This is a genomic window from Hydrogenophaga luteola (assembly GCF_042648585.1).
Classification (GTDB): Bacteria; Pseudomonadota; Gammaproteobacteria; order Burkholderiales; family Burkholderiaceae_C; genus Hydrogenophaga; species Hydrogenophaga luteola.
This window is the reverse complement of record NZ_JBHRXX010000005.1, coordinates 709,787-765,124: the sequence shown is the minus strand read 5'-3', so window position 1 is coordinate 765,124 and position 55,338 is coordinate 709,787. Positions and strand designations below refer to the sequence as shown.

Below are 55,338 nucleotides of genomic sequence, written 5' to 3'. Positions count from 1 at the left end.
CAGCCTGGCCGACAAGGGCCTGCTGCGGCGCGAACCCAAGCCGTCCGACCGGCGGGAGGTGCACGTGTTCCTGACCGACAAGGGGCGGCGCGTGTACGACGAGGTGTTCCCGCGCATCGCGGCGATCCAGCGCGAGCTGCTCTCGCCCTTCAACGACGAGGAGCGGCGGCGGCTCAGCGAACTGATGGCGCGCCTGCAGGCCAGCGCTTCGCGCTTGAACCCCAGCGGCGACTGGCTGCCGCCTCTGGAAGGCACACCCGACTGAGCCGGTTCAGGCGCCGGCCTTGAGCGCCGCTTCAATCGCCTGCGTCAGCGGCGCGCTGCCGGGCTCCACCTCGCTGGCGAAGCTGCGCACGGTTTTCGCGTCGCGCGCCACCAGGTACTTGTGGAAGTTCCACTGAGGGGTTGCACCGGTGGCCTTGGCCAGTTGCTCGTAAAACGCGTTGCGCCCGGCACCCTTGACCACGGTCTTGGCGAACATCGGGAACTTCACGCCGTAGGTGTTGAAGCACAGCTCGGCGATCTGCTTCGCGTCGCCCGGCTCCTGCTGGCCGAAGTCGTTGGACGGAAAGCCCATCACCACCAGGCCGCGCGCCGCGTACTTGGCGTGCAGCGCTTCCAGCCCCTCGTACTGCCGTGTGAAGCCGCAGTAGCTCGCGGTGTTCACCACCAGCAGCACCCGGCCCGCGTACTGGCAGAGGTCCTGCGGCGCTTCGTCCTGCAGACGCGGGAAGCGGTGCGCCAGCAGGGGTGGGCAGCCGGTCGTGCGGGCGGTCTGTGCCCGGGCCACGGACCCGAGCGGGGCGGTGAGGGCGGCACCCAGTGCCAGGACAGTGCGGCGGTTCAGCGTCATGGCGGCATTGTCCGGTCGGCTCCTTGACCCTGCGGCCAGCGCGGGTGCGGCCTCAGCCGCGCGACTCGCTCACCAGGATGGCGGCTGCCAGGTCTTCCAGCGCGTTGCCGACCGACTTGAAGACTGTGCGTTCGCCCGGGCTCTTGCGGCCGATGGCGACCCCGCGCGAGAGCGTGGTCAACGTGCCGCGCACCTCGTTGGCGCTGAACACGCCGTGCTGCATCGGCACCAGCAGGTCGCCACTCTTGGTCAGCGCCTCGTCGGTGTCGACGAAGATGCGCGCGTGCTCGAAGCAGGCGTCGTCGGCCTCGCGCATGGCGGGGGTGAACGAGCCGATCAGGTCCAGGTGCGCGCCCGGTGCCAGCCAGCTGCCGCGCACCACCGGTTCGTTGGCCATGGTGGCGCAGCTGACGATGTCGGCCGAGGCGCAGGCGCCCGGCAGGTCGGTGGTGGCGCTGGCCGAGAAGCCTTCGCGCGTGAGCTGCGCCGCCAGGGCCTGCGCCTCGCTCTCGCGCCGCGCCCAGACGGTGACATGTTCGATCGGGCGCACGGTTTTCCAGGCCGCGGGCAGCAGCTTGGCGACACGACCGGCGCCGACCAGCACCAGGTGCTTGGCTTCCTCGCGCGCCAGGTAGGACCCGGCCAGCGCAGAGGCCGCTGCGGTGCGGCGCGCGGTGATGACGTCGCCGTCCATCTGCGCCAGCGGCACGCCGGTGCGGGCGTCGAACAGCAGGTAGGTGGCGTGCAGGCCGGGCAAGTTGCGGCGCGCGTTGCCCGGCGCGATGTTGACGATCTTCACGCCGTAGTACTTGCCCGGAATCCAGGCGGGCATGATCAGCGAGGTCACGCGGCGGCCGGCCGCGTCCTGGCCCGCCTCGCCCAGCGGGTTGACGATTTCGTGCACATGGCGAGGTGGCGCCTCGCAGCCGCCCGCGAAGCGTTCGCGCAGGGCGGGGATGAGGCGGTCGAAGGGCAGGGCGGTGCGGGTGGCGTCGGCGTCGAAGAAGTGCATGCGGCGATGGTAGCGGGGCCGGCTGCCGCGAAGATGACACGGGATAATCCGGCGCTTCTTCGCGGCTGGTCCGCGCAGGCTGAGTCCCCATGAAACGCCACACCTCTCTGGCCGCTGCGGCGGCTTTTCTGTTTGCAGTCCTTGGCAGCGCGCTGGGCGCCGACCCCAAGGGCCACACCCTGCCCACGCGCGACGGCCGCTGCGCGATGTGGATCGCCAGCGAGGCCGGCCCGCAGCCGGGCGAGAGCACCACCTGGAGCGGCGACTGCCGCAACGGCCTGGGCCAGGGCTTTGGTGTCCAGGAGCTGGTGCGCGCCGACCGCAGCCGCTTGCGCTACACCGGCCCCGTGCGCGACGGCCGCTGGCACGGACGGGGCCGTCTGCAGCAGTTCGCCGCGGATGGCGGGCTGCTGCATGAGGTCGCAGGCGTGTTCGAGCACGGTGTCGAACAGGGTGTATTCAACGAGCTGTTTCTGGAGCATCCGCAGAACGGTCCGCTCGACGCCATCCGCCAGACCGGGCGCGCGTTCGGGCCCGACGGCGTGCAGGTGCAGCAGTTCTATGTCGACGGTGCCGCCGTGCTGATGTGCGCGCCCGACGCCGACTGCCTCCGGGAGGCGGCGGCCGAAGGCTACGAGATCCGGGAAGCCGGCCCGGGCGAAGCCCCGCGCTGAAGCAGGCCGCCCAGCCCTGTGTTGTTCAGCGCGGCTGGAACGCGATGATGGCCATGCCTCACAGCCAAGGCAGGTAGCAGCCGACGATTTCGGCGGCTGCGGTGGTCAGGTAGACCAGGGGGCTCCTGCGTCGGATTGTCATGCCCGGCGGCGACTCACACGGCCACGAACAGCACCAGCCAGAACACACTCGCGCCCAGCACGATCTTCGGCCGCTGAGGTGCCGACCAGATCGAGGACACGATCAGCAGGTTGTAGGGCAGCGGCAGCAGGTGCGCGAGCAGCACCCACTGGATGGGCGCGTCCTGCGACAGCAGCGCCAGTGCCAGCCCGGTCATGAGCAGGTTCAGGCTGGTGCCGACGACCAGCAGGTCGCGCCAGAACAGGGTGCGCCAGCCGACGAGACCGTGCCAGCGCTGTGCAATGAAGGTCTTCACGGCAGGCAGTATGGCCTCAGCAGGTGCTGGGCAGGTACTCCAGCAACCACTTCATCTGTGTGGCGGTGGTCCACGGGACACCGTGCATCACGGTCTGGCCCGGGTCGCCGGAGCCGCCGCTGCGGTGCAGGGTGACGCGGTAGCTGTCGCTGTCCGGGGCTTTGGTGGCGACCGCCCGCGCGCCCTTGAGCGGCAGCGTGCGCGATTCGCGGCCGTCCACCGGGCGGCGTGCATGCACCTCCAGCACGCAGCCCTCCAGCATGGCGAAGCGGGCGGGGCTTTTCTGCTCCTTCCCTTTGACCACCTGGTTCATGGCCTGGATCGCTTCGGCCTGCCCCATGCCGTAGTGCAGGGCCACGACCTCGGACCGCTCGGGGTAGCCTTCGGCGCAGGCGCCCAGCAGCAGGGCCAGCGCCGCGACCATCGGCAGGGTGTTGGCGCGGCGGGTCACGGCGCCACCACCTCGTCGGTGCCTTCCGGCGCGTCCGGGTCGCGGCGCGTGGCCAGCACCTTGTCGATGGTGCGGCCGTCCATGTCCACGATCTCGAAGCGCCAGTGCTCCCACTCCACCTGGTCGCCCTCCCGGGGCAGGCGACCGGTCAGCAGCATCATCAGGCCGCTGAGCGTGTGGTAGCGGCCGCGCTGCTCGTCGGGCACGGTGTCCAGACCCAGCCGGTCCTTCAGCTCGGGCACCGGGATGTGGCCGTCCAGCAGCCAGCTGCCGTCCTCACGCTGCACCGCCCAGGAGGTGGCCGGGTCGCGCGGGCTGAACTCGCCGGTGATGGCCTCGATCAGGTCCTGCAGCGTGACGATGCCCTGCACCTCGCCGTACTCGTCGATCACGAAGGCCATCTGGCCGCCCGACTGGCGGAAGTTGTCCAGCAGCTCCATGCCGGTGATGGTTTCGGGCACGTACAGCGCCTCCTGCAGCGGTTGGTTGGACAGCTCGCGCTCGGCTCCGCGCAGCGCCTGCGAGAGCCATTTGCGCGCGTTCACCACCCCCGCCACGTGGTTCATGTCGCCGCGCACCACCGGAAAGCGCGCGTGGTCCGAGGCCTCGACCCGCGCCATGTTGACCTCGAAGCTCTGGTCGAGGTCGAGCACCACCACGTCGCTGCGCGGCACCATCAGCGAGCCGATCTGCCGGTCGTCCAGCCGGAACACGTTGCGCACCATGGTGTGCTCGTGCGACTCGATCACGCCCGCGCTGGTGCCTTCTTCGAGCAGGGCGTGGATTTCTTCCTCGGTCACCGCCGCGCCGCTGTTGTCCCTGACGCCCAGCAGGCGCAGCAGTGCCTTGGTGGAGACCGACAGCAGCAGCACGAATGGCTTGGTGGCGATGGCCAGGGCGTTGATGGGGCGGGCCATGAAGCGGGCCAGCATTTCCGGGTTGGACTGGCCGATGCGCTTGGGCACCAGCTCGCCGACCACGATGGAGAAGTAGGTGATCAGCACCACCACCAGACCGGTGGCGCCGTACTGGGCGATGTTCTCGGCCATGCCCAGCGAAATCAGCCATTGGGCCAGCGGCCCGGCCAGTGCGGCCTCGCCGACGATGCCGTTGAGCACGCCGATGGAGGTGATGCCGATCTGGATGGTGGAGAGAAAGCGCGTCGGGTCTTCGCCGAGCTGGACGGCCGCCGCAGCGGCGCCGTCACCTTCGTCGATGAGTTTCTGCAGACGCGCCTTGCGGGCGGTGACGAGCGCAATCTCGGACATGGCGAACAGGCCATTGAGCACGATGAGTGCAAAAAGCAAGGCGATTTCCATGAGGAAGGGGTTCCATGGGACAGGCCCGCGAACGCGCGGGCAGACAGGAGAACGGGAGGGCAGGCGGGCGGACGCCGCGCCCGTGGTCAGGCGCGCGCGGGGCGCCGGGGAGGCCGGTCGAGGCCCATGGGCAGCGGGTCGTCCCGGGAGCCGAATACCCAGGATGTGGTCGGCAGCGGAGGGTGGGACACCCGGACCACCGGGAGGGCGCGCAGCGGGCCGTCGGGCATGTCGGGCGCGTCGTCGGTGAGCCCGTGCTGCACGCTGGAGCCCAGCCCGTCGACGTCGGCGGTCAGGGCGGACTCGGTGAGTTCCGCAGGCGGCACATGCAGCGTGAAACCGCCCAGACTCAGCAGGAAGTGCAGGGCGAACAGGGCAACGAGGCACCGGCGGAACATCGGGCGATTATAGAAATGGGGTGCGGCATCGTCTGGGCCCGGTGGGGCGCCGATACACTGCGGCGCGTGACCTCTGCACCGACCTCCCCCGTGCTGCGCGGCGGCCTGCTGGCCCTGCTGGCCGCGGCCCTGTTCGGGCTGAGCACGCCGCTGGTGCAGCGCTTCGGTCTGGGGCTGGGGCCGTTTTCCACAGCTGCCCTGCTGTACGCGGGCGCGGCGCTGGTGGCGCTGCTGCAGCGGCGGGGTGCCCAGGTGGAGGCGCCCCTGCGCCGCAGCGATGCGCCGCGCCTGCTGGCCATGGTGGCGGCGGGCGCGGTGCTCGGGCCAGTGGCGCTGGCCTGGGGGCTGCAGCGCACCAGTGGTGCCAGTGCCTCGTTGCTTCTGACGCTGGAAGCGGTGTTCACGGCGGTGCTGGCCTGGCGCTGGTACGGCGAGGTGCTGGACGGGCGGGTGAAGTCGGCGGTGGCCTTGCTGCTGGCCGGCGGCGCGCTGCTGGTGATCGACCAGGGCCTCACGGGCCAGGTGCAGTTGCTGGGGCTGCTGGCGGTGGCTGTGGCCACGGTCGCCTGGGGCTTGGACAACACGCTCTCGCGCGGCATCGCCGACCGCGACCCGGGGCAGGTGGTGCTGGCCAAGGCCGCGCTGGGCGCCAGCGTCACCACGGCGCTGGCGCTGACCTGGGGCGAACCTCTGCCGGGGTGGACCGCGGCGGCGGCACTGCTCGCCGTGGGCGCCACCGGCTACGGCCTGAGCCTGCGCTTCTACCTGCTGGCGCAGCGCCACTTCGGCGCTGCCCGCACCGGCTCGGTGTTCGCGTTCGCGCCCTTCATCGGTGCCGTCGGCGCGTTCGCGCTGGGCGGGCGTTCGGCCAGCGTGCTGCTGCTGGTGGGTGGGGCACTGATGGTGGCGGGGGTGCTGGTGCACCTGGCCGAGGACCACGGCCATGCCCACGAGCACGAGGCGATGGACCACGAACACGCCCACACCCACGACGACGGGCACCACCACCACACCCACGACGTGATGCCTGACGGCGCGCACAGCCACCCACACCACCATGCGCCGCTGCGCCACGCGCACCCGCACGCGCCCGACCTGCACCACCGGCACAGCCACTGAGCGGGCAAGGACACACGCCGCATGTCCGCGCCAGTCGCTCAGGTATGTGAGCGCGGGCTCACGCGCTGAAGCTCAACCGGTCACAATACCGCCTTCGTTTATGACGGCACGACCGGCGCATCCACCTGCGCTGGCGGTGCCGGCTCTTGCTGACAGCCCCGGCTCAGCGTGCTGCAATGCCGCTGCCACCGCACCGAAGCGCCCTGCATGGGCCCTGCGTGCCGGGCGACACCGTCACATCGGGCCGGATCGCCGCCGTCTTCTGGCTTGACTCCCCGGCTGCGCCGGTACCCGCACCGCCCAGGTTCGCACCTGAGTGGTGCCGTGCCGTTTTCATGTGTCGCTGCCGGCGGGGAGGCCCTTTGCCCGGAGGAGAAATCTCATGCAACTCATCGTGTCGGCCGGTCTGATCCTGGCCATTGTTCTGTGGGGCGTGTTGGCGCCCGCGTCGCTGGGCGGGGTGTTCGACACCGCGCTGGCGGGCATCACGCGCAACTTCGGCTGGTTCTACCTCTGGGTGGTGCTGGGCCTGGTGGTGATGGCGCTGATCCTGGCGGTCAGCCGCTATGGCGACCTCAAGCTCGGCGGCGAGGACGACGACCCCGAGTTTTCCATCGGCGCCTGGTTCGCCATGCTGTTCGCCGCGGGCATGGGCATCGGCCTGGTGTTCTGGGGCGTGGCCGAGCCGATTTCGCACTACGGAGCGCCGCCACCCGGCATTGCGGCCCAGACGCCCGAGGCGGCCAATGCGGCGATGCGGTACAGCTTCTTCCACTGGGGGCTGCACCCCTGGGCGGTGTACAGCATCGTGGCGCTGGCCATCGCGTTCTTCCAGTTCCGCCGCGGCGGCTCGGCGCTGGTGAGCACCGCGGTGGAAGCGCTGCCCTGGGCGCCGATGAAGAAGCTGGGGCCGGTGGTGAACGTGTTGGCGGTGATCGCCACGGCCTTTGGCGTGGCGGCCTCGCTGGGCATGGGGGCGCTGCAGATCAACAGCGGCCTGGCGGCGGTGATGGGGGTGCCGGTGAACAGCACCGCGCAGGTGGTCATCATCGTGGTCACGACGGTGCTGTTCCTGACCTCGGCCGTGACCGGGGTGAGCAGGGGCATCAAGTGGCTCTCGACCTTCAACCTGGTCGTGGCGGGCGTGCTGGCGCTGGCGGTGTTCGTCCTGGGGCCGACGGTGGCGATCATCGACACCTTCACCAACACCCTGGGCAGCTACCTCAGCGAGTTCGTGCGCATGAGCCTGCGCATGACGCCATTCCGCGACAGCGGCTGGGTGGGCGGCTGGACCGTCTTCTACTGGGCCTGGTGGGTGAGCTGGTCGCCGTTTGTGGGCCTGTTCATTGCCCGGGTCTCGCGCGGACGCACCATTCGCGAGTTCGTGCTGGGCACGGTGCTGGCGCCCACGCTGGCGGCATTCGTTTGGTTCTCCGTGTTTGGCGGCACGGCGCTGCACCTGGAAATTCTGCGGGGCCTGCCCATTGCCGAAGCGGTGAGCGCCGACGTGTCCACCGGCCTGTTCGCCATGTTCGACCACCTGCCCCTGGGGGACCTGATGAGCGGCGTGGCCACTGTGCTGGTGCTGGTGTTTTTCGTGACCTCGGGCGACTCGGCCACGCTGGTGCTGGGCATGATGAGCACCGGGGGGCAGGACAACCCGGGCGCACGGGTGAAGATCGTCTGGGGTCTGCTGGTTTCGGGCATTGCCATCAGCCTGCTGCTGGCCGGCGGCGTGAAGGCGGTGCAGACGGCGACCATCGTGTTTGCGCTGCCGTTCGCGGTGGTGATTCTTCTGATGGCGCTGGCGCTGTGGCGCGGCGTGCACGAGGACTGGAACGAAGAACAGCGGCGCGACCGCGCGATGCGCCGCCGCATGCGCGACATGGTGGACCGCGCGGCCTCGCCCTGATGACGGCCCCTCAACTTGTGGCGCTCCGTGACGAAATGAACGGGTGGTGGGGTCCGGTTTATGGCTGTTTGTAAGGTCCACCCGCCAGAATCGCCCCGTGCTCCAGCCGCCGGGTTGTGGGCATACATATATAGAGAGACCGTCGTTGTGGATTGCTGCATTGCAACAGCGCCCCCTTTGGGGCGCCAGGGTTGTGGCGTGAGGGTGTCGCCTTGAAGGCGCTCACCCGTTCCTTTGCGCTGCTGATCGCGTTGTTCACCGTGGTGGCGGCCGGGGTGCTGTGGTGGCAGGCCCTGCGCTCCCAGAGCCAGCTGCGCGAGCAGGTGCTGCTGCAGGCCGAGCAGCGCAGCCTTCAGGTGGCCGATGCGATGGCCGGGCAGGTGCAGGCGCACCTGAACACGATGGACGTCACGCTCAGGACGCTGCGCGACCACTGGGTGCGCGAACCGCAGGAGCGTTTCGACGTGCTGACCAAGGACGCTCTGGCCAGCCTGCCGCCGGGACTGGTCTCGCACGTGTCGGTGGCCGACGCCCGCGGTTATCTGGTCTACAACAGCCTGGGGCTGGAGACCGGGGGCTATGTGGGCGACCGCGACAGCTTCAAAGTGGCGAGCAGCGGCCCCGACATGCTGCGGGTGTCGGCAACGGTGCAGTCGCGCCTGACCAGTCGCTGGGTGTTTGCGGTGGACCGGCCGATGTTTCGGCAGGGTCGCTTCGACGGTGTGGTCTACATGGTGGTGGAGTCGGCCTACGTCGCGCGCGAGCTGGGCAGGCTGCAGCTGTCGGACCAGGACGTGGTGTCGCTGGTGCACGCGGACGGCCACTACCTGGCGCGCAGTGAGGCCAACGAGGCGTCGGTGGGCAAGCTGGTGCCGGCCGACCGGCCCTACCGCGCACAGCCAACGCTGATGCACGGCACCTACCGGGTCGACGATGTGCTGGACCACGCGCCGCGCACCTACGGCTGGCACCGCCTGACGGATTCGAGGCTGGTGGTGTCGGTCGGCCTGGCCGACCACTCGGTGCTGGCGCCGCTGGCGCCGGCCATGTGGCGCAACCTGGTGGTCACCGGGGTTCTGTCCCTGTTGCTGCTGGGCTTTGGCGGCGTGATCGTGCGCGACCAGCAGCGCATGGCGCGCAGCCAGCGCGCGCTGGCGCGCAGCGAGGCCGGGCTGAAGGAAGCGCAGCAGCTGGCGGGCCTGGGCAGCTGGGAATGCGACCTGGCCACCGGCAAGCTGCACTGGTCCGACGAGGTGTACCGTATCTTCGAGGTCGATCCGGTCATGGTGGCGCCCTCGTTCGAACGCTTCCTGGAGTGGGTGCACCCGGAAGACCGGGCCATGGTGCAACAGGCCTTCGATGGTTCGATCCGCGACCGCCGGACATACAACGTGGTGCACCGGCTGCTGCTGCCCGGCGGGCGCATCAAGTACGTGCGCGAGCGCGGTGCCACCGAATACGAAGACGACCGTCCGGTGCGCAGCATGGGCACGGTGCTGGACGTCACCGAGGTGCGCGAGGCGCAGCTGGCGCTGCAGCAGCTCAACGAGGAGCTGGAGTCGCGCGTGAGCCGGCGCACCAGCGAGCTGGCCCAGGCCAACCGCGAGCTGGAGGCCTTCGCCTACAGCGTCTCGCACGACCTGCGCACGCCGCTGCGCAGCATCCACGGCTTTGCCTGCGTGCTGGAAGAGGAAGAGTCGGAGCGGCTGTCCGACGCCGGCCGCCGGCACCTGCGCCGCATCCAGGACGGTTCGCGCCGCATGGGCCAGCTCATCACCGACCTGCTGTCGCTGGCGCACCTTGGCCGCGCGAAGATGGACCTGGCACTGGTGGACCTGAGCGAAATGGCGCTGCAGCTGGCGGCCGAGTTGCACCGCTCGGAACCCGGACGCGAGGTGGACTGGGACATCCAGCCGGGCCTGCTGGCCATGGCCGATCCGGGCCTGATGCGGGTGGTGCTGCAGAACCTGCTGGGCAACGCCTGGAAGTACACCGGGCAGACGCCGCAGCCGCGCATCAGCCTGACCCGCGAACACAGCGCCGACGGCCTGGTGACATTCTGCGTGCGCGACAACGGCGCGGGTTTTGACATGACCTACGCGGCCCAGCTGTTCCAGCCGTTCAAGCGCCTGCACGCGCACCACGAGTTCGAGGGCTCGGGCGTGGGCCTGGCCACCGTCAGCCGGGTGATCCGCCGCCACGGCGGGCAGGTGCGCGGCGAGGGGGCGGTGGGGCAGGGGGCGGCGTTCTATTTCTCGCTGCCCAAGGCGCCTGCCCCCGCGCTCGTGACGACCTGGTAGCCCCGGAGCGACCCAAAACAGGGTACAAATCGATACATGTCCGACAACCTCCTCCGCCGCCAGAGCAGGGGATTGGTTGTCACCCGCGGATGCAACAGGGGGTGTCTTGATTTCTCGCCTGCGATCCATGGTCACTGCCGTGGCGCTGTTCACAGCGCTGGCCGTGCTGCTGCTCTGGGGGCTGAGCCTTCGGTTGCAGAACCAGCTGCGCGACCAGGTGTTGCAGCGCGCAGAGTTGCGCAGCCAGCAGCTGGCCGATGCCATGGCTGGGCAGATGGAGGCCAGCCTCGCGGTGCTGGACCTGGGGCTCCGGGGCCTGCGGACGGCCTGGCCGAAGTCGCGCGAGGCGTTCAACGAGGTGGAGCAGCAGGTGGTCGCCACACTTCCCAAGGGCCTCGTGTCCCACCTGTCGGTCATCGATGCCGGGGGCACTGTGGTCTACAACAGCCTGGGCGCGGCGCCGGGGACCTTTGTCGGCGACCGGCCGCATTTCAAGGCCCTGCGCCTGGGTGAGGACCGGCTGGTGGTGGGGGAGCCGGTGCGTTCGCGGTTCACCGGCGAGTGGCTGATCGTGGTGGGGCGGCCCATGTTCCGAGACGGGGTGTTCGCGGGTGCGGTGCACTTCAACGTGTCGTCCGAGCATCTGGCCCTGCTGCTGGGCCGCCTGGCGCTGTCGGACAACGACCTGGTGGGCCTGGTGCACCCGGGTGGCGCATTCCTGGCACGCAGCCTGGACAACGCCGCGGCCATGGGCCAGAAGCTGCCGGCGGACCGTCCCTACCTGCTGGACCCCGTGTCCAGCAGGGGCACCTTCCGGGTGAGCGGTGCGGTCGACGGCGTGCCGCGCCTGTTCGGCTGGCAGCGCCTGGCCGACAGCGGCGTGGTGGTGGTGGTCGGCCTGTCGCATGCCTCGGTGCTCGCGCCGCTGGAGGGCACGCGCCGGCAGGCCCTGCTGCTGACGACGCTGCTGTCGCTGGCGCTGCTGGCGGTGGGGGCCTGGATTAGCTGGCTGCTGCACAAGCTGGAGCGCCAGCAGGAAGCGGCGCGGGTGAACCGCCAGCAGATGGAAGAGGCACAGCGCCTGGCACGGGTGGGGCACTGGACCTACGACCCGAACAGCGGGGCGACGACCTGGTCGCAGGAGATCTGCCGCATCTTCGGCCGGGACCCGGCGACGTTCCGGCCCAGCTTCGAGGGCTACTGGCAGCACGTGCACCCGGACGACCGCGAGCCGCTGGAGGCGGCCATTGCCCTGGCGCGCGCCTCGCACACCGAAGTCGACCATGTGCACCGCATCGTGCTCGCCGACGGCAGCCTGCGCTGGGTGCGCGTGCTGGCGCAGACCGATCCGATCGCCAAAGAAAAGATCTACAGCGGCACCATGCAGGACATCACCGAGCTGCACGAAGCCCAGCGGGCGCTGGAGCAGCTCAACACCGAGCTGGACCGGCGGGTGAAGTCGCGCACACGCGAGCTGACCATGCTCAACCGCGACCTGGAGTCTTTCACCTACTCGGTCTCGCACGACCTGCGCACGCCGCTGCGCAGCATCCACGGCTTTGCGACCCTGCTGCAGGAGAGCGACGCGGACAAGCTCAGCGACGACGGGCTGGACTCGCTCCAGCGCATCCAGAGCAGCGCGCGCCGCATGGGCTTGCTGATCAACGACATGCTGTCGATGGCGCAGCAGAGCCGGGCCGAGCTGCGCACGCAGCACATCAACCTCTCCGAGCTGGCGCGGTCTGTGGTCCGGGACCTTCAGCAGACCGATCCCGCGCGCCAGGTGCGCTGGGAGATCGCCGATGGCCTGTCGGCGCAGGCCGACCCAGGCCTCATGACGGTGGTGATGCAGAACCTGCTGGGTAACGCCTGGAAATACACCGGCCGCACCGAGGCGGCCCACATCGAGTTCTTCGGCCTGGGCGAGGCCGAGGGTATGGTGAACTTCTGCGTGCGCGACAACGGTGCGGGCTTCGACATGACCTACGCCGACCAGCTGTTCCAGCCCTTCAAGCGGCTGCACCGGCTCGACGAGTTCGAGGGCACGGGTGTGGGGCTGGCCAGCGTGCAGCGCATCCTGCAGCGCCACGGCGGCAGCGTGCGCGGCGAAGGGGTGGTTGGCCAGGGCGCGACGTTCTGTTTCAGCCTGCCGCTGGAGCCGGTGCGGCAGTTCCTGGACTCGGCGCCGAACCAGCGCTGACGCGCCCCGCCGGCCTCAGCCGGTGTGGGTCGGCGGCAGCGGGCTGGTCGAGCGGCGGCCGATGTCCTGCGCGTGTGCGAGCAGCCAGTCGTGCGCGGCCTGGCGGCCGATGCGGTGCAGCTCCAGCAGGAAGCCGCGGCCGGTCTGCAGTTTGCTCGACGCTCCGAAGCGCGAGAGCTCGGCGTCGGCGTCCAGCCGGTGCAGGCGCAGGTTGTCGATGCGGCGGAACAGCGGTCGCTGGTAGCAGGCGTCGGGCCGGCCGGCGTCGTCGATCAGCTCCTTGATCAGCGCGATGGTGCGCAGCTCCTTGAGCAGGCTGGCGTTGAAGGTGACCTCGTTGGCGCGGTCCAGGATGTCGCTGGCCTGCGTCGGCACCTCGTCGCGCCGGCTCGGGTTGATCGGCACCAGCAGCAGGTCGTCGGCGTCGGTCTCGCTGATCAGTGGCATCAGGGTCGGGTTGCCGGCGTAGCCGCCGTCCCAGTACGCCTCGCCGCCGATCTCCACCGCCTGGAACAGCAGCGGCAGGCAGGCTGAAGCGAGCACCATGTCGGCGGTGAGTTCGTCCTGGTCGAACACCCGCAGCTCGCCGGTGGCGACATGGGTGGCGGCGATGAACAGCTGGGTGCGGTGGCAGCCGCGCACGCGGTCGAAGTCGATCGTGTCCCTCAGGATGTCGCGCAGCGGGTTGAGGTTCAGAGGGTTGAGCTGGTAGGGCGAGAACTGGCTGCCCAGCGCCTGCGCCGCCTGGCGCCAGGGGGCGATCCAAGGCTGCAGCCAGGGATTGTCCGGACCGAACATCGCCGCCAGCGGGCCGTTGTGCAGCGAGGAGAAGGGCGCGGTGTCGGCCACCTTCATCCAGAAGCGGCGCAGCGCGGCCTGGGCGCCGACGCGGCCGCCCTCCATCAGCCCGGCCGCCAGCGCGACGGCGTTCATCGCACCCGCGCTGGTGCCGCTGACGCCGGCGATCTCCAGCCACTCCTCTTCCAGCAGGCGGTCGAGCACGCCCCAGGTGAAGGCGCCGTGCGAGCCGCCGCCCTGCAGGGCGAGGTCGATGCGCTGTCGCGGCGCGGAGGCGCGGTTCTGGCGGGTGGCCATGGGGTCAGTGTCCGGCGGACGGGGTGGCCGGCTTGCGGCCCAGCAGGGCCACCACCAGGGTGATCACCGTCAGCGGCACGACAAAACCCATCATCACCGCCGAGTAGGCGCCCAGCGCGGCGTGTTGCTGCGCGGCCAGGATGAGGTAGGCGACATAGGCCACGTAGTACAGCAGAAATACACAGCCCTCCCAGCGCGCGATCTCGCGACCGGTCATGAACACCGGCACGCAGGCCAGGGCCACCGCCAGCATGACCCAGATGTCGAAGTTCATCACCGACTCGGGCACGGCCAACCCGGTCGCGCCGGCGGCCACGCCGGCGATGCCCAGGCAGCCGAGGATGTTGAAGATGTTGCTGCCGACCACGTTGCCCACCGCGATGTCGCGCTCGCCCTTGACCGCAGCCATCACCGAGGTGGCGACCTCGGGCATCGAGGTGCCGGCGGCCACGATGGTCAGACCGATCACCACATCGCTCACGCCCAGCGACTGGGCGAACACCACCGCCGCGTCCACCAGCCACTGCGAACCGGCCACGAGCAGGCCCAGCCCGGCGGCCATCAGCGCCAGCTGCACCGGCAGCCGGCTGTCCCGGCTGCCCGGCGCCGCCGGTTGCACCTCGGCCGCGTATTCGTCGACCGCCGCCTGCGTTTCGCGGCGCGACTGCACGATCAGGAACCCGGTGTAAGCCACCATCAGCGCGCACAGCATCACGGCGTCCCATGGACCCAGCGAGCGGTCGAGCACCAGCACCAGCAGCAGCAGCGAGATGCCCAGCATGATCGGCACCTCCTGGCGGATCAGCTGGATGTTGACCACCAGCGGCGTGATCACCGCCGACAGGCCGAGGATGAGCAGCACGTTGAAGATGTTGCTGCCCACCACGTTGCCGATGGCCAGGTCCGTCCGGCCGTCCAGCACCGCGCCGACCGAGACCGCCACTTCGGGGGCGCTGGTGCCGAAGGCGACGATGGTCAGTCCCACCACCAGGGGCGAGATGCCGAACGAGAGCGCCAGCTTCGACGAACCGCGCACCAGCAGTTCAGCGCCGGCGATCAGGGCCACGAGGCCCGCCACAAACATGCCCAGTGTCCACATCGGTCGCGCTCCTTGGGTGGTTGCTACGGGCGGAATGGTGCCACGGCCGAGGGCAGGCCCCCGGCGTGGGGTCTCCGCAGGGTCGGAGACAATCGGGGGCCATTTTCCAGCCGCCATCCCCTTGACCGACGAACCGACCGACCGACCCTCCGGACCGCTGGCGCGCGAAGCGCTGGCGCTGGGTGCTTTTGACCACGTGGTCTCGCGGCTCGATGGCTTTCGTGTGCGCGCCGGCCAGCGTGAGATGGCGGCGCACATCGCCGAGACGCTGAGCGTGGTCGACTGGCCCGCCAAGCCCGAGAAAGGCGAAGACCCGCCGCCGCCCGGTCCGCGCGCCATCGCGGTGGTGCAGGCCGGCACCGGGGTGGGCAAGTCGGCCGCCTACGCATCCACCGTGATCCCGCTGGCGCTGGCGCAGGGCAAGCGCGTGATGATCTCCACCGCCACCGTGGCGCTGCAGGAGCAGCTGATCGCCAAGGACCTGCCAGCGCTGGCGGCCGTGCTGCCCCAGCCCTTCGTGTTCACCCTGGCCAAGGGGCGCGGGCGCTACGTCTGCCGCCTCAAGCTCGACCAGATGGCCGGCGGCGACGTGGCGACGTCGGACCTGTTCGGCGACGAGCCCGACGACAAACCTTCCAGCGCTGACAAAGGCGACGCGCTGGAGCGCGTGTGGGCCGAGCGTGGCCGGATCTACGAACGCTGGGGCCAGATGCTCGACAGCGGCGACTGGGACGGCGACCGCGACCGCCTGGCCGAACCGCCCGAGGGCGACGTGTGGACGCCGGTGGCCGCGGAGCGCCACACCTGCACCGCGCGCCATTGCCCCAGCTACAACGGCTGCAGCTACTACCGTTCGCGCGCGAAGCTGGCGCAGTCGCAGGTGATCGTGGTCAACCACGACCTGCTGCTCTCGACGCTGGGTCTGCACGCGCTGCCCGACCCGTCCGACTGCTACCTGGTGTTCGACGAGGCCCACCACCTCGGGGCCGTGGCCCAGGGTCAGTTCACCGAAAGCATGGACCTGATGCGCGGCGGCTGGCTGGACAAGCTGCCGCGCGCCGTGACCGATGTGGCCGGCGCGATTGCGCACCCGCTGGGCGTGGACGTGGCGACGCTGGCGCGCGAGCTCAAGGCCGCGCAGGCCGAGCTGGCACGGCGCGCGATGGCGCGCCTGGCCGAATCGCCCGAGTGGCTGGCGCTCTCGGGCAAACAGGGCGGCATGCGCCCGCGCAACGGCCGCGACGGCGGGGCGGGCTTCGAGTTCAACGTGCCCAACGCCACTGAGCGGCTTGAAGGCGGTGTGCTGCCGGCCGACTGGGCAGAAACCGTGGGGCATATCGCCAGCCGCGCCGGCGCCCTGCTCAAGGAGTTCGAGCTGATCGCGGCGCAGCTGAAGGTGCTGGCGCGCGACGACCCCGGCGACGCGCCGCGCTGCGCCCAGCTCTACAGCCGCATCGGCACCTTTGCGCCGCGCCTGCAGCACATGGCGGCCACGGCCGAGCTCTGGCTGCAGGCCCCGGTGGAAGGCCAGGCGCCGTTGGCCAAGTGGCTCGAAGCCGGCATCCAGAACGGCCTGGTCACGCTCAGCGCCCACGCCTGCCCGCTCAACCCGGGTGGCCTGCTGCGCGCCCACCTGTGGAGCAAGGTGCGGGCCGCGGTGGCCACCTCGGCTTCGCTGGTCACCTGCGGCGGCTTCGACCACTTCCTGCACGAAAGCGGCCTGGCGTTCGACGACGACGTGCGCGCGCGCGAAGTGCAGAGCCCCTTCGACCACGCGGCCCAGGGCCGCCTGGTGGTGGTGCAGACGCAGCACGACCCCAAGGACGTGGAAGGCTATTCGCGCGAGATGCTCGATCTGCTCATGGACGACCTGCGCCACGTGAAGCGCGGCGCGCTGGTGCTGTTCACCTCCAAGGCGCTGATGAAGCGTGCGCAGGACCTGCTGGAGCGGGGCCTGCACAGCGAGCTGCGCGAGAAGGTGCTGGTGCAGGGCGAGTCCTCACGCACCCAACTGCTCAAGCGCCACGCAGAGCGCGTGGCCGACGGTGGTGCCTCGATCCTGTTCGGGCTGCAGTCCTTCGGCGAAGGGCTGGACCTGCCGGGCGAACTCTGCGAGTGGGTGTTCATCACCAAGCTGCCGTTCGCCTCGCCCAGCGACCCGGTGGGCCAGGCGCGCGCCGACTGGCTCAAGGCCCAGGGTCGCGACCCGTTCAGCGAACTGGTGGTGCCGGCGACCGGCGCGCGCCTGCTGCAGTGGACCGGCCGCGCGCTGCGCACCGAAACCGACGAAGCGGTGGTGGTCTGTTACGACGCACGGCTGCTGCGCCAAAGCTACGGCCGCCGCATGCTCAAGGGTCTGCCGCCGTACCGGCTGCAAAGGCGCGACGGCGACCGTCTGACCGAGGTGGCGCGTTGACCCCCTTCGCCGTGAAACAGCCCGCGCATGCCGCGCTGGCCTGAAGGAAGTTTGTCGCCGTGGTTTTCAGCAGTTGGCCGTTCATCTTCGTTTTCCTGCCGGTGACGCTGCTGGTGTATTTCCAGCTCAACCGCTCGCGCCGCACGGTGCTCGGCAAGGCCTGGCTGGTGCTGGCCAGCCTGTTCTTCTACGCCTACTGGAACTGGGTTTACCTGCCGCTGATCCTGGTGTCCATCGGCCTGAACTTCCTGTTGGGCCGGCGCCTGGCGCGCTGGCCGGCGGACGCTGACCCGCGGCACAAACGCCGCTGGCTGATCGCGGGCATCGCCCTCAACCTGCTGGCGCTGGCCTACTACAAGTACATCCACTTCATCACCGAGAACCTGGCCTGGCTCTGGGGCGTGCCGGTGCAGATGGACCCAGTGGTGCTACCGCTGGCGATCAGCTTCTTCACCTTCACCCAGATCGTCTATCTCGTGGACAGCCACCGCGGTGAAACCGGGCACTACGACCTGTTGAACTACGCGCTGTTCGTGACCTTCTTCCCGCACCTGATCGCGGGGCCGATCGTGCAGCACAGTCAGATCATGCCGCAGTTCAATTCGCGCTGGACCTGGCTGCCGCGCGAGTCGAACCTCGTCAAGGGTCTGCTGCTGTTCGGGCTAGGGCTGTTCAAGAAGGTGGCCATTGCGGACGTGTTCGCCGGCTGGGCCGACGCTGGCTTTGACGGCACGGGGCCGCTGGACCTGGTCGGCGCCTGGGTCGCCAGCCTGTCCTACACCTTCCAGCTGTACTTCGACTTCAGCGGCTACTGCGACATGGCCATGGGCGTGGCCCTGCTGTTCAATATCTGGCTGCCGATCAACTTCAACTCGCCCTACCGCGCCACCAGCATCCAGGACTTCTGGCGCCGCTGGCACATCACGCTCAGCCACTTCCTGCGCGACCACCTCTACATCCCGCTGGGCGGCAACCGTGCCGGGCGCTGGAGGACCCACCTCAACCTCGTCATCACCTTCGCGCTCGGTGGCCTGTGGCACGGCGCTTCGTGGATGTTCGTCATCTGGGGCCTGCTGCACGGCTTGGCCCTGGTGGTGCACCGGCTCTGGAGTGGGCTGGGCTGGCGCATGCCGCGCTGGCTCGCTTGGGGCCTCACCTTCCTGTTCGTCAACGTGGCCTGGGTGTTCTTCCGTGCCAAGGACTGGGACAGCGCCCGGCGCGTGCTCGGCGGCATGGTGGACTTCTCTTCTCTGCGCGCCGTGCCGCTGACGGAGGTGCCCACCGAGGCCCTGGCCTGGTCGGGCTGGCTGGGTGATGTGCTGCTGCGCGCCATGCCTGCGCAGGTCGTCGCGCACCTGCCGGCGCTCCTGATGATCGCGCTGGCCTTCAGCATCGTGCCCCGCCCCAACGCAATCCACTGGGCCACCAACGACGTCACCTGTGCCAAGCGGGTGGCGGGCACCCTGGTGCTGGTCGTGGCCCTGGTCGCTACTCTCGCGAGCACCAGTTCCGTGTTTCTCTACTTCAACTTCTAGATGCTGCCCCGGCGCCGATCCTTTCGCATGCTGCTGGCCACGTTGCTGGGCCTGGCGGTGCTGCCGCTGCTCAACGGGTGGCTGGTGACGCCGCCGCCGGGAACGGCTTGTTGCAGCGTCGACCGCTGGTTCTCGTCGGAGCCCTTGCTGCGCGCCGCCAGCGCGGTGCTGTACCGGGTGGGCATCAGTGTCGCGCCCCATCAGGTGGTGGTCGGTCGCGACGGCTGGCTTTACCTGGGCGACGAGCAGAGCGCGTCCCTGACCACCCACCGCCGCGCGGGCCGCGCCAGCGACATCCGGCTGGGGCAGTCCTATGGCGAGGGTGCCCGCCGGTGGGACGCGTACCTGCGCAGCAGAGGGGTCCAGGCCTTCCGCATCCTGGTGGCGCCGGACAAGGAGACGGTGTACCCGGGGCACCTGCCGCAATGGGCCTTGCCGCCGTCAGCGCCCGGCGTTGCCGACACGCTGCTGGCCCACACCGGGACGGACCTGTTCGTCGATTCCCGCGAGGTGCTGGGGCGAGCTGCGACCACGGCGCCAAGTCCGCTGTTCTATCGGCACGACACCCACTGGAACCCCTTGGGTGCGTCCCATGCCTTTGCAGCACTGGAGCGGTCGCTCAGGGCCGATCTGCCCTACGAGGTGTGGCCATCCGCGGATGAGCGCCGCCTGCTGAGGCTGCGACCCCGAGCCGGTGGCGACCTGGCGGACTCTTTGCGCCTGGGTGCCTGGCTGACCGACACCGAGCCAGTGCTCGCGGTTTCCGAACAACTGGGGACGCGCGTGCACCGGCGGTATGCGAGCAGTGACCAGCTGGACCCGACCCGTGTGGCGGATTCGCGGGTGATCCCGACATTTCCAGTCGAAACCCACCACGACCAGGCGCTCAACACCCGGCGTGTGCTCTGGCTCACCGATTCATTCGGAAAAGGCATGGACGACCTGATGCACCGCAGCTTTGGTCAGGTGGTGACCCTGCACTGGCGGGATGTACACAAGCACGGCGGCCAGCTGGTCCGGCTGATTGACGAGGTCCGCCCCGAGCTGCTCATCGTGACCGTTGTCGAGCGTGCACTCGCTACGCCTGCCTTTGCCAGTGTTCTGCAGTACCCGCCCGGCATGGCCACCGGTGAGCCCGATGCTTCCCTTCACAAGGCGGAGCTGCTCGAGATGAGTGGTGTGGAGCACCAAGGTGACGGGTTCCGCACCACATCGGGGGTCGCCTCTCTGACCTTTCGGCTGGCCCGACCGGTGGCGGGTGCTGGTGGTCTGTCGCTGCGCCTGATTTGCGAGGACAGGTCGGCCGCGCTGCCCGTCCAGGTGTTCTGGCGAGGGGCGCACCAGCCCCGTTTCCACCGCGACCAGAGTGTGCGTTGGCTGCACGTAGGGGCCCAAAGCAGTCTCGACAGGCTGACCACTGCCGATGGTCGCCCGGCCGAGGAGATGCAGGTGCTGCGTCTGGACCTGCGCGGGCAGGGGCACTGCCGCGAGTTCCGGCTGCAGGAACTGGCGCTGCGGTCGGCCAGCGCGGCAGCGGAGACGGGCGAGCGGCCGCGGTGATGGCTGGGCCTGCGAGACCGATGTCCGTATGATGGCCATATGCTTTACGCCCTCCTCAAACTGCTGCATGTGTTGTCCATCGTCGTCTGGGTCGGCGGCATGGTGTTTGCCGCCTTTTTCCTGCGCCCGGCCGCGATGCAACTGCCGCCGCCACAGCGCATCCCGCTGATGCATGCGGCGCTGCAGCGCTTCTTCCGCGCCGTGGTGGTCGCGGTGCTGGTGGTGTTCGTCACTGGCGGCTGGATGATCGGCCGCGCCGCAAAGGAAACGGTGCAGGCCGGGCTGACGTTCAACATGCCGCTGGACTGGATGCTGATGGCCGCGCTGGGTGTGTTGATGATGGCCATCTTCGCCCACATCCGCTTTGCCCTCTACAAGCGCCTGGACAGGGCCGTGGCCGCGCAGGACTGGCCCGCGGGCGGCGCGGCGCTGGCCTCGATCCGCATCTGGGTGACCGCCAACCTCGCCCTCGGCGTGCTGATCATTGCCTTCACCCTGTTGATGGCCTGAGGGAGCGACCGCATGGCGCGCTGGATTGTTTTTTTTGACGATGAGCCGGGCATGATGGACATTCGGCGCGAGCGCGAACCGTTGCACCTGGCCTATCTGGGCCGGCACGCGGCGGAGATTCAAATGGCCGGAGGCTTGCGCGAGGCACCTGGCGAGGCCTTTGTGGGCGGGCTGTGGGTGCTTGAAGTGGCCTCGCGCGAGCGCGCGGTGGCGCTGATCGAGAACGATCCCTACTACGTGCCGGCCTTGCGCCGCTACCGGTTGCTGACCTGGGTCAAGGCGTTTCCCGACCGTGTGGTGACGCTGTAAGGTCTTACCGGGGCGACCATGGTGGAGGGCCTTCGTCGCCCGCAATCCGGCGACCAATCCAGCGCAGCGCAGGGCCCACCGGTGGCCGTTCGCTCACCTGTGTCGCGGGCACCGAGCCCACGGCGTCCAGCGGTCCCAGGTCGAAGTTGAAGACGTAGTCTGGCTCCTGGCCCATGCGCAGGTCAGAGATGCGCAACTGGCCGTTGGGCTTGGTTGAGAGTTTCACGAAGCCGCCGGCAAAGGCGGCGAGACGGGAGACCGGCGCCGTCTGGCCGTGCGCGGCCATCAGCTCGGCGCCCCGGTCGTGGGCCGCGAAACGCACCGACCCCGGTCCGTCGAACAGCGACACATAGGCTTCGTGGAAATGTGGATCGGCCGGGTCGTCGGGCAGGGCGACCACGCGCCAGAGCAAGGTCTGGAAGGGTGCCGGTGTGACCAGCACCCGTTCGGCCGCGACGCCCTGTTCGCGCAGTGAGTCGCGGGCCTGCTGTTCCACATGCGCCTGCGCCAGGGCGCTCCACGCGAGGTAGGCGGTGGACAGCACCAGCCCGACCACGTTCCAGCGCAGGCCGCGCGCCGCGTCCTTCATGCGCAGCGCGGCGATCACGCCCACCACCAGCGGCAGGGTGTAGGCCGGGTCGATGATGAACATGCTGCCGACGCCGAAGGGGTGGTTGGTGAACGGCAGCAGCAACTGGGTGCCGTAAACGGTCATCGCGTCCAGCAGAGGGTGGGTGATCAAGACGAGCCAGAGGGCCAACCACCAATGCCTGAACAAAGGCCCCTCGCGATGGATGCGCGACACGATCCATGCCAGCAATGGCGAGAACAGCGTCAGCCAGAACAGGGCGTGGCTCTCGGCGCGGTGCAGCACCATGTTGAGCAGTGCATCGCCGTGGTCGATGACCACGTCCAGGTCGGGCAGGGTGCCGGCGACCGCGCCCCAGGTGGCCGCTTTCCAAACGGCGGTGCGGCGGCCCATGACGCCGATGGCGACGGCGGAGCCGAGGGCGATTTGCGAGAGGGAATCCATGCGCCGAGCTTAGGGCTGGCGCGTCAGGCTCGATGCCGTGGGGTCATGCCTGGACGACGACGGCGTATTCGGCCTTGAGGCCGTCGGGGCTGTTCACGAAGGGGCGGGTGAGCGCCGCCTGCCCCTCCTCGCCCAGCCGCCGCCAGAGGAAGTCGCGCGCATTGCCGGGGTCGCCCTGCACGTAGAACTGCGTGGTCAGCAGTTCCTGCCCGTCGAGCTTCACCTTGACGTGGATGTGCGGCGTGCGGCCGCTGTAGGGAGCGGGTTTGAGGGTGCGGAACCGGTATCCACCGTCTTTCCCGAGGGTCACCTTGCCAAAGCCCTGGAAGGCCGGGTCGGCGCGTCCGCCGTCTCCGGGGTGGTGGTAGTGGCCGTCCTGGTCGCACTGCCAGATTTCGATCACGCCGCCGGCCAGCGGCGCGCCGCGGGTGTCGGTGACGGTGCCGCTCACCCAGGCGGGCTGGCCCTTGCCGTAGGCGGCGGTGCCGGTGCGCAGCAGGTCGAAATCGGTGTCGGCGGGGAATGCCACCGGGTAGTACGGGCCTTCGGTCTGTCCTGGAGTGGGGCGCAGCGTCTTGCCCTGGGCCAGGGCGGGCGTGAGCCAGCCGGGCGCGGCGGTGGCGGCGATCAGGCTGGCGCCGCCCTTGAGCAGCGTGCGGCGTGCGGACAGCGGGGAGGTGGGCATGGCGGGCTCCAAAAGCGGTGGCCCGCGACCGGTTCAGGGGCGGGACGGGTTCTGCAGATCCAGCGCGACGAAGCGCAGGCCTTGGTCGTCGGGTTCGCCGGGGTGGGCGCTCTCTTGGAAGCCCAGCGCGCGCGCAAGTTCCAGCATGCCGGCGTTTTCGCGCAGCACCAGTCCCACCATGCGCAGCGTGCCTCTCTGGCGCAGGTGGCCGATCATCTTGTCCATGAGCCGGCGCCCGAGGCCGCCGCCCTTGAGGTCGCTGCGCACGATCACGCCGAACTCGGCGTCGCGGTTGTCCGGGTCGATCGCCACCCGCACCGCGCCCAGCGTTTCCTCGCCGCCGGCCGGGAGCGGACGTGTGGCGATGAAGACCATCTCGCGTGCGTAGTCGATCTGCGTCAGCCGTGCCAGCTCGCTGTGTTCGATGTGGCGTCGGCTGTAGAACACGCGCAGGCGGATGTCCTCGGGGTCGAGCTTTTCCAGGAAGGCGCGGTGCTGCGGTTCGTCCTCCGGACGGATCGGCCGCAGGGTGACGGTCTGGCCGTTCCAGTTCCAGGCCTCGACCAGCTCGACCGGGTAGGGCTGGATCGCAAAGTTCGCCGCGCCGGCCGGGCGTGCGGCCGAGACGCGCACGCGCGCATCCAGCGCGACCGCCCCCTCGTGGTTGGTCAGCAGCGGGTTGATGTCCAGCTCGGCGATCTCGGGCACCTCGGCCAGCAGCTGGGAGATGCCGACCAGCACCTGCGCCACGGCGTCGATGTCGGCGGCCGGCTCGTCGCGGTAGCCCTGGAGCAGGCGGTGGATGCGGGTGCGCGCGATCTGCGCCTGCGCCAGCGGGGTGTTCAGCGGTGGCAGGGCCAGGGCGCGGTCGGCCAGCACCTCGACCGCGGTGCCGCCGGCGCCGAACAGGATCACGGGGCCGAACAGCCGGTCGACGCTGGCGCCCACGATCAGTTCGTGCGCGTGCTTCTTGCGCACCATGGACTGCACGGTGAAGCCCTGCACGTCGGCGTCGGGCCGCAGTTCGCGCACGCGCTGCAGCATGGTTGTGCAGACCTGGGCCAGCTCGGTCGCGTTGCCGATGTTCAGGCGCACGCCGCCGACGTCGCTCTTGTGCGAGATCGCGTGCGACAGGATCTTGACCACCACCGGGTAACCCAGCGCCGCGGCCGCGGCCTCGGCCTCGGCGGCGCTGGGGCCGACCACGCGCGTGGGCACCACCGGCAGGCCGGCGGCGGCCAGCAGCGCCTTGGCCTCGGGCTCGGTCAGCAGCTCGCGGCCCTCGCTCAGCACCGCTTCGACGAGGGTGCGGATGGCGGGCAGGTCCATGGCGTGCAACGCGTCGCGCGCCGGCGGTGTCTGCAGCAGCTCGGTCTGGTGCTGGCGGTAGCTGCGCAGCAGCGAGAAGGCGCGCACCGCGTCCTCGGGTGTCGCGTAGTCGGGCACACCGGCGTCGCGGAAGGTCTGGCGCGCCTGTGCCACCGCGCTGTCGCCCAGCCAGGAGCCGAGCACCCGCCGCGGCGTGGCCGACACCTGGGGCAGCACCGCCTGCGCGATCTCCTTGCTGGGCACGATGGCCGTGGGCGCGTGGATGAACAGCACCGCGCTGGACGCGTCGTGCGCCAGCGCTTCCAGCGCCGCCACATAGCGCTCGGCCGGGGCGTCGCCGATGATGTCCACCGGGTTGGCGTGCGACCAGTTGGCCGGCAGCACCGCGTCCAGCCGTGCCAGCATCGCGGCGTCCAGCGGCGCCAGCGGCACGCCCAGGGCCGCGGCCTCGTCGGCCGCCATCACCCCGGCACCGCCGCCGTTGGTCAGCACCACCAGTTGCTCGGACGGCCCGTCGCGAAAGCGCGCCAGCGTCTCGGCCGCGAGGAACAGGTCGTCCAGCGTGAGCACGCGCAGCATGCCGGCGCGCGCGATGGCGGCGTCGAACACCGCGTCCGACCCGGCCAGGGCGCCGGTGTGGGAGGCGGCGGCGGCCTGGCCGGCTGCAGAGCGGCCGGCCTTGACCACGATCACCGGCTTGTTGCGCGCGGCCGCGCGCGCAGCCGACATGAATTTGCGGCTCTCGTCGATGCTTTCGATGTAGAGCAGGATGGCGCGGGTGTGCGGGTCGCTGCCGAGGAAGTCGAGCATGTCGCCGAAGTCCACGTCGGCGTGTTCGCCCAGCGAGACGAAGTGCGAGAAGCCGATGCCGCGCGCCGAGGCCCAGTCCAGCATGGCCGTGACCAGGGCGCCCGACTGCGAGACAAAGGCCAGCTCACCGGGGTGGGCGCCGATGTGGGCGAAGCTGGCGTTGAGGCCCAGATGCGGCACCAGCATGCCGATGCAGTTGGGGCCGAGGATGCGCAGCGTGTGGGGCCGCGCGGCGTCCAGCATGGCCTGTTTGGTGGCCTTGTCCAGGCCCGCGGTGACCACCACCGCCGCCCGGGTGCCGCGCTCGCCGAGCTGGGCGATCAGGCCGGGCACGGTGGCGGCCGGGGTGCAGATGACGGCCAGGTCCGGCGCCTCGGGCAGGGTCTCGACGTTGGCATAGGCCCGGGCATCGCCGATGTGACGGTGTTTGGGGTTGACCGGGTAGAGCCGGCCCTTGAACCCGTTGGACAGGTTGCTCCACACCGTCGCGCCCACGCTGGCGGCCCTCTCGGAGGCACCAAACACCGCGACCGAAGCGGGCGAGAACAGGGCGTCGAGGTGGCGGATGCTCATGATTTGCCCGAGGACATGAACGCGATCAGGGCCAGACGCATGGCCTCTTCGACCGACATGTCGACCGGGGTGGTCCAGCTGCGCGGCACGAACACGGTGTAGCCCCCGATCATGTAGCCCATGGGGAGGTAGACCGCCACCTGGTCTTCCAGTTCGGCCAGGCCCCGGGGCAGGCCTTTCATGCTCTGGCGCGTGACCAGCCCGACGGTGCTCAGTTCGTGTCCGGGCATCTTGAGCAGCACCACCTGCTGTGCGTCCTGTTCGTGCGGGGCAAAGTAGTCGGCGAAGTTCTTGAGGGAGGAGTAGATGCTCTTGACCACCGGCAGGTTGGTGAAAGGCAGCTCCACGAGGGACAGCAGCTTGCCGGTGATGTGCATGGACATCAGCACACCCAGGGCCAGGATGATCAGCGCCCCCAGTGCGATGCCCAGGCCGGGCAGGTAAAACTCGCCGGTGAGCGGCCGCAGCAACTGCATGGCGGTGCGCTCAGTCCAGGTGATGAAGATCACCAGCACGTAAACCGTGATGGCCAGCGGCAGGAAGGTGATCAGCCCCCGGAAGAAGTACTGCGACAGGCGGTTCAGGAGCGGGGGGCGCGGCTCGGGCGCTGGGGCGGGCGGTTTCATGGATTCAGCATAGCAGCGGCAGGCGACAACCGGTTGAACTGGCGGAACTTGCAAACGAGCAGAATGTCCTTATCTGATGCCTCACATGAATCCTGTGTCCGATCTGTTGTCCCGTATCTTCCGTGGTGCCCTCAAGCTGGTCCTGGTGCTGGCTGCGATGGTGTTCGTGCTGAGCTTCCTGCTGGCGGCCCTGGTGGCTGTGCTGGGGATGTCGGTGTGGTCGCTGATCACCGGGCGCAAGCCGGCCCCGGTGGTGATGTTCTCTCGCATGCGCGAGCAGTCGCGGCAGTACACGCAAGGCATGTGGCCGGGCCGGACCCCGCCGGGCGATGTGGTCGACGTGGACGCCACCGAGGTGGGCGAGCGCCCGGGCGCCGAGTCGCCACTGCAGCGCTTGCGCTGAGCTTCAGTCTTCCTGAGGGCCCTGGCGCCGGGCCAGCGCGGCCTGGTACAGCGCGTTGCGCGGCGCGCCGCTGATCTCCGCGCACAGCTTCACCGCGCTCTTGACGGGCAGTTCGGCCAGCAGCAGGTCGAGTGTGCGCAAGGTGTCGGCGCCAATGCCGTCGTCCGTTTCTGCCTTTGGCGCGGGGTGAACCAGCAGCACGAACTCCCCGCGCGTGCGGTGGGCGCCTGCCTGCAGCCAGTCGGGAAAATCCCGTGCCGCGACCTGCGCCACCTCCTCGAACTGCTTGGTCAGCTCACGGCCGATGGTGAGCGGCCGTGAGCCCAGCGCGGCCAGATCGCGCGCCAGGGCTTCGATGCGGTGCGGCGCCTCCAGCAGCACACAGGCGCGCGGATCGGCGCCGATGGTCTGCACCTCGCGCTGGCGCTCGGTGGCCTTGGGCGACAGGAAGCCGCTGAACACAAAGCACCCGTCGTGGCCACCGGTGCCGGCCACGCTCAGCAGTGCGGTGATGCTGCTGGCACCCGGCAGGGGCAGGGTGCGCAGTCCTGCAGCCGTGACCACGGCACAAAGGCGCGCGCCCGGATCGCTGACACCCGGCGTGCCGGCGTCGCTCACATAGGCCACCCGCTGCCCGTCCCGCAGGCGCTGCACCACGGCCTGCGCTGCCTCGGCCTCGTTGTGTTCGTGCAGCGCCAGCAGCGGCTTGTGCAGGCCGTAGCTCTGCAGCAGCGCGGCGGTGTGGCGCGTGTCCTCGCAGGCGATGCAGTCCACCAGGTCCAGCACGTACAGCGCGCGCAGGCCGATGTCGGCGAGGTTGCCGATCGGGGTGGCGACCATGTAGAGCGCGCCCTGCGGATAATGCTGCTGCCCCGCCATGTCACGGGCGGCGGCCAGCAGGGAAGGGGAGGGTGCGGACAATGTGGGATTCCCGGAAACAGGGGGCTTCGGTCACGACCAAGCAGCGCGGCGACGCGGCCGAGGACGCCGCCCTGCGGCATCTGCAGCGGCACGGGCTGCGGCTGGTGCAGCGCAATTTCCGCACGCCCGGCCGCGGCGGCGGCGAGATCGATCTGATTATGCGTGAGCCCGATGGCACGCTGGTCTTCGTCGAGGTGCGCCAGCGTGCCAGCGCCAGCCGCGGCGGAGCGGGGGCGAGTATCACCGGGGTCAAGCAGCGGCGCATCGTGTTCGCCGCACGGCACTTTCTGCTGCGGCTGGGGTCGGAACCGGCGTGCCGGTTCGATGTGGTCCTGATCCAGGGGGCGCGGGACGGCACGGATGCCCCGGACATCCAGTGGCTGCGCGCGGCCTTTGATGCGTCCGGTACCTTTTGATACCCGGCGCGCCGCTATCATCGCCCCATGCTCCTGCAACGCATCCAGCAACAGTTCATCGACAGCGCCGACCTCAAATACCAGTGTGCCCAGGCGCTCGCGCCCATGGTGGAGGCCGCCACGGCGGCGGTGCTGGCCAGTGTCACGGGTGGCGGCAAGGTGCTGTCGTGTGGCAATGGAGCTTCGGCGGCGGCGGCGCAGCTGTTTGCTGCCAGCTTCGTCGGTCGACACGAGCGCGAACGGCCCGAACTGGCGGCGTTCTCGCTTTCGGCCGATGCCTCGGTGCTGACCGCGCTGGCCACCGACTTCGACGTGCGCGCCGTGTTTTCGCGCCAGGTGCGAGCGCTTGGTCAGGCTGGCGACGTGCTGCTCGTGCTCTCGACCTCGGGCAACTCCCAGAACGTCATCGCGGCGGTCGAGGCTGCGCACGAGCGCGACATGACCGTGGTGGCGCTCACCGGTGCGCGCGGCGGGCGGCTGGCCCAGTTGCTGCGCGACACCGACGTCCACATCTGCGTGCCGCACGAGGTGCCGGCACGGATTCTCGAGGTGCATCACCTGGTGCTGCACTGCATCTGCGACGGCGTGGATGCCCAACTGCTGGGCCTGCCCGAAGCCCTGTCCAATGAAACGGAGAACCCCGCATGAAAACCCTTGTTTCCAATGGCCGTCTGACCTTGGCTGTCCTGAGCGTGGCTGCCGCCGCCGCGACCCTCTCGGCCTGTGCACCGCTGGCGGTGGGCGGGGCGGCACTGACCGGCGCCATGGTGGTCGGTGACCGCCGCAGCTCGGGCTCCCAGCTGGACGACCAGGGCATCGAACTGCGGGCCGCCAACCGTCTGCGCGACCAGATGGGGTCGCGCGCGCGCATCAGCGTCACCAGCTACAACCGCCGCGCGCTGCTGACCGGCGAGGTGGGCAGTGCCCGCGACAAGGAACTGGCCGAGTCCATCGTCAAGCAGGTTGACAACGTTGCCGTGGTCCACAACGAACTGGACGTGGCCAACAGCCCTACCTTCACCGAGAAGGCGGAGGACACGCTGCTGACCGGCAAAGTCAAGGCCGGTCTGATCGACACCAAGCAGATTTCGGCCAACGCCTTCAAGGTGGTCACCGAACGCGGCACCGTGTTCCTGATGGGGCGCGTGACCCAGCGCGAGGCCGACATCGCGACCCAGGTGGCGCGCACCACCAAGGGCGTGCAGCGCGTGGTTCGCCTGCTGGAGATCATCAGCGAGGAAGAGCTGGCGCGCATCGCGCCCAAGTCTTGAGGTTCGAATCAGAGGGCTGAGCGCGGGAGCCTCTTCCCGTACACGCCGTGGAACCGGCTATGCCGGGCCACAGGCGTGGTCCCCCCCGGGGAAGCCGCGCAGCGGCGCAGGGGGGACTTTTATTTCAAGCGTTTGATCAGGCTGGAGGTGTCCAGCCGGTTGCCGCCCATGGCCTGCACGTCGGCGTAGAACTGGTCCACCAGGGCGGTGACCGGCAGGCGGGCGCCGTTGCGCTTGGCCTCCTCCAGCACCAGCCCAAGGTCCTTGCGCATCCAGTCGACGGCAAAGCCGAAGTCGAACTTGTCGGCCACCATGGTCTTGCCGCGGTTGTCCAGCTGCCAGCTCTGGGCGGCGCCCTTGCCGATCACGTCCAGCACCTGGTTCATGTCCAGCCCGGCTTTCTGCCCGAACGCGATGGCCTCGGACAGGCCCTGCACCAGCCCGGCGATGCAGATCTGGTTGACCATCTTGGTCAGCTGACCGGCGCCACTCTCGCCCATCAGCGTGAAGGCACGCGAGAACGCCATCGCCACGGGTTTCACGGCGTCGAACGCTGCGGCATCACCGCCACACATCACCGTCAGCGCGCCATTCTGCGCGCCCGCCTGACCGCCTGACACGGGCGCATCGACAAAGGCCAGTCCGAGGTCCCGGGCCGCACCGTACAGCTCGCGCGCCACATCGGCCGACGCGGTGGTGTGGTCCACGAAGACGGCGCCCGGCGCCATGCCGGCGAACGCTCCGTCCTCTCCGAGCGCGACCGAACGAAGATCGTCGTCGTTGCCGACGCAGCAGAAGACGATGTCGGCACCTGCCGCGGCCTCACGTGGAGTGGGTTTTGCCACGCCGCCGAACTCCGCCACCCAGGCCTGCGCCTTGGCCGGCGAGCGGTTGTAGACCGTCACTCCATGGCCCGCCCGAGCGAGGTGACCCGCCATGGGAAAACCCATCACGCCCAGCCCAAGAAAAGCGACCTTTTTGGGCGCAGCGGACTCGTAGGTTTTTGCGGCAATGCTGCTCATGAGGATGCGATGGGGGAGTGAGGGGAAGTCAGATCATAGATGCGGTGGAACCGGCTTTGCCGGGCCACTCGCATCGCCCCCTTGAGGGGGTGACGCGCCGCAGGCGCGGCGCGGGGGTGTGGTCAAACAATCGTGAGGTGCTCGGTGCCCGCCGCCAGGTCCTGCGTCTTGGCGCGCTGGCTGTTGAGCTTGATCTGCAGCCGCAGGTCGTTGAGCGAGTCGGCGTTGCGCAGCGCATCCTCGTAGCTGATGAGGTTCGCCTCGAACGCATTGAACAGCGCTTGGTCGAAGGTCTGCATGCCGATGTTGGTGCTCTTCTTCATGATCTCCTTGATCTCGGCGACTTCGCCCTTGAAGATCAGGTCGGCGATCAGCGGGGAGTTGAGCATGATCTCCACAGCCGCGTGGCGCCCCTTGTTGTCCTGGCGCGGCACCAGCCGCTGCGAGATCATGGCGCGCAGGTTCAGCGACAAGTCCATCAGCAGCTGCGGGCGGCGCTCTTCCGGGAAGAAGTTGATGATCCGGTCCAGGGCCTGGTTGGCGCTGTTGGCGTGCAGGGTGGCCAGACACAGGTGACCGGTTTCGGAGAACTGGATGGCGTACTCCATGGTCTCGCGGTCGCGGATCTCGCCCATCAGGATCACATCCGGCGCCTGCCGCAGCGTGTTCTTCAGCGCCACCCCCCAGTCGTCGGTGTCCAGCCCGACCTCGCGCTGCGTGATCACGCAGTTCTTGTGGGCATGGATGAACTCGACCGGGTCCTCGATGGTGATGATGTGGCCGTGCGTGTTCTCGTTGCGCCAGTCGACCATGGCGGCCAGCGAGGTCGACTTGCCCGATCCGGTGGCGCCGACCACGATGCACAGGCCGCGCTTGGACAGCGTGATGTCCTTGAGCACCTGGGGCAGGTTCAGCGAGTCGATGGTGGGCAGCACCGCGGGAATCGTCCGCATCACCATGCCGACCTTGCCCTGCTGGACAAAGGCACTGACACGGAAGCGCCCGATGGCTGGCGGCGAGATCGCGAAGTTGCACTCCTTGGTGCGCTCGAACTCGGCGGCCTGCTTGTCGTTCATGATGGCGCGCGCCAGGGCCAGGGTGTGCACGCCGTTGAGCGGCTGGGGCGAGACCTTCACCACCTTGCCATCGACCTTGATGGCGGGCGGGAAGTCGGCCGTGATGAACAGGTCGCTGCCACCGCGGCTGAGCATCAGCTTGAGCAGGTCGTTGATGAATTTCGATGCCTGATCGCGTTCCATGTGATTTACCTTTGCAGCGGTCAGCCGGGGAAGTTCTCGGGGATTTTGGCCTTGCTGCGCGCCTCGGCCGGACTGATCACATTGCGCTTGACCAGCTCGGCCAGGTTCTGGTCGAGTGTCTGCATGCCGACGTTCTGGCCGGTCTGGATGGCCGAGTACATCTGGGCCACCTTGGCTTCGCGGATCAGGTTGCGGATGGCGCTGGTGCCGATCATGATTTCGTGCGCGGCCACCCGGCCGCTGCCGTCCTTGACCTTGCACAGGGTCTGCGAGATCACCGCAACCAAGGACTCTGACAGCATCGCGCGGACCATGTCCTTTTCTTCGGCCGGGAACACGTCGATGATCCGGTCGATGGTCTTGGCGGCGCTCGATGTGTGCAGCGTGCCGAACACCAGGTGGCCGGTTTCGGCGGCGGTCATGGCCAGGCGGATGGTTTCCAGGTCGCGCATTTCACCCACCAGGATCGCGTCCGGGTCTTCCCGCAGCGCCGAGCGCAGGGCGTTGGAGAAGGAGAGGGTGTGCGGTCCGACCTCTCGCTGGTTGATCAGGCACTTCTTCGACTCGTGCACGAACTCCACCGGGTCTTCCACCGTCAGGATGTGTCCGTACTCCGTTTCGTTGAGGTGGTTGACCATGCCGGCCAGCGTAGTCGACTTGCCCGATCCCGTCGGCCCCGTCACCAGCACCAGGCCCCGTGGGCGCAAGGCGAGGTCGGCGAAGATCTTGGGTGCATTGAGCTGCTCCAGCGTGAGGATCTTGCTCGGAATCGTCCGGAACACCGCACCCGCGCCGCGGTTGTGGTTGAAGGCGTTCACACGGAAGCGGGCCAGGCCTTCGATCTCGAACGAGAAGTCACACTCCATGAACTCCTCGTACTGCTTGCGCTGGCTGTCGTTCATGATGTCGTACACCATGCTGTGCACCATCTTGTGGTCCAGCGGCTCGACGTTGATGCGCCGGACATCGCCATGCACCCGTATCATGGGTGGCAGCCCGGCCGAAAGGTGAAGGTCGGAGGCTTTGTTCTTGACGCTGAAGGCGAGCAGTTGGGTGATATCCATCCCGTGGTCCCATGCAGTGTTGGTGTAACAGACTGATTATGACGACGATTGAAGGCAATCTCCAACAAGTGCGGGAGCGGCTCGCCAGGGCCTGCGAGGCGGCTGGTCGCGATGTGAACGCTGTCACATTGCTGGCGGTTTCCAAGACCTTCGAACCGGAACATGTGGCGGCCGCCGTAGCAGCGGGACAACGCGCCTTTGGTGAGAACTACATCCAGGAAGGGGTCGAGAAGGTGCTGGCCCTGCAGGCGCTGCTCCCGGGGCAGGCCCTGGAATGGCACTGCATCGGACCGGTCCAGAGCAACAAGACGCGGCTGGTGGCCACCCACTTCGACTGGGTGCATTCGGTGGACCGGCTCAAGATCGCGCAGCGCCTGTCCGAGCAGCGGCCCGAGGACCGCGCGCCCCTGCAGGTCTGCCTTCAGGTGAACGTCGATGGCGGGGCGAACAAGTCGGGTGTGGCGCCGGACGAACTGTCTGTTCTGGCCCACGCGGTGGCGGCCTTGCCCCGCCTGCGCCTGCGCGGGCTGATGGCCATCCCCGAGCCGAGCGAGGACCTGGCGGTTCAGCGTGCGGCGTTCCGGCGCGTGTGGGAGCTGCAGCAGTCTCTGATCGACCAGGGGCTCGAGCTCGATGTGCTGTCCATGGGCATGAGCGATGACCTGGAGGCCGCCGTGGCCGAAGGGGCCACGCTGGTGCGCGTGGGCCGGGCCATCTTCGGGCACCGGCCGCGCAAGGAACCGGTCACTGTTTCGGCGGCTGGATCGGCTTGATGTTGCCGCAGTCGGCCGAGAGCCACTTGCCCTGACCTTCCATGGTCATGGTCTCGGGCTTGCCGTTGCGCACGGTCTGCATGACCATCTTGGTGGCGAAGGCCTTGTCGCCGCTGAAGGTGTAGGTGCCTTCACCCGTGGTCGGCGGGTTCTTGCAGGCGAACTTCGACTTCAGGGTGTTGCCCGTGCGCGAGGTGATGGTCGAGGTGCAGTCGCCTTCGGTGTGGCTGGGCAGCTCGGACTTGGCGGCCATTTCGGGGGTGATGCAGACCTTGACGGTCACCGCGCCGCCGGCACCGACGCTCATGCCGTTCTGGCCCATCATGGCTTCCATCTGCTTGCGCTGCGCAGGCGGCATGGCGGCCAGCTGCTTCTGCATCTCGGCCATGGCCTTGTCCATTTCGGGGTTGCCGCCGACCTTGTTCTGGATGGCCCACAGGCCAGGGGCGGTGGTCTGGGCGAAGGCGCTGGCGGAACACAGCAGCAGGCAGGTCAGCAGACGGGACGAGGCGCGCATGAAGAACTCCGGTGGGTGAAAGAGCCCCCTATTGTGCGCTGCCGCTGCCTCACAGCGGCAGCCGGCTGCTGTGCTTCACCTCTTCCATCACCGCATAGGTGCGCGTCTCGCGCACGCCCGGCAGTTGCCACAGCACGCTGCCGGCGAAGTCGCGGAAGGCGGCCATGTCGGCCATGCGGGTCTTGATCAGGTAGTCGAAACCGCCGGCCACCATGTGGCATTCCAGGATCTCGTCGCGCACCTGCACCGCGGCCTTGAATTCGTTGAACACGTTGGGCGTGGTGCGGTCCAGCAGCACCTCGACGAAAACCAGCATGCCGCGCCCGAGCTTGAGCGGGTTCAGCCGCGCCTCGTAGCCCAGGATGTAGCCCTCGCGCTGCAGGCGCTGGGTGCGCGCCAGCACGGCGGTGGGCGAGAGCGCCACCGCCTCGGCGAGCTTCAGATTGGAGATGCGCCCGTCGGCCTGCAGGACGTTCAGGATGCGCAGGTCGATGCGGTCGAGGTCGGGGGTGGTGTTGCTCATGGCTAGTGAATTATCCGGTTGAGGGAGAAAAATCAGAGAGAAATTCGTCTTCTGATTCTTCAGACTTCGGACATTCACCAACTTGTCCCGTTTCAGGAGACCCGCCATGCCCCGCCGCACCGACCGCCTGCCCTTTCCGTATCGGCCCGAGGCCGAGACCGTCGCCCAGCGCCTGGCCGCCCTGCAGGGCGCGCTGGACTGGGCCGCCGCTGCCCAGGTGGCCACGCCCTGGGTGCGCGCGGTGCGCGAGAACCCGCCGCCCTTCTGGGCGATGGAGAGCCTGCTCAAGGAGTACCCGATTTCCAGCGCCGAAGGCCTGGCCCTGATGCGACTGGCCGAGGCCCTGCTGCGTGTGCCCGACGCCGAAACCGCGATTGCGCTGACGGCCGACCAGCTGGGTCGCGCGGACTTTGATGGCGCTGCGGACTCCACATTGGCCCGGTTGTCGTCGACGGCGATTGCCATGTCCAAGCACTTCCTGCCTGAGTCCGGCCACGAGCCGGGCCTGATTGCCAAGCTGGGCGCGCGCACCGTGGTGGCCGCCACGCTGCGCGCGGTGCAGCTGCTGGGGCGCCAGTTCGTGCTGGGTCAGACGATCGGCGAGGGCATGAAGGAGGCGACGGCGGCGCGCAGCAAGCAGCCGAATTTGCAGTTCAGCTACGACATGCTGGGCGAGGGCGCGCGCACCGCGGCCGACGCGCTGCGCTACCAGGCCAGCTACGAGAACGCCATCGCCGCCATCGCCCAGGGCGCTGACCCGACACGCCACCCGGCGAAGAACGACGGCATCTCGATCAAGCTCAGCGCCCTGCACCCGCGCTACGAAGACGCGCAGCACGAGCGCGTCATGAGCGAACTGGTGCCGCGCGTGTGGAGCCTGTGCCGCGCTGCAGCCGCGGCCAACCTCAACCTGACCATCGACGCCGAAGAGGTCGACCGGCTCGAACTCTCGCTGGATGTGTTCGAGGCCCTGGCCGCACTGGTGGCCGAGCATTGCCCGCGTTGGCAGGGTCTGGGTCTGGCCATGCAGGCCTACCAGACCCGTGCGGTCGAGCTGATCGCGCACATCGCCGCGTTGGCCCGCCAGTACCGCATCAAGTTCATGTGCCGCCTGGTCAAGGGCGCCTACTGGGACGCCGAGATCAAGCGCGCGCAGGAGCAGGGGCTGCCCGCCTACCCGGTGTTCACCCACAAGCACCACACCGACGTGAGCTACCTGGCCTGCGCCAAGGCATTGCTCGACGCGCCGGATGCGATCTTTCCGCAGTTCGCCACTCACAACGCGGGGACCATCGCCGCCATCCTGCAGATGGGCGCACGACAGGCCGTGCCGTTTGAATTGCAGCGCCTGCACGGCATGGGCGAGGGCATCTACCGCGAGGTGCTGAAGAACCCGCTGGTGAGCTGCCGCGTCTACGCCCCGGTGGGCGCGCACCGCGACCTGCTCGCTTACCTGGTGCGCCGCCTGCTGGAGAACGGCGCCAACTCGTCCTTCGTGCACCAGCTGGCCGACGAGTCGGTGGGCATGGACGAGCTGCTGATTTCGCCGCTGCGGCTGGAGCCACAGGCCTCGTTACCGTTGCCGCTGGACCTGTACGGCGCAGTGCGCGCCAACAGCCGTGGCCGCGACCTGACGGTGATCACCCAGCGCGACGAGTTGCTGGCGGCGCACGTGGCCTGTGTCGTTCCCGTGGTGAAGGAGGCGCGGGCCGGTGACGCCACCGCCGCCGTGGACCGCGCCGTCGCCGCATTCGGCGCCTGGAACCACACCCCGGTGGCGCAACGCGCCGCGGTGCTGCGCTTCGCCGCCGACGCGCTCGACGCCTCGCTGCCGCGCTTCTGCGCCCTGCTGGTGAAAGAGGCGCACAAGACCTGGGGCGACGCCGTGTCCGAGGTGCGCGAGGCGGTGGATTTCCTGCGTTACTACGCCAACGAGGCCGAGCGCGTACAGGCGCCGCAGACCCTGCCCGGCCCCACGGGCGAGAGCAACACGCTGCGGCTCGAAGGCCGTGGTGCCTGGGTCTGCATCAGCCCCTGGAACTTCCCGCTGGCCATCTTTATGGGCCAGGTCGCGGCCGCGCTGGCCACCGGCAACACGGTGCTGGCCAAGCCGGCCGAGCAGACCCCGGCGGTGGCGCTGGAAGCCGTGAAACTGCTGCACACCGCCGGCGTCCCGGCCGACGCGCTGCAGTTGTTGCACGGCCCTGGCGAGACCGTGGGCGCGGCGCTGGTGGCGGCGCCCGGCGTGGCCGGCGTGGTGTTCACCGGCTCCACCCAGGTGGCCAAGATCATCCAGCGCGCGCTGGCGACCAAGGACGGCCCCATCGTGCCGCTGATCGCCGAGACCGGTGGCATCAACGCCATGCTGGTGGACAGCACGGCCCTGCCCGAGCAGGTGGCCGACGCGGTGGTGCAGAGCGCCTTCCGCAGCGCAGGCCAGCGCTGCTCGGCGCTGCGCCTGCTGTGCGTGCACGAGACGATCGCCGACGGCGTGATCGAGATGATCCAGGGCGCGGCGAAGGAGCTGGTGGCGGGCGATCCGGCGCAGCTGTCGACCGACCTGGGCCCGGTGATCGACGCTGAAGCCTTCGACAACATCCAGCGCCACCTGACCCGCCTCCACTTCAGCGCCCGGGCGCTGCTGCCCGACACCGACGCGGTGCCAGCGCTGCCCAACCTGGTCGCGCCACAGATGTTTGAGGTCGGTTCGGTTGCCGAGGTGAGCGCCGAGATTTTCGGTCCGGTGCTGCAGGTGGTTCGCTGGTCGGGTGACCCGATGGGCGTGATCCGCCAGATCAACGCCCTGGGCTATGGCCTGACGCTGGGCATCCAGACCCGCATCGACAGCCGCGCCCAGGCGCTCGCGAAGGCGGCCCGCGTGGGCAACGTCTACGTCAACCGCAACATGATCGGCGCCGTGGTCGGCGTGCAGCCCTTCGGCGGAGAGGGCCTGAGCGGCACCGGGCCGAAGGCCGGCGGACCGAACTACCTGCTGCGCTTCTGTGCCGAGCAGACCCTGACCATCAACACCACGGCCGCCGGCGGCAACGTGGCGCTGTTCGCGGGCTGATTGCGATGTCGCGCGCTTGACCGGGCGTGCAACGCGTGGGCGGAACAATGCCGCCATGACACCCTTCTGTGCCCCGCTCCAGTCCCAGGTCGTCCAGCTGTGTGTATCCGCCGGAGACACCGTGCGGGCCGGTGACCTGCTCGTGATCGTCGAAGCCATGAAGATGGAACACGAACTGCGGGCCACGGTCGACGCCAGTGTGGTCGAAGTGTTGTGCGCCGAGGGTGATGCGGTGCACGAGGGTGACGCGCTGCTGGTCCTCGGACCGTCAGCGTCCCATCCGGCGGCGCAGGCCGAGACGCTGCCCGACCGGACCGAACGCGGCGCGGAGCGGGCCGACCTCTCGCGGCTGCGCGAGCGCGAGCGTTTTCTTGCCGACGCCGCACGTCCCGAGGCGGTGGCCAAACGCCACGCCCTGGGTCTGCGCACCGCGCGCGAGAACATCGCCGACCTGTGCGATGCCGGCTCGTTCATCGAATACGGCGCGCTGGCCGTGGCGGCGCAGCGCAGCCGCCGCAGCGCCGAGGATCTGATCGCCAACACGCCGGCCGACGGCATGGTGACTGGCATCGGATCGATCAATGGCGCCCTGTTCGGTGCGGACCGCTCGCGCACCGTGGTCATGGCCTACGACGCCACCGTACTCGCCGGCACACAGGGCATGCGCAACCACGCCAAGACCGACCGCCTGCTGGGCGTCGCGCTGGCGCAGAAGCTGCCCGTGGTGCTGTTCGCCGAAGGCGGTGGCGGCCGGCCCGGTGACACCGACATGCCCATCGTCGCGGGCCTGCACGTCGGCACCTTCGCCGCGTTTGCCAGACTGTCCGGCCAGGTGCCGGTGATCGGCATCGCGGCCAGCCGCTGCTTTGCCGGCAACGCGGCGCTGCTGGGTTGCAGCGATGTGGTCATCGCCACGCGAGGCAGCAACATCGGCATGGGTGGTCCGGCCATGGTCGAGGGCGGCGGGCTGGGCGTTTACCGGCCCGAAGAGATCGGTCCATCGTCCGTGCAGCATGCCAACGGCGTGATCGACATCCTGGTGGAGGACGAGGCGGCCGCTGTGGCGGCGGCGAAGCACTACCTGTCGTTCTTCCAGGGACGGCTGCCGGACTGGGAGGCGCCTCACGCCGAAGGGCTGCGCGACGTGGTGCCCGAGAACCGGGTGCGCGCCTACGACAGCCGGGCGGCGATGCAAGGCCTGGTCGACCTGGGCAGCCTGCTGCCGCTGCGCACCGGTTTTGGCGCCGGTGTCCACACGGCGCTGGGGCGCATCGAAGGCCGTCCGGTGGGCCTGATGGCCAACAATCCCTTGCACCAGGGCGGCGCGATCGATGCCGACGCGGCGGACAAGGCCGCCCGGTTCATGCAGCTGTGCGACGCGCACGGCCTCCCTCTGGTCAGCCTGGTGGACACCCCCGGCTTCATGGTCGGTCCGGCGACCGAAGCCACGGCCCAGGTGCGCCATGTCAGCCGCCTGTTCGTGCGCGCGGCACACCTGCGCGTGCCGGTGTTCGCGGTGGTGATGCGCAAGGGCTATGGCCTGGGGGCGATGGGCATGACCGCCGGCGGTTTTCACGTCCCGGTCTTCACGGTGGCTTGGCCGTCGGCAGAGTTCGGCGCCATGGGGCTGGAAGGCGCCGTTCGGCTGGGCTATCGCAAAGAGCTGGAGGCGGTGCCCGAGGGGCCGTCGCGTGAGGACCTGTTCCAGTCGCTGCTCGCGCAGATGGTGGCGCAGGGGGCGGCGACCGAGATGGCCAGCACACTGGAGATTGATGCGGTGATCGATCCGGCCCAGACACGGGCCTGGCTGGTCCGGGGGCTGGCCGGCTCAAAGGCGGCCGCACCGCCCGAACGAGGCGGCGTCGACACCTGGTAGCTGCGCGCCGCTGGCAGGACCGGCGATCAGTGCAGGTCGCCGAACGATGTGGAGCGCACGCCAGCGCTGGGGGATTGCGGTGCGGTCTGGTTGATGTTGATCCAGAACTCGCAGACGTGCTTCATCGCGCTGAGGAACTGGGCGAATTCCGTCGGTTTGGCGATGTAGGCGTTGGTGCCGGCCTCGTAGGCGCGCTGCAGGTCGCTGGGCTCGGTGGATGAGGTCAGCACCACCACCGGGATGTTGTGCAGCGTGTCCGAACCCTTGATTTCCTTGAGCACCCCGATGCCGTCAAGCAGGGGCATCTTCAGGTCCAGCAGCACCAGCACGGGATTACCACCCGGCCGGTCGGCAAAACCGTCGCGCCGGTACAGGTAGTCCAGCGCCTGCATGCCGTCGGAGACGTGGGTCACGCGCCCGTCCAGACCGTGGCGGGCCAGCGCCAGCTTGGTCAGTTCTGCGTCGTCCGGGTTGTCCTCGACCAGCAGGATGGCTTCAGCGTTCTTGTTCATGGTTCCAGGACCGAAGGTATGGAGTCGTGCGACGAGTCTGATGGGCTGCAGCCTTCAAAAGGCAGCGAGAAGTGGAACGTGCTGCCTTCACCCTGTTGGCTTTCGGCCCAAATGCTACCACCGTGGCGTTCAAGGATGCGTCGGGTCAGGGCCAGTCCGATGCCGGTGCCTTCGAATTCCGAAGCCCGGTGCAGACGCTGGAAGACGCCGAACAGCTTCTGCGCGTATTTGGTGTCGAAACCGACGCCATTGTCCTTGACGTAGAAGGTATAGCCCACGGCGGGGTCGACGCTCCAGCCGACCTCGATGCGGGCGCGTTCGCGGGGGCGGGTGTACTTGAAGGCATTGCCCAGCAGGTTGGCCCAGACCTCGCGCAGCAGAAGTGCGTCGCCCTGGACCACCGGCAAATCGGGTGCCACCACCCAGTCGACCACACGGCCTTCGGTGTCGTGCGCGATCTGGCTGACGACCGCCTCGACCAGCATGGTGAAGTCCACGGGCATCACGTTGACCGCCGAGCGGCCCAGGCGCGAGAACGCCAGCAGGCCGTCGATGAGCTGGCTCATGTGGCGCGCCGAGTTGCCGATGGTGCCCAGGTAGCGCTGCGTGGTGTCGTCACTCTTGTCGGCCAGGTGCTCCTCCAGCAGGCTCACGAAGCTGGAGATGTGGCGCAGCGGCGAGCGCAGGTCGTGCGAGACCGAGTAGGAAAAGGACTCCAGGTCCTTGTTGGCGGCCAGCAGCTGCTCGGTGCGCTCGACGACCCGGTTCTCCAGCTCGTCGTTGATGTTGCGCATCAGGTCGTCCAGCCGCTTGGCGTCGGTCATGTCGCGGCTGATCTTGGAGAAGCCGCGCAACTCCCCGCTGTCGTCCCGCAGCGCGATCAGGATCGAGTGGGCCCAATAGCGCGAACCGTCCTTGCGCGTCTGCCAGGTGTGCAGCTCGTGCTGGCCCCGAGATGCAGCCATGCGCAGCATCTGCGCGGCGATGTTCGATGCATCGTCCGGGTTGTCCGGCTGCAGCAGCTTGGCGTAGTGCTGTCCGAGCATCTCGGAGGGCGAATAGCCTTCCATGCGCTGGGCGCTGTCGGTCCAGTCGGTGATGCAGCCCTGGGCGTCCAGGAAGTAGATACTGTAGTCGCGCAGGTTGTCCGCCATGAGGCGGAACCGTTGCTCGCTCTCCAGCAGCTCCATCGACCGCTCGCGGATCCGCAATTCCAGCTCGTCGTTGAGCTGGTTCACGCGTTCCTCGATGCGCTTGCGTTCGGTGATGTCGATGATCTGGACGGTGATGCCCTGCACCAGGCCTTCATAGATGTCTGGCAGCAAGGTGGCCCGGATGTAGAGGTCCTCGCCGCTCACGGTCTGCCGCCAGGCTTCGTAGTGCTGGACCTGTCCGTCCAGCGCCGCCTGGTACCAGGGCTGGACCTCTTGCCAGATGGCGGCCGGCAGGCACTCGCTGATGTGCAGTCCAAGGATGCCTGCCGGGTCCAGGCCATACAGACGGCGATGCTCCTCGTTGGCGAAGCGGAACCGGAGCATGGCGTCCAGGTAGGCGATCACGCCGGGCACATGGTTGGTCACCGTCTGCAGGAAGCGCTGGCTCTCGCGCAGCGCCAGTTCGGCCTGTCTGCGCTGGGTGATGTCCACTACCGTGGTGTTGCTGCGCAGGAAGCGCCCCTGCTCGTCTCGCACGGCCGCCGATGACAGCAGCGCGTGGAACACCGAGCCGTCCTTGCGGCGCATCTCGTATTCGGCGCCCGCCAGCATCCCTTCACGGATCAGCCGCGCCATGCGGTCCTCCAGCAGCGGCACGCGCGAAGGCAGCACAACGTCGCGGTAGCTCAGCCGGCCGATGACCTCGTCGCGTTCGTAGCCCAGCCACTGCAGCTCGGTGTCGTTGATCGACTCGTACACGCCGTCGGCATTGAGCGAGTGGTAGCCGCAGGGCGCCTGGTTGTAGAGCGCCTGCGCCTGCTGAAGGGCATCGGCCAGCTGCAGGTTGGTGCTCTGCACACGGTCCTCCGAGGCTTTGCGCTCGGTGATGTCGACCATCTGGATGATCAGCCCCTGCACCTGACCATTCTCAACGTACGGCGTGTACTCGATGCTCGCGTAGAACTCGTGGCCGTCGGGGAAGCGGCGCAAGCCTTCGAAGTGCTGTGGTTCGCCGCGCATCGCGGCTTCCAGACGTACGCCGGCGGTTGCAAAGTCTTCGGGTCTGGCAATGTCTCGCAAGTGCAGGCCGATCAGGTTGGCCGGCTCCGAGCCCAGCCAGCGGGCGTAGCTGGCGTTGGCAAAGCGGCAGATCAGGTCGTGGTCGTAGAACGCCAGCTGCACGGGCACGGTGTTGGTGACGGTCTGCAGGAAGTTGCGCTGCGCCTGGAGGGCGTGCTCGGCCAGCTTGCGTGCCGAGATATCCATCAGGGTGTTGTTGGTGCGGACGAAGCGGCCCTGCTCATCGACCACCGCCGTGCTGCTGAGCAGCGCCACGAAGGTTGAGCCGTCGCGACGGCGCAGACCCACTTCGGTCGATTCCAGCTTGTCACCGCGGATCAGGCGCTGCAGCCGGTCCTTGATCATCGGCAGGTCCGCCGGGACGACCTGGTCTCGGAAGGTCATCTTGCCGATGACTTCCTCCCGGGTGTATCCCAGCCAGTCCAGTTCGGTCTGGTTGATCAGGACGAAGATGCCGTCGGCGTCCACCGAGTGGTAGCCGCAAGGGGCCTTGTCGTAGAGCGTCTGGGCGTCCTGCAGCGTCTGTCGAAGCCGTGCGTTGACAGCCGCCAGCTGGCTGGTCCGTTCCTGGACGCGGGTTTCCAGCTCGCTGTTGAGTCGCCGGATCTGGTGCTGCTGCTCGTAGGTTTCAGAGATGTCGCGCGAGACCGCCAGCAGCATCACCGGCTGGCCATCGCTGTCGGTGATCGGTGAGACCACGGTATCCCACCACCTGGGCGAGCCCTTGAACGTTTGGCCAAAGGCCACAAAGCGCGCGCTGCCGGCGTTGCGCGCCTGGTCAAGCGCCGCGCGTGCGAGGTTCTGTCCTTCTTCGGGCCACCAGGTGGTCCAGTCGCTGCCCCGGACCTGCTCAAAGTCATCGACTTCCACCAGCTTGCAGCCGCGGGCGGTCATCTGCAGCACGCGGCCCTGCAGGTCCAGCACCTTGGTGCAGTCCGGGCTGCTGGCGATGATCTGGCGGTTGAGCTCGTCCTTGATGCGGGCTTCAGCTTCCAGCTTGCGCAGCTGGCTGACGTCCTGCACGAAACCCAGCTGGCTGCTCAGGCGGCCCTGGTCGTCGAACTGGGGCATGTTGCGGGCCACCAGGTGGGTGATGGTCTCGCTGCCCGGGCGGATGATGCGGAACTCCAGACTGGTGGCCTTGGCGCTGGCCACGTCCTCGCTCCAGTGCTTCTGCACCGTTTCCAGATCGTCCGGGTGCACGCAGCGCATCCATCCGAAATCGGTGAATTCCTGGGGCTGCAGACCGAAGATCTGCTGCAGCATCGGATCGACCTGCTGCAGCTTGCCGTTCGCATCGATGCGGAACATGCCGATCGGGAAGACGCTGTTGAGCGCCGCGAGCACCGTGCTGTAGGGGTCCGACAATTCGCGGTGAATGCCGTTGTCCGGTCCGGTCAATGGGGTGTGGCGTCGCAGCTGGGCGAGCTCCGCGCGCAGGGCCTGCACCTCGGCTTCGAGCGCGCGCTCACGATCGGACACCTGCTCGTCAGGTGTCTTTCTGGCTTTGTTCCCAGGAAAGGGGTGGATTGCGCTCATCGCAGACCCACTTTACCGCAGGGGCGCGCGGCCCAGATGTGAAATCTGACCGTCAGAACCGGGGCAAATCCGGGTGGCTGATCTGGCCTGCGCGCACCAGCATCTTTCCGTATTCGGCACAACGTTGCAGAGTTGGAATCACTTTGCCGGGATTCAGTAGCTCTTTGGTATCAAAGGCGCGTTTGACGGCAAACATCTGTGCGTTTTCCTCGGCGGAAAACTGGACGCACATGCTGTTGACTTTTTCCACACCCACGCCGTGTTCGCCGGTCACGGTACCTCCCATGGCGACGCTGGTTTCCAGGATGTCGGCGCCGAACAGTTCGCAGCGGCGCAGCTGGTCCGGGTCGTTGGCATCGAACAGGATCAGCGGGTGCAGGTTGCCGTCGCCAGCGTGGAACACGTTGGCGCAGCGCAGGCCGTATTTCTTCTCCATCTCGCCGATGGCGATCAGGATGTCGGCCAGGCGCTTGCGCGGAATGGTCGAGTCCATGCACATGTAGTCCGGGCTGATGCGGCCCGAGGCCGGGAAAGCGTTCTTGCGGCCGCTCCAGAAGCGCAGGCGCTCGGCCTCGTCGCGGCTCACGGCGATGGCGGTGGCGCCACAGCCGCGCAGCACGGCGCTCATGCGGCCGATTTCCTCTTCCACTTCTTCGGGCGTGCCGTCGCTTTCGCACAGCAGGATGGCTGCGGCGTTCAGGTCGTAGCCGGCCTTGACGAAATCCTCCACCGCGGCGGTCATGGGCTTGTCCATCATCTCCAGCCCGGCCGGGATGATGCCGGCGGCGATGACCGACGCCACCGCGTCGCCGGCCTTCTGGATGTCGTCGAAGCTGGCCATGATGCAGCGCGCCAGCTGCGGCTTGGGCACCAGTTTGACCACCACCTCGGTCACGACGGCCAGCATGCCCTCGCTGCCGATCACCAGCGACAGCAGGTCCAGCCCCGGCGTGTCCAGCGCGGTGCCACCGAACGTGACCGGCTCGCCTTCCACGGTGAAGCCACGCACCTGCAGCACGTTGTGCACCGTCAGGCCGTACTTGAGGCAGTGCACACCGCCGGAGTTTTCGGCCACGTTGCCGCCGATGGTGCAGGCGATCTGGCTGCTGGGGTCGGGCGCGTAATACAGGCCGTGCGGCGCGGCCGCCTCGCTGATGGCGAGGTTGCGCACGCCGGCCTGGACCACGGCGGTGCGGGAGCGGGCGTCGACCGACAGGATCTTGTTGAACTTGGCCAGCGAGAGGGTCACGCCCATGGCGTGCGGCATGGCGCCGCCCGAGAGGCCGGTGCCGGCACCGCGCGCGACCACCGGCGCGTTCAGCGCATGGCAGGCCTTGAGCACGGCCGACACCTGGGCCTCGGTCTCGGGCAGTGCTACCACCAGCGGCCGCTGTCGGTAGGCGGTCAGGCCGTCGCATTCGTAAGGCACGGTGTCCTCGGCGTGCCAGAGCAGGGCATGCGCAGGCAGCACGGCCAGCAGGGCGCGCACCACCTCGGCCTGGCGGGCGGCGCGCTCGGCGCGGGTGACTTCGGCGGGGGCGGTGGGGGCGTTCATGCGGCGCAGTGTACGGCTGGCCGCCCGGTTGCACATTGAAGAAACTTGCAGCCAGTCGTGAGAGGAGTTGAGCGGTTTTGACGCGCATCAAGCACCGGGGGGCTTGAAAAGCGCCGAATCCGAATCCATGTGTCTGGCACGGGAGCAGCGATGACCGCTCCCCCGACTGCACCACCATTTTCAGGAGTGAACGCCATGAACCATCTGATCGCACGCACCGGCCTGTTCGACGACTTCTTCAAGGACGTCGCCCCCGGCTTTTATGTCCGTCCGCTGCACGGCGACTCGTTGCCTTCGCCTTCGCAGATCAAGATCGACGTGAAGGAAACACCGTCGGCTTACACCGTGGTGGCCGAAGTCCCGGGTGTGGCCAAGGAAGACATTCACGTGACGGTCGAAGGCAGCGTGGTGACCCTGCGGGCCGAGATCAAGCAGCAGGACAGCCAGACCCAGGACGAGAAGGTGCTGCGCACCGAGCGCTACTACGGCGCCGTGGCCCGCAGCTTCCAGCTGGCCACCGATATCGACAACGAGAAGTCGAAGGCAAAGTACGAGAATGGGGTGCTGACGCTGACGCTTCCCAAGAAGCTGGCGCTCGCGGGGCAACGCCTGAACGTTGAGTGATCAGCTGAGGGAGTTGCGCAGCCACTCGGCAAAGGCGGCGCACTCCCAGCGGTCCATGGTGCCGGTTCGCCAGCACAGGTAGTGCGCGTGCGGGCTGGGCACGTGGCGCGGGTAGAGCGGCACCAGCGTGCCGTTCTCCAGCCAGGGCGCGGCCAGCTTCATTCGCACCAGGGCCACACCCATGCCCACTGCGGCGGCGTCGCACATCAGGCCGATGTCGTTGAACTGCGATCCATCCACCGGCTCCGGCCAGTCCAGGTCGTGCGCAGCGAACCAGGTGCGCCAAGGCTCCAGCGGGCTGCGCAGCAGCGGCTCACCTTCCAGGTCCTGCGGCGTCTCGAACGGCCCGTGTTCGCGTACGAAAGCGGGTGAGGCCAGCGGTGTGACCTCGTCCTTCATCAGGCACACATGCTCCACGTCGGCGTAACGACCGGTGCCGAAGCGGACCATCAGGTCCGCGTCCTCGGCCACCACGTCCAACAGCGGGATGCTGACCTGCAGCGTCAGGTCGATCTCGGGGTAGGCGTCGGAAAACTGCTTGAGGCGCGGCAGGAGGATGGAGCGCGCAAAGGTTGGCGTGACCGCCAGCCGCAGCTTGCGCCGGCCCGGTGAGGCTGCGCTGCTCGGGAATTTCTGCAGCGAGGCCAGGCCCTCGCGCACCTGCGCCAGGTACTCGCTGCCCTCGGTGGTCAATGAAAAATCCGCCCGTCCGAACAGCTTGGTCCCCAGGATCTGTTCGAGCTGCTTGATGCGGTGGCTCACCGCGCTCGGTGTCACGCACAGCTCGTCCGCCGTCTGCGTCACGCTGCGCAGGCGCGCCAGCGCTTCAAACGTCAGCAGACACTGGATGGGCGGGATGCGGATGGTCATCTGGACTATTTGAATACGACCGTCTTGTGGCCGTTGAGCAGCACGCGGTGCTCGCTGTGCCACTTCACCGCGCGCGCCAGCACCTGGCTCTCGGTGTCGCGGCCCAGGGCGGTCAGGTCTTCCACCGTGTCGGTGTGGTCCACGCGGGCCACATCCTGCTCGATGATCGGGCCTTCGTCCAGGTCGGCCGTCACATAGTGCGCGGTCGCGCCGATCAGCTTCACGCCGCGGTCGTGGGCCTGGTAATACGGCTTGGCGCCCTTGAAGCTCGGCAGGAAGCTGTGGTGGATGTTGATCGCCTGTCCCGAGAGCTCGCGGCACAGGTTGTCCGACAGGATCTGCATGTAGCGCGCCAGCACCACCAGTTCGGCGCCTTCGCTGCGGATCACCTCCAGCTGTTTCGCTTCGGCCTGCGCCTTGGTGGCGGCCGTGAGCGGGATGTGGTGGAACGGCACGTTGTAGCTGGCGGCCAGCTGGTAGAAGTCGCGGTGGTTGCTGACGATGGCGCGGATGTCCAGCCGCAGCAGGCCGCTCTTCCAGCGGAACAGCAGGTCGTTCAGGCAGTGGCCTTCCTTGCTGACGAAGATCACGGTCTTCATCGGCTCGGCCAGCGGGTTCAGGCTCCAGCGCATGGCAAAGGGCTCGGCGAACGCCGTCAGGTGCGTGCGCAGCTCGTCCTGCGTCAGCCGGTCGCAGGTGAACTGGACACGCATGAAGAACAGGCCGGTGCCGTGGTCGTTGTACTGGGCGGCTTCTTCGATGTTGCCGCCACGCTCCAGCAGGAAGCCCGAGACGGCGTGCACGATGCCGGGGCGGTCCTGGCAGGAGAGGGTGAGAACGTAGGTGTGGATCATGGTCGGCCGGATTGTCGCAGGGTGGCTGCGGCCCCATATGGTGAAATCCCGGGCATCAACAACGATGGGCGATGGAGGGGCGGCGGTGGCGCATCCGGTGTGCGGTGGATGGAAAGGGTGGCTGGTCGGGGTGTGCCTGCTGGTGCATCTGACGGCGGGGGCCATGACCCTGGAGCGGGTGGGGGGCACCCTGTACGCGACCGGGGAGGTCGGCGGCGACGACTTCCTGTCGTTCAAGGCGCAGCTGGCGCAGCCCGGGCTGCGGCGGCTTGTCCTGGTGGATTCGCCGGGTGGCGACCTCTGGACCGCTCTGACGGTCGGAGAGGCCGTCCGAGGCGCGGGGCTGGACACGGTGGCGGTGGGTCGGTGTATGTCAGCCTGTTCGGTCCTGTTCGTCGCAGGGAAGAGCCGCAGCTTTGGAACGGGCAGGGTGCCGGGCAACAGCCTGCTGGGCATTCACGGAGGCTACGAGATCGACTCCGGACGACAAGCCTTTGGTGTCGGGACCGCCCTCTATGCGTTCTTCCGCCGCCAGCTCGGGGAGGCGATGAACGACGGGGTGATCAACGAGGCGATCTACGGGTTCAAGCAGTCCCGAGGGCTTCTGGTCCTGCGCGACATCGAACGCAACCCAGCCCCGGCCAGCCAGGCGGCGCTGTGTCTCAACGTGTTCCAGCCCGCGACCTGCAAGGTTCAGGCAGGCAAGGATGCGTTCACCCTCGGGCTGGTGACGCAGCGCGAGACGGTTCCGATCGACCTGCCGGCGTCGATGCGGCTGCAGCTCAGGCACTTTGGCCAGGCGGTGAAGGACACCCCTTTCGATCTGGCCACATGGGGGCAAGCGGTCCGGCCGGTGATGTGCCCCAAAGGCAACTGCCCGGAGGTGGACCAGTTCTTCAAGACTTTCGCGACCGCGCCCCAGCACAAGGCCATCGCATGGGACGAAGGAGTGTCTGGCGGACCCATGACACGGGCGCACGTCAGCGGTGGGGCCAGCAGCCCGGAGGTGGCCATGGCCCGTGCACTGCTGGGGTGCAACCAGCGCAACGGCCAGCCGAGGCTGTGCCGCCCGCTGGCGCTGGACGACCAGGACCTTCGGCCCCTTCTCGATCGGCAGGCGCAGCAGGTGCGAGAGGCGCTGACGCAGCTGCCGTCCCCCTCTGCCACGGCCCTGGCGGAGGAAAAGACCGACTTCTGCAGCGGCGAGGCCTCGAAGCGCAAAGCGATGGAGGATGAGGCCTACGACACGGCCGCGCCCTGCACGCTGCGCGGCGTGCAACGCATCGACACGGCGGTGCTGGCGCGCATGCTCTCGGAAGGCCAGCGCCCGATGCTGGTGGACGTCTCGCCCGACGACGGCATGGTCCCCGGGGCGTTCGCCCTGCTGGGTTCGGGGGCGTCTTTCGACGACGCAAAGCAGGAGGCCGCCGTCCACCAGCGCTTCGAAGGGCTGATCCGCGCCGCCGCACCCGACCCCACCCAGCCGCTGGTGTTTTACGGAGGCGCGCGGGCGGGCTGGCTGTCGGCGAACGCGGCGCTGCGGGCGGTGCAGGCTGGCTACACGCAGGTCTACTGGTACCGGGGTGGCCTGCCGGCCTGGACGGCGGCGGGATTGCCGACGGTGGGCAAAGTGGCCCTGGGCGTGGTGTACTGAACAGACCTCGTTTTCGCGCCGCCCCGCTTCGTCGAGTGCGAACAGATTGATACCATGGTCGATGTGCTGGCCGACGCCACCCGGCGCCACGCCTGACAACCGTCCACACTTTCCGCCGCAAGGAGGCTCCTCATGGCCATCATGGATTTCCTGAATCGCCAGTTCATCGACGTCATCGAATGGACAGACGACTCGCGCGACACGCTGTCGTACCGCTTCCCGGACGACGACAAGCAGATCAAGAACGAGGCCCAGCTGATCGTGCGCGAGAGCCAGATCGCGCAGTTCGTCTACGTCGGCCAGTTCGCCGACACGCTGGGGCCGGGCCGCCACACGCTCAAGACCGAGAACATCCCGATCCTGTCGGACCTGCTGGGCTGGAAATACAAGTTCCAGACGCCGTTCAAGGCCGATGTTTACTACGTCGTCACCCGCGTCTTCACCGGCAACAAGTGGGGCACCTCCAACCCGGTGATGATGCGCGACGCCGACTTCGGCGTGGTGCGGATGCGCGCCTTCGGCACCTACGACTTCAAGATCGTCGACCCCGTCAAGTTCCTCAAGGAGGTGGCCGGTACCGACCACCACTTCCGCCTGGACGAGTTCAACGACGTGATGCGTTCGCGGCTGGTCAGCGTGTTCAGCGAGACCCTGGCCAAGGCCAAGGTGCCGGCGCTGGACGTGGCCACGCGCTACAGCGAACTGGGCGAGGCGCTGCTGGAGCCGATCAACGTCGCCACGCGCGAGAAGTACGGCATCGAACTCACCGCCTTCGTGGTGGAAAACGTGTCGGTGCCGCCGGAGCTGGAACAGGCGATCGACAAGCGCGGGGCCATGACCGCCATCGGCAACCTCAACGACTACGTCAAGTACAACATGGGCAACGCCCTGGCCGAAGGCAAAGCCGGCACGGCCGGCATCGGCGCCGAGCTGGCCGCTGGTCTGGCCATGGGCCAGTCGATGATGCAGGGCATGGCCGGTGGCGCCGCGCAGGCGCCTTCGCAGCCGGGTCTGGTGCCCCAGGCCCCTGCGGCGGCCGCCGCCCCGGCCGCGGCGCCCATCGCACTGATGACGCCCGAGCAGGTGGCCGAGGCTCTGGGTGTGAGCCCGGCGGATGTGCTGCAGGAGCTGGAGGCGGGCAATCTCAAGGGCCGCAAGATTGGCAGCCAGTGGCGCGTGCCGCAGGCGGCGCTCGACGAATTCCTGAAGGGTTGATCGCGCCCGCATGCAGCTGAATGAAGTCACCGCGCGCCAGAAGCTGGCCTGCCCGGCCTGTGGCGGCGAGGCGCAGTGGAACCCGGCCAAGAAGGCGCTGATCTGCGCCTACTGCGGCACCGAGTCGCCTTACGAGGTCCAGGCCGACGGCGAGATCGTCGAGCACGATCTGGTGTCGGCCCTGCAGTCGATCCCGCAAAGCGCGCGCGGCTGGCAGGACCAGCGCCGGCCGGTGCGCTGCCAGCACTGCCAGGCGATCAGCACCTTCACGAACGCCCAGCAGGGCAAGGCCTGCGATTTCTGCGGTTCGACCGCGCTGGTCGAGTTTGAGGAGACCGGCGACATCATCCGGCCCGAGAGCCTGCTGCCCTTCGACGTGAGCGAGCCCGCCGCGCGCGACAAGCTGCGCAGCTGGTACAAGTCGCGTTTCTGGGCACCCAACAACCTGGGAGGCAAGGCGCTCACCGACACCGTCAAGGGGGTCTACCTGCCGTATTGGACTTTCGACGCCGAGGTCAGCGCTCGCTACACCGCCGAGGGCGGCGAGTACTACCAGAACCAGAAGGGCGAGCGGCAGGTGCGCTGGTTTCCTGTCAGTGGCCACGTGCGGCATTTCTTCGACGACACCCTGGTCTGCGGTTCGCGCGGGGTGCATCCGCGGCTGGTGGAGGCGGTCGAGCCCTTCCCCACTGCGTCCGAGCGGCTCAAGCCCTACGACCCGGGCTACCTCAGCGGCTGGACGGTGGAGCGCTACCAGCTCGATCTGGTGGCCGCCGCCCAGCGAGGGCGCGAGCGCATGGTCGATGCGATCCGGCGGATGTGCGCGCAGGACATCCGCGCCGACACCCACCGCAACCTGCAGGTGTCCCCGAGCTTCGACCGCCAGACCTTCAAGCACGTGCTGCTGCCGGTCTGGCTGGTGGGCTACCGCTACGGCGCGAAGGACTACCAGGTGGTTGTGAACGGCGCCACGGGGCAGGTGGCGGGCGAGTACCCCAAGAGCTGGGTCAAGATCGCGCTGGCGGTGATCGCCGGGCTGATCCTGCTCTACATCGTGGCCTCGCTCGAAGGCCGCTGAGCGTCGGGCCGCTTCAGCGGCCCATCTGCTGCCGCATCTCGGCGCAATGGTCTTTGGCAGGCGTCGGTGGCGTGACCCACTGGCGGTCCGCTACCGCCGGATCGACTGGCCCGGCCACGTCGCCGGCCAGTGCCATCACCACGCGGTGCGGCTGCCCGGCGGGCAGGTGGCGCGGCACCCCCAGGTCGCGCTGCACGTGGCCGTTGCCCGCAATCAGCAGCACGGTGCGCCCCGGCTGGAGCGCGTCTACGGCGGTCTGCGCCATGGCGCGGTCGCGGGCGATCTGGATGCGGGTCATCGGTGCGATCTGGGTGTCGGGCAGCAGCTGGCAGTGGCCGTCGTGGATCGCTTCGCGCTGCCGCTGCAGGGCCGGCGCGGGCAGCGTCCCGTCCAGGGTGGCATCGGCCATGGCCGTGCGCATCCCGGCACGGGGCAGGTTGCCACCCAGCACCGGCACCCCGGCGCGCACCGCCGAGAGGATGGTCGGGCCGTACACGGCCCAGGGCCAGGCGCCCGTGTTGCGCTCGGCGGTCCAGTCCAGCGCTGCCCGCACCTGGGCCTCGCTGGCATCGGGGGGCAGGCGGCGGGTGTCCCGGCCTTGCTCGACCATCTCCAGCACCAGCGCCCCCAGTTCGCCGCGGGCCGCCAGCTGCTGCACGGTGTCGCGCTGCAGGGCCTGGTGCTCGGGGGCGTCGTGCTGCTCTCCGACCAGCAGTAGGGGCGTGGGCAGCAGGCCCTGGAGGTCCGCCGTGATGCGGGGCATGGCACTGCAGGCCCCGAGCACCCATACCATCAGGGCTGCGGTGAACCGGCGTACGGTTACAGCGGGTCGACAGATCATGGCCCGATACTACGCGTCCCGCTGTTGTTGCGTCGGCGCCTTCCCGGTGCCCTGTCCGTGTCGCCTGTTCCCGATCCTGAGACCCCGACCACCCGGGGCGCCCCGTTCGTCCTTCGCGTCTTGCTGACCCTGGTGCTGGCCTTCGGGGCGGCGCGCCTGTGTGTCTGGCTGAACACGCCCATTCCCTGGATGCTGGGACCGCTGCTGGCGACTGCGCTGGTGTCGGTGTTCGGTGCGCCCACGGCAAGCTGGATCCCGCTGCGCAATGGTGGCCAGTGGGTGATCGGCGCGGCGCTGGGCCTGTACTTCACACCGGCGGTCGGGGTGTTGGTGGTCGGGCTCTGGTGGGCGATCGCGCTGGGCATCGTCTGGGCGCTGGCACTGGGCCTGGGGTTCGGGGCTTGGCTGCGGCGTGTCCATGCGCGGCAGCTGGGGCATCTGAGCCCGGCACAGTTGCGCAGCACCACCTATTTCGCCGGCGCCATCGGCGGTGCTTCCGAGATGACCCTGATCGCGGAACGCCACGGCGCGCGCACCGATCTCGTGGCGGCGGCCCACAGCCTGCGCGTGCTGCTGGTCACCGTGACCATTCCGTTCGCCATGCAGGCCTGGGGTGTGTCCGGTCTGGAGCCGGCACCTCCCGGTGCGCGCGCCGTGGACATCGCGGGACTGGCGCTGCTGGGCGGTCTGACCCTGGCAGGCATTCTGGTGATGCGCCGGCTGGGTCGGGCCAATCCCTGGTTCATGGGCGCCCTGGTGGCCACCATGGTGCTGACGCTCAGCGGCGTGACGCTGTCGGCGATTCCGCCCGCGCTCAGCGCCGCGGCGCAGCTGGTGATCGGCGTGAGCCTGGGCGTGCGCTTCACACCGGCCTTCGTGCACACCGCGCCGCGCTGGCTGGGCTCGGTGGCGCTGGCCAGCCTGTTCATGATGGCGGTCTGTGCCGGCTTCGCCTGGCTGCTGTCCCTGATGACGGGCCTGCACCCGGCCACCATGGTGCTCGGCACCTCGCCGGGTGGCATCGCCGAGATGTCCATCACCGCCAAGGTGTTGCAGCTGGGCGTGCCCATGGTGACCGCGTTCCAGGTCTGCCGCCTGGTCGCGGTGCTGATCCTGGCCGAGCCGGTGTACCGCTGGTGGATGGCGAGACATAAAGACTGAGTGCCCAAAAACCGAAGCCCGGCAGGTGCCGGGCTTTGGGAGAGAAGGGTTTGAGTCCAGGATGCGGTGGAGCCGGCTTCGCCGGGCCGCTCGCATCGACCCCTGGGGGTGACGCGCCGCAGGCGCGGCGCGGGGGGAGCCCTCAGTGCATGACCACCGGCATCTGGGCCAGCGAGGCGTAGCCTTCGAGCGTGTCTTCCACCTCTTCTTGAGAGGGCGTGTTCTGCTGCCAGGCCTGGATCTGTTCCTGGAACATCTCGGCCCAGGAGCCGTCGAGGTAGACCTCCTTGCCCGAGCGCTTGTCGACGATTTCAAAACCATGGCGGGGAATCTGCGGGCCCAGGAGGCGCTGCGCTTCGGCATCTTCCGGCGCATTGGCCAGGATGTGGACCACCGCAAAGGCATCAGAGTCGTAGAGCATGTGCATGGCTGTATTTCCTTCCACAGGGCGAAACAGTGCGCCTGTTGTCACTTATATCGGCAATTCGCCGCCGGGCTTCAGGCCTGTTGCATATTTAGATGGCCCTGTGGGCCGAAGTTTCAAGATGCGTGTGTTTTTCGGCACAGTTCATCGCTTCACTGCAGCTGGGGTTGGGACGGTGTGGCTTGCAGCACCGGCAGGTCCTGCAGGACCATGTCCAGGTAGTCGCCGTTGGGTTCGGTGATGCGGATGCGGCCGGGCAGGTGGGCGTAGGCCGTCATCAGCCACACCTCCACCTTGCGGTCGTATTCCTTGCGCGGCGAGCGGGTGAGCCGCACGGTCTGCACCTCGCCGGCGGGCAGGGGTTCGTTGGCGACCGGTCCAACCTGGAACAGCCAGATCTCCGACGTGTCTACGCCGCTGACGGGAAGGCGCAGCACGCTGCCCTCGGTGTACGCCTGTGGCCGGGCGTTGAACAAGGCCGAGAGCTGGAAGTTCACCGACAGGCGGTCTTGCGCGCCGGGCAGCAGCTTGGCGTCCGGTGCGTTGTTGCTGAAGCGCAGCCGCTGGCCCTCACGGTCGAAGTGCGCGGCCCGCTCGCTGCTGCGGCGCTGGTCGGTGAAGCGGTCGGGCACCAGGCCCTTGGCGCTGAGCTGCCCCTTGCTGGTCTGCGAGAGCACGGTGAACACCAGCACACGCACGGTCAGCCTGGCCTCGTATGCGTTGCCCTCATTGGACCACTCCAGTTGCGCAGAGCCGTTGTAGGTTTTGCCTTTGGAAATGGAGGTGGCGGTGAAGCGCAGATCGGCGCCCGGCGGCGGCAAGGCTGGCGGCAGGCCGGCGTCGGCCAGTCCGGCGCCCTGGCCCTGGACCGTGCTGGCCGCGACCTCGGTGGCCGCGGGCAGGTCCGACACCGGGGCGGGCGGATTGACAGGTGTGGCCTCGACCGGGGGCGGTGCGGGCGGCTCCGGCGGCGGCGCCACGGCCACTTCGACCGGCGGGGGCTCGGCCGGAGGTTCGGCGGGGGGCTCCACCACGACCGCTTCCACCGGCGGTGGTGGCGGGGGTTCGACCACCTTGGGAGGAGGTGGTGGTGGCGGCGGCGCCGGCTCGGGTGCTGGCGGCTTGGGCAGGATCCAGCGCACGCGGCTGGAGCGCACGGGGGGCGGAAGCTCCTCGCTCGCGGCAGCGGCCAATTCGGGTGGTGGCGGCGCGCCGGTCGCCTCGGGCGCGCTCGCCGGATCGGATGCGGTCGCTGTGAACATGTCCAGTGACAGGCCGGACAGGCCGCCGCTGAGCAGGCTCAGGTGTGCCAGCAGCACGCCCGCGCCCAGCGCGAACAGCACGCGCCGGCGCGGTGCCGCGCGCTCGACGGGGAAGTGCGGCTCGGCAGCGGTCATGGCGTCGGCC

The 55,338-nt window shown here is 68.6% G+C and carries 49 protein-coding genes and 1 pseudogene (2 of these 50 only partly in view); 23 read left to right on the top strand and 27 right to left on the bottom strand.

The annotated features are described in order from the left end of the window. Positions 1 to 265, top strand: partial view of a MarR family winged helix-turn-helix transcriptional regulator gene (locus ACFOPI_RS13745; RefSeq protein ID WP_382174686.1) — the 3' portion only. It extends 239 nt beyond the left edge of the window; only the last 265 of its 504 coding nucleotides appear in the window; the start codon falls outside the window, past its left edge; the stop codon is at positions 263 to 265. 6 nt (positions 266 to 271) lie between these two features. Here ACFOPI_RS13745 and ACFOPI_RS13740 read toward each other — a convergent pair whose 3' ends face one another. Next, positions 272 to 853, bottom strand: a complete 582-nt coding sequence (locus ACFOPI_RS13740) for a glutathione peroxidase (RefSeq protein ID WP_382174684.1) — start codon at positions 851 to 853, stop codon at positions 272 to 274. 52 nt (positions 854 to 905) lie between these two features. Further along, positions 906 to 1,865, bottom strand: coding sequence for an ornithine cyclodeaminase family protein (locus ACFOPI_RS13735; RefSeq protein WP_382174682.1), 960 nt, complete (start codon positions 1,863 to 1,865; stop codon positions 906 to 908). 89 nt (positions 1,866 to 1,954) lie between these two features. Between ACFOPI_RS13735 and ACFOPI_RS13730 the strand changes: the two genes are divergently transcribed. Beyond that, positions 1,955 to 2,539, top strand: coding sequence for a hypothetical protein (locus ACFOPI_RS13730; protein ID WP_382174680.1), 585 nt, complete (start codon positions 1,955 to 1,957; stop codon positions 2,537 to 2,539). 155 nt (positions 2,540 to 2,694) lie between these two features. Here ACFOPI_RS13730 and ACFOPI_RS13725 read toward each other — a convergent pair whose 3' ends face one another. From ACFOPI_RS13725 to ACFOPI_RS13710, 4 genes are all read right to left on the bottom strand, one after another. After that, positions 2,695 to 2,976: a hypothetical protein gene (locus tag ACFOPI_RS13725; protein WP_066157473.1), complete on the bottom strand. Its 282-nt coding sequence runs from the start codon at positions 2,974 to 2,976 to the stop codon at positions 2,695 to 2,697. Between the two features lie 16 nt (positions 2,977 to 2,992). Next, positions 2,993 to 3,427: a hypothetical protein gene (locus tag ACFOPI_RS13720; protein WP_382174678.1), complete on the bottom strand. Its 435-nt coding sequence runs from the start codon at positions 3,425 to 3,427 to the stop codon at positions 2,993 to 2,995. Then, positions 3,424 to 4,746, bottom strand: a complete 1,323-nt coding sequence (locus ACFOPI_RS13715) for a hemolysin family protein (RefSeq protein WP_382174676.1) — start codon at positions 4,744 to 4,746, stop codon at positions 3,424 to 3,426. The genes ACFOPI_RS13720 and ACFOPI_RS13715 overlap by 4 nt, the downstream gene beginning before the upstream one ends. Before the next feature lie 86 nt (positions 4,747 to 4,832). Continuing rightward, entirely contained in the window at positions 4,833 to 5,144 is a 312-nt protein-coding gene (locus tag ACFOPI_RS13710; RefSeq protein WP_382174675.1) for a hypothetical protein, read from the bottom strand. Positions 5,145 to 5,210: 66 nt separating this feature from the next. On the opposite strand from ACFOPI_RS13710, the gene ACFOPI_RS13705 reads away from it, so the two are divergent. The 4 genes from ACFOPI_RS13705 to ACFOPI_RS13690 all read left to right on the top strand — a co-directional run bounded on the left by ACFOPI_RS13705 (position 5,211) and on the right by ACFOPI_RS13690 (position 12,675). Then, complete coding sequence (locus ACFOPI_RS13705; RefSeq protein WP_382174673.1) at positions 5,211 to 6,263, top strand: DMT family transporter; 1,053 nt, start codon at positions 5,211 to 5,213, stop codon at positions 6,261 to 6,263. Positions 6,264 to 6,645: 382 nt separating this feature from the next. Further along, positions 6,646 to 8,175 carry a BCCT family transporter gene (locus ACFOPI_RS13700; protein WP_382174672.1) on the top strand — a complete coding sequence of 510 codons (1,530 nt, stop codon included), beginning with the start codon at positions 6,646 to 6,648 and terminating at the stop codon, positions 8,173 to 8,175. Positions 8,176 to 8,387: 212 nt separating this feature from the next. Next, the gene (locus ACFOPI_RS13695) at positions 8,388 to 10,475 is read left to right on the top strand and encodes an ATP-binding protein (protein WP_382174670.1); all 2,088 of its coding nucleotides are present in this window, start codon (positions 8,388 to 8,390) and stop codon (positions 10,473 to 10,475) included. A gap of 127 nt (positions 10,476 to 10,602) precedes the next feature. Then, positions 10,603 to 12,675: an ATP-binding protein gene (locus tag ACFOPI_RS13690; protein WP_382174668.1), complete on the top strand. Its 2,073-nt coding sequence runs from the start codon at positions 10,603 to 10,605 to the stop codon at positions 12,673 to 12,675. A 15-nt stretch (positions 12,676 to 12,690) separates the two neighbouring features. Here the strand turns inward: ACFOPI_RS13690 and ACFOPI_RS13685 are convergent, their stop codons facing one another. Continuing rightward, a complete protein-coding gene (locus tag ACFOPI_RS13685; RefSeq protein ID WP_382174667.1) occupies positions 12,691 to 13,770 on the bottom strand; it encodes a patatin-like phospholipase family protein in 1,080 nt (359 codons plus the stop codon). A 4-nt stretch (positions 13,771 to 13,774) separates the two neighbouring features. Continuing rightward, positions 13,775 to 14,869: a calcium/sodium antiporter gene (locus ACFOPI_RS13680; protein WP_382174666.1), complete on the bottom strand. Its 1,095-nt coding sequence runs from the start codon at positions 14,867 to 14,869 to the stop codon at positions 13,775 to 13,777. Between the two features lie 121 nt (positions 14,870 to 14,990). Between ACFOPI_RS13680 and dinG the strand changes: the two genes are divergently transcribed. Genes dinG through ACFOPI_RS13655 form a run of 5 tightly spaced genes read left to right on the top strand, consistent with a single transcriptional unit; the run spans position 14,991 to position 21,199 of the window. Next, positions 14,991 to 17,285, top strand: a complete 2,295-nt coding sequence (gene dinG, locus ACFOPI_RS13675; RefSeq protein WP_382174665.1) for an ATP-dependent DNA helicase DinG — start codon at positions 14,991 to 14,993, stop codon at positions 17,283 to 17,285. Between the two features lie 59 nt (positions 17,286 to 17,344). Beyond that, positions 17,345 to 18,820 carry an MBOAT family O-acyltransferase gene (locus ACFOPI_RS13670; RefSeq protein WP_382174663.1) on the top strand — a complete coding sequence of 492 codons (1,476 nt, stop codon included), beginning with the start codon at positions 17,345 to 17,347 and terminating at the stop codon, positions 18,818 to 18,820. Next, complete coding sequence (locus tag ACFOPI_RS13665) at positions 18,821 to 20,380, top strand: alginate O-acetyltransferase AlgX-related protein (RefSeq protein ID WP_382174661.1); 1,560 nt, start codon at positions 18,821 to 18,823, stop codon at positions 20,378 to 20,380. A 39-nt stretch (positions 20,381 to 20,419) separates the two neighbouring features. Then, complete coding sequence (locus ACFOPI_RS13660; protein ID WP_382174660.1) at positions 20,420 to 20,890, top strand: CopD family protein; 471 nt, start codon at positions 20,420 to 20,422, stop codon at positions 20,888 to 20,890. 12 nt (positions 20,891 to 20,902) lie between these two features. Then, on the top strand, positions 20,903 to 21,199 hold the full coding sequence (locus ACFOPI_RS13655) for a YciI family protein (RefSeq protein ID WP_382174658.1): 297 nt from the start codon (positions 20,903 to 20,905) through the stop codon (positions 21,197 to 21,199). Positions 21,200 to 21,203: 4 nt separating this feature from the next. Here ACFOPI_RS13655 and ACFOPI_RS13650 read toward each other — a convergent pair whose 3' ends face one another. The 4 genes from ACFOPI_RS13650 to ACFOPI_RS13635 are packed head-to-tail and all read right to left on the bottom strand — an operon-like array spanning position 21,204 to position 26,255. Beyond that, a complete protein-coding gene (locus ACFOPI_RS13650; protein WP_382174656.1) occupies positions 21,204 to 22,232 on the bottom strand; it encodes a metal-dependent hydrolase in 1,029 nt (342 codons plus the stop codon). Between the two features lie 43 nt (positions 22,233 to 22,275). Beyond that, positions 22,276 to 22,917 (bottom strand): dioxygenase family protein, encoded by a 642-nt coding sequence (locus ACFOPI_RS13645; protein ID WP_382174655.1) that lies wholly within the window; start codon positions 22,915 to 22,917, stop codon positions 22,276 to 22,278. Positions 22,918 to 22,950: 33 nt separating this feature from the next. Further along, entirely contained in the window at positions 22,951 to 25,629 is a 2,679-nt protein-coding gene (locus ACFOPI_RS13640; protein ID WP_382174653.1) for a bifunctional acetate--CoA ligase family protein/GNAT family N-acetyltransferase, read from the bottom strand. Further along, positions 25,626 to 26,255 carry a DUF502 domain-containing protein gene (locus ACFOPI_RS13635; protein WP_382174651.1) on the bottom strand — a complete coding sequence of 210 codons (630 nt, stop codon included), beginning with the start codon at positions 26,253 to 26,255 and terminating at the stop codon, positions 25,626 to 25,628. The genes ACFOPI_RS13640 and ACFOPI_RS13635 overlap by 4 nt, the downstream gene beginning before the upstream one ends. Positions 26,256 to 26,340: 85 nt before the next feature. Between ACFOPI_RS13635 and ACFOPI_RS13630 the strand changes: the two genes are divergently transcribed. Continuing rightward, entirely contained in the window at positions 26,341 to 26,658 is a 318-nt protein-coding gene (locus tag ACFOPI_RS13630; protein ID WP_382174649.1) for a hypothetical protein, read from the top strand. 3 nt (positions 26,659 to 26,661) lie between these two features. On the opposite strand, the gene rsmI is transcribed toward ACFOPI_RS13630, so the two are convergent. After that, positions 26,662 to 27,579 carry a 16S rRNA (cytidine(1402)-2'-O)-methyltransferase gene (rsmI, locus tag ACFOPI_RS13625; RefSeq protein ID WP_382174647.1) on the bottom strand — a complete coding sequence of 306 codons (918 nt, stop codon included), beginning with the start codon at positions 27,577 to 27,579 and terminating at the stop codon, positions 26,662 to 26,664. On the opposite strand from rsmI, the gene ACFOPI_RS13620 reads away from it, so the two are divergent. From ACFOPI_RS13620 to ACFOPI_RS13610, 3 genes are read left to right on the top strand one after another with little or no spacing between them, the layout of a single operon-like run. After that, a complete protein-coding gene (locus ACFOPI_RS13620) occupies positions 27,579 to 27,995 on the top strand; it encodes a YraN family protein (RefSeq protein ID WP_382174645.1) in 417 nt (138 codons plus the stop codon). The two genes, rsmI and ACFOPI_RS13620, sit on opposite strands and share 1 nt — an antisense overlap. 27 nt (positions 27,996 to 28,022) lie before the next feature. Further along, positions 28,023 to 28,643, top strand: a complete 621-nt coding sequence (locus ACFOPI_RS13615; protein ID WP_382174643.1) for an SIS domain-containing protein — start codon at positions 28,023 to 28,025, stop codon at positions 28,641 to 28,643. Continuing rightward, positions 28,640 to 29,266 carry a BON domain-containing protein gene (locus tag ACFOPI_RS13610; protein ID WP_382174641.1) on the top strand — a complete coding sequence of 209 codons (627 nt, stop codon included), beginning with the start codon at positions 28,640 to 28,642 and terminating at the stop codon, positions 29,264 to 29,266. The genes ACFOPI_RS13615 and ACFOPI_RS13610 overlap by 4 nt, the downstream gene beginning before the upstream one ends. Before the next feature lie 119 nt (positions 29,267 to 29,385). On the opposite strand, the gene ACFOPI_RS13605 is transcribed toward ACFOPI_RS13610, so the two are convergent. The 3 genes from ACFOPI_RS13605 to ACFOPI_RS13595 all read right to left on the bottom strand — a co-directional run bounded on the left by ACFOPI_RS13605 (position 29,386) and on the right by ACFOPI_RS13595 (position 32,611). Continuing rightward, positions 29,386 to 30,288, bottom strand: a complete 903-nt coding sequence (locus tag ACFOPI_RS13605) for an NAD(P)-dependent oxidoreductase (RefSeq protein ID WP_382174639.1) — start codon at positions 30,286 to 30,288, stop codon at positions 29,386 to 29,388. A 122-nt stretch (positions 30,289 to 30,410) separates the two neighbouring features. Further along, positions 30,411 to 31,547, bottom strand: coding sequence for a PilT/PilU family type 4a pilus ATPase (locus ACFOPI_RS13600; RefSeq protein WP_382174637.1), 1,137 nt, complete (start codon positions 31,545 to 31,547; stop codon positions 30,411 to 30,413). 20 nt (positions 31,548 to 31,567) lie between these two features. After that, positions 31,568 to 32,611, bottom strand: a complete 1,044-nt coding sequence (locus tag ACFOPI_RS13595) for a type IV pilus twitching motility protein PilT (RefSeq protein ID WP_382174635.1) — start codon at positions 32,609 to 32,611, stop codon at positions 31,568 to 31,570. 38 nt (positions 32,612 to 32,649) lie between these two features. On the opposite strand from ACFOPI_RS13595, the gene ACFOPI_RS13590 reads away from it, so the two are divergent. Beyond that, positions 32,650 to 33,384: a YggS family pyridoxal phosphate-dependent enzyme gene (locus ACFOPI_RS13590; protein WP_382174633.1), complete on the top strand. Its 735-nt coding sequence runs from the start codon at positions 32,650 to 32,652 to the stop codon at positions 33,382 to 33,384. Here the strand turns inward: ACFOPI_RS13590 and ACFOPI_RS13585 are convergent. Next, positions 33,356 to 33,901: a DUF3617 domain-containing protein gene (locus ACFOPI_RS13585; protein WP_382174632.1), complete on the bottom strand. Its 546-nt coding sequence runs from the start codon at positions 33,899 to 33,901 to the stop codon at positions 33,356 to 33,358. The genes ACFOPI_RS13590 and ACFOPI_RS13585 overlap by 29 nt on opposite strands. Positions 33,902 to 33,950: 49 nt before the next feature. Then, positions 33,951 to 34,424 carry an Lrp/AsnC ligand binding domain-containing protein gene (locus ACFOPI_RS13580; RefSeq protein ID WP_382174630.1) on the bottom strand — a complete coding sequence of 158 codons (474 nt, stop codon included), beginning with the start codon at positions 34,422 to 34,424 and terminating at the stop codon, positions 33,951 to 33,953. Between the two features lie 106 nt (positions 34,425 to 34,530). Between ACFOPI_RS13580 and ACFOPI_RS13575 the strand changes: the two genes are divergently transcribed. After that, positions 34,531 to 37,494 (top strand): L-glutamate gamma-semialdehyde dehydrogenase, encoded by a 2,964-nt coding sequence (locus ACFOPI_RS13575; RefSeq protein WP_382174628.1) that lies wholly within the window; start codon positions 34,531 to 34,533, stop codon positions 37,492 to 37,494. 79 nt (positions 37,495 to 37,573) lie between these two features. Continuing rightward, positions 37,574 to 39,370 (top strand): annotated as a pseudogene (locus ACFOPI_RS13570) (carboxyl transferase domain-containing protein); the annotation flags it as partial. A 26-nt stretch (positions 39,371 to 39,396) separates the two neighbouring features. Here ACFOPI_RS13570 and ACFOPI_RS13565 read toward each other — a convergent pair. From ACFOPI_RS13565 to ACFOPI_RS13555, 3 genes are all read right to left on the bottom strand, one after another. After that, a complete protein-coding gene (locus ACFOPI_RS13565; RefSeq protein WP_066157393.1) occupies positions 39,397 to 39,882 on the bottom strand; it encodes a response regulator in 486 nt (161 codons plus the stop codon). Then, the gene (locus ACFOPI_RS13560; RefSeq protein WP_382174627.1) at positions 39,879 to 43,598 is read right to left on the bottom strand and encodes a PAS domain-containing sensor histidine kinase; all 3,720 of its coding nucleotides are present in this window, start codon (positions 43,596 to 43,598) and stop codon (positions 39,879 to 39,881) included. The genes ACFOPI_RS13565 and ACFOPI_RS13560 overlap by 4 nt, the downstream gene beginning before the upstream one ends. Positions 43,599 to 43,707: 109 nt before the next feature. Next, positions 43,708 to 45,210: an FAD-linked oxidase C-terminal domain-containing protein gene (locus ACFOPI_RS13555; protein WP_382174625.1), complete on the bottom strand. Its 1,503-nt coding sequence runs from the start codon at positions 45,208 to 45,210 to the stop codon at positions 43,708 to 43,710. 195 nt (positions 45,211 to 45,405) lie between these two features. On the opposite strand from ACFOPI_RS13555, the gene ACFOPI_RS13550 reads away from it, so the two are divergent. Continuing rightward, a complete protein-coding gene (locus ACFOPI_RS13550) occupies positions 45,406 to 45,834 on the top strand; it encodes an Hsp20/alpha crystallin family protein (RefSeq protein ID WP_066157385.1) in 429 nt (142 codons plus the stop codon). On the opposite strand, the gene ACFOPI_RS13545 is transcribed toward ACFOPI_RS13550, so the two are convergent. Both ACFOPI_RS13545 and purU read right to left on the bottom strand, forming a co-directional pair. Then, entirely contained in the window at positions 45,835 to 46,704 is an 870-nt protein-coding gene (locus ACFOPI_RS13545; protein WP_382174623.1) for a LysR substrate-binding domain-containing protein, read from the bottom strand. Positions 46,705 to 46,709: 5 nt separating this feature from the next. Further along, complete coding sequence (gene purU, locus ACFOPI_RS13540; protein WP_382174621.1) at positions 46,710 to 47,558, bottom strand: formyltetrahydrofolate deformylase; 849 nt, start codon at positions 47,556 to 47,558, stop codon at positions 46,710 to 46,712. A gap of 85 nt (positions 47,559 to 47,643) precedes the next feature. On the opposite strand from purU, the gene ACFOPI_RS13535 reads away from it, so the two are divergent. The 3 genes from ACFOPI_RS13535 to ACFOPI_RS13525 all read left to right on the top strand — a co-directional run bounded on the left by ACFOPI_RS13535 (position 47,644) and on the right by ACFOPI_RS13525 (position 51,505). Beyond that, positions 47,644 to 49,212, top strand: coding sequence for a rhodanese-like domain-containing protein (locus ACFOPI_RS13535; RefSeq protein ID WP_382174619.1), 1,569 nt, complete (start codon positions 47,644 to 47,646; stop codon positions 49,210 to 49,212). Between the two features lie 132 nt (positions 49,213 to 49,344). Next, positions 49,345 to 50,427, top strand: a complete 1,083-nt coding sequence (locus ACFOPI_RS13530) for an SPFH domain-containing protein (RefSeq protein ID WP_382174617.1) — start codon at positions 49,345 to 49,347, stop codon at positions 50,425 to 50,427. Positions 50,428 to 50,437: 10 nt separating this feature from the next. Further along, complete coding sequence (locus tag ACFOPI_RS13525) at positions 50,438 to 51,505, top strand: zinc ribbon domain-containing protein (protein ID WP_382174615.1); 1,068 nt, start codon at positions 50,438 to 50,440, stop codon at positions 51,503 to 51,505. A 13-nt stretch (positions 51,506 to 51,518) separates the two neighbouring features. Here the strand turns inward: ACFOPI_RS13525 and ACFOPI_RS13520 are convergent, their stop codons facing one another. Next, positions 51,519 to 52,268, bottom strand: a complete 750-nt coding sequence (locus tag ACFOPI_RS13520; protein ID WP_382174614.1) for a ChaN family lipoprotein — start codon at positions 52,266 to 52,268, stop codon at positions 51,519 to 51,521. A gap of 135 nt (positions 52,269 to 52,403) precedes the next feature. Between ACFOPI_RS13520 and ACFOPI_RS13515 the strand changes: the two genes are divergently transcribed. Continuing rightward, entirely contained in the window at positions 52,404 to 53,507 is a 1,104-nt protein-coding gene (locus ACFOPI_RS13515) for an AbrB family transcriptional regulator (protein ID WP_382174612.1), read from the top strand. A 142-nt stretch (positions 53,508 to 53,649) separates the two neighbouring features. On the opposite strand, the gene ACFOPI_RS13510 is transcribed toward ACFOPI_RS13515, so the two are convergent. From ACFOPI_RS13510 to ACFOPI_RS13500, 3 genes are all read right to left on the bottom strand, one after another. Then, positions 53,650 to 53,934 carry a BTH_I0359 family protein gene (locus ACFOPI_RS13510; RefSeq protein WP_066253592.1) on the bottom strand — a complete coding sequence of 95 codons (285 nt, stop codon included), beginning with the start codon at positions 53,932 to 53,934 and terminating at the stop codon, positions 53,650 to 53,652. Positions 53,935 to 54,083: 149 nt separating this feature from the next. Then, positions 54,084 to 55,328 carry a DUF3108 domain-containing protein gene (locus ACFOPI_RS13505; RefSeq protein ID WP_382174610.1) on the bottom strand — a complete coding sequence of 415 codons (1,245 nt, stop codon included), beginning with the start codon at positions 55,326 to 55,328 and terminating at the stop codon, positions 54,084 to 54,086. Beyond that, positions 55,325 to 55,338 carry the final stretch of an IclR family transcriptional regulator gene (locus ACFOPI_RS13500; protein WP_382174608.1) on the bottom strand. Its footprint extends 865 nt past the window's final position, so only the last 14 of its 879 coding nucleotides appear in the window; its start codon lies off the right edge, out of view — the gene reads right to left on this strand; its stop codon occupies positions 55,325 to 55,327. The genes ACFOPI_RS13505 and ACFOPI_RS13500 overlap by 4 nt, the downstream gene beginning before the upstream one ends.

What these genes read in the sequence shown, in the direction of transcription:
- ACFOPI_RS13630 (WP_382174649.1), top strand. Translation starts at nt 26,341, where the DNA reads ATGAATCCTGTGTCCGATCTGTTGTCCCGTATCTTCCGTGGTGCCCTC.
- purU (WP_382174621.1), bottom strand. Translation starts at nt 47,558, where the DNA reads ATGATCCACACCTACGTTCTCACCCTCTCCTGCCAGGACCGCCCCGGC.
- ACFOPI_RS13615 (WP_382174643.1), top strand. Translation starts at nt 28,023, where the DNA reads ATGCTCCTGCAACGCATCCAGCAACAGTTCATCGACAGCGCCGACCTC.
- ACFOPI_RS13655 (WP_382174658.1), top strand. Translation starts at nt 20,903, where the DNA reads ATGGCGCGCTGGATTGTTTTTTTTGACGATGAGCCGGGCATGATGGAC.
- ACFOPI_RS13635 (WP_382174651.1), bottom strand. Translation starts at nt 26,255, where the DNA reads ATGAAACCGCCCGCCCCAGCGCCCGAGCCGCGCCCCCCGCTCCTGAAC.
- ACFOPI_RS13690 (WP_382174668.1), top strand. Translation starts at nt 10,603, where the DNA reads ATGGTCACTGCCGTGGCGCTGTTCACAGCGCTGGCCGTGCTGCTGCTC.
- ACFOPI_RS13520 (WP_382174614.1), bottom strand. Translation starts at nt 52,268, where the DNA reads ATGCCCCGCATCACGGCGGACCTCCAGGGCCTGCTGCCCACGCCCCTA.
- ACFOPI_RS13665 (WP_382174661.1), top strand. Translation starts at nt 18,821, where the DNA reads ATGCTGCCCCGGCGCCGATCCTTTCGCATGCTGCTGGCCACGTTGCTG.
- ACFOPI_RS13530 (WP_382174617.1), top strand. Translation starts at nt 49,345, where the DNA reads ATGGCCATCATGGATTTCCTGAATCGCCAGTTCATCGACGTCATCGAA.
- ACFOPI_RS13710 (WP_382174675.1), bottom strand. Translation starts at nt 5,144, where the DNA reads ATGTTCCGCCGGTGCCTCGTTGCCCTGTTCGCCCTGCACTTCCTGCTG.
- ACFOPI_RS13660 (WP_382174660.1), top strand. Translation starts at nt 20,420, where the DNA reads ATGCTTTACGCCCTCCTCAAACTGCTGCATGTGTTGTCCATCGTCGTC.
- ACFOPI_RS13510 (WP_066253592.1), bottom strand. Translation starts at nt 53,934, where the DNA reads ATGCACATGCTCTACGACTCTGATGCCTTTGCGGTGGTCCACATCCTG.
- ACFOPI_RS13620 (WP_382174645.1), top strand. Translation starts at nt 27,579, where the DNA reads ATGTGGGATTCCCGGAAACAGGGGGCTTCGGTCACGACCAAGCAGCGC.
- ACFOPI_RS13640 (WP_382174653.1), bottom strand. Translation starts at nt 25,629, where the DNA reads ATGAGCATCCGCCACCTCGACGCCCTGTTCTCGCCCGCTTCGGTCGCG.
- ACFOPI_RS13525 (WP_382174615.1), top strand. Translation starts at nt 50,438, where the DNA reads ATGCAGCTGAATGAAGTCACCGCGCGCCAGAAGCTGGCCTGCCCGGCC.
- ACFOPI_RS13650 (WP_382174656.1), bottom strand. Translation starts at nt 22,232, where the DNA reads ATGGATTCCCTCTCGCAAATCGCCCTCGGCTCCGCCGTCGCCATCGGC.
- ACFOPI_RS13685 (WP_382174667.1), bottom strand. Translation starts at nt 13,770, where the DNA reads ATGGCCACCCGCCAGAACCGCGCCTCCGCGCCGCGACAGCGCATCGAC.
- ACFOPI_RS13600 (WP_382174637.1), bottom strand. Translation starts at nt 31,547, where the DNA reads ATGGAACGCGATCAGGCATCGAAATTCATCAACGACCTGCTCAAGCTG.
- ACFOPI_RS13605 (WP_382174639.1), bottom strand. Translation starts at nt 30,288, where the DNA reads ATGAGCAGCATTGCCGCAAAAACCTACGAGTCCGCTGCGCCCAAAAAG.
- ACFOPI_RS13505 (WP_382174610.1), bottom strand. Translation starts at nt 55,328, where the DNA reads ATGACCGCTGCCGAGCCGCACTTCCCCGTCGAGCGCGCGGCACCGCGC.
- ACFOPI_RS13610 (WP_382174641.1), top strand. Translation starts at nt 28,640, where the DNA reads ATGAAAACCCTTGTTTCCAATGGCCGTCTGACCTTGGCTGTCCTGAGC.
- ACFOPI_RS13575 (WP_382174628.1), top strand. Translation starts at nt 34,531, where the DNA reads ATGCCCCGCCGCACCGACCGCCTGCCCTTTCCGTATCGGCCCGAGGCC.
- ACFOPI_RS13580 (WP_382174630.1), bottom strand. Translation starts at nt 34,424, where the DNA reads ATGAGCAACACCACCCCCGACCTCGACCGCATCGACCTGCGCATCCTG.
- ACFOPI_RS13565 (WP_066157393.1), bottom strand. Translation starts at nt 39,882, where the DNA reads ATGAACAAGAACGCTGAAGCCATCCTGCTGGTCGAGGACAACCCGGAC.
- ACFOPI_RS13585 (WP_382174632.1), bottom strand. Translation starts at nt 33,901, where the DNA reads ATGCGCGCCTCGTCCCGTCTGCTGACCTGCCTGCTGCTGTGTTCCGCC.
- ACFOPI_RS13740 (WP_382174684.1), bottom strand. Translation starts at nt 853, where the DNA reads ATGACGCTGAACCGCCGCACTGTCCTGGCACTGGGTGCCGCCCTCACC.
- ACFOPI_RS13680 (WP_382174666.1), bottom strand. Translation starts at nt 14,869, where the DNA reads ATGTGGACACTGGGCATGTTTGTGGCGGGCCTCGTGGCCCTGATCGCC.
- ACFOPI_RS13545 (WP_382174623.1), bottom strand. Translation starts at nt 46,704, where the DNA reads ATGACCATCCGCATCCCGCCCATCCAGTGTCTGCTGACGTTTGAAGCG.
- ACFOPI_RS13700 (WP_382174672.1), top strand. Translation starts at nt 6,646, where the DNA reads ATGCAACTCATCGTGTCGGCCGGTCTGATCCTGGCCATTGTTCTGTGG.
- ACFOPI_RS13550 (WP_066157385.1), top strand. Translation starts at nt 45,406, where the DNA reads ATGAACCATCTGATCGCACGCACCGGCCTGTTCGACGACTTCTTCAAG.
- ACFOPI_RS13590 (WP_382174633.1), top strand. Translation starts at nt 32,650, where the DNA reads ATGACGACGATTGAAGGCAATCTCCAACAAGTGCGGGAGCGGCTCGCC.
- ACFOPI_RS13730 (WP_382174680.1), top strand. Translation starts at nt 1,955, where the DNA reads ATGAAACGCCACACCTCTCTGGCCGCTGCGGCGGCTTTTCTGTTTGCA.
- ACFOPI_RS13645 (WP_382174655.1), bottom strand. Translation starts at nt 22,917, where the DNA reads ATGCCCACCTCCCCGCTGTCCGCACGCCGCACGCTGCTCAAGGGCGGC.
- ACFOPI_RS13595 (WP_382174635.1), bottom strand. Translation starts at nt 32,611, where the DNA reads ATGGATATCACCCAACTGCTCGCCTTCAGCGTCAAGAACAAAGCCTCC.
- ACFOPI_RS13715 (WP_382174676.1), bottom strand. Translation starts at nt 4,746, where the DNA reads ATGGAAATCGCCTTGCTTTTTGCACTCATCGTGCTCAATGGCCTGTTC.
- ACFOPI_RS13555 (WP_382174625.1), bottom strand. Translation starts at nt 45,210, where the DNA reads ATGAACGCCCCCACCGCCCCCGCCGAAGTCACCCGCGCCGAGCGCGCC.
- ACFOPI_RS13735 (WP_382174682.1), bottom strand. Translation starts at nt 1,865, where the DNA reads ATGCACTTCTTCGACGCCGACGCCACCCGCACCGCCCTGCCCTTCGAC.